The 56,776-nt window shown below is 69.0% G+C and carries 55 protein-coding genes (1 of these 55 cut by a window edge); 21 read left to right on the forward strand and 34 right to left on the reverse strand.

From position 1 onward, the window contains the following. Nucleotides 1-115: 115 nt before the first annotated feature. The 5 genes from LR394_RS37835 to LR394_RS37865 all read right to left on the reverse strand — a co-directional run bounded on the left by LR394_RS37835 (nt 116) and on the right by LR394_RS37865 (nt 5,674). The gene (locus LR394_RS37835; RefSeq protein ID WP_231449528.1) at nt 116-424 is read right to left on the reverse strand and encodes a DUF3039 domain-containing protein; all 309 of its coding nucleotides are present in this window, start codon (nt 422-424) and stop codon (nt 116-118) included. Between the two features lie 21 nt (nt 425-445). After that, nucleotides 446-1,012, reverse strand: a complete 567-nt coding sequence (locus LR394_RS37840) for a YqgE/AlgH family protein (protein WP_231449529.1) — start codon at nt 1,010-1,012, stop codon at nt 446-448. A 137-nt stretch (nt 1,013-1,149) separates the two neighbouring features. Next, nucleotides 1,150-2,544, reverse strand: a complete 1,395-nt coding sequence (locus tag LR394_RS37845; RefSeq protein WP_231449530.1) for an NAD-dependent malic enzyme — start codon at nt 2,542-2,544, stop codon at nt 1,150-1,152. Between the two features lie 64 nt (nt 2,545-2,608). Next, complete coding sequence (locus LR394_RS42485) at nt 2,609-4,399, reverse strand: putative bifunctional diguanylate cyclase/phosphodiesterase (RefSeq protein ID WP_331283135.1); 1,791 nt, start codon at nt 4,397-4,399, stop codon at nt 2,609-2,611. Between the two features lie 264 nt (nt 4,400-4,663). Continuing rightward, complete coding sequence (locus tag LR394_RS37865) at nt 4,664-5,674, reverse strand: LacI family DNA-binding transcriptional regulator (RefSeq protein WP_231449531.1); 1,011 nt, start codon at nt 5,672-5,674, stop codon at nt 4,664-4,666. A gap of 248 nt (nt 5,675-5,922) precedes the next feature. Between LR394_RS37865 and LR394_RS37870 the strand changes: the two genes are divergently transcribed. After that, nucleotides 5,923-6,267: an L-rhamnose mutarotase gene (locus LR394_RS37870; RefSeq protein WP_231449532.1), complete on the forward strand. Its 345-nt coding sequence runs from the start codon at nt 5,923-5,925 to the stop codon at nt 6,265-6,267. A gap of 56 nt (nt 6,268-6,323) precedes the next feature. Here the strand turns inward: LR394_RS37870 and LR394_RS37875 are convergent, their stop codons facing one another. After that, nucleotides 6,324-7,904, reverse strand: coding sequence for an MDR family MFS transporter (locus LR394_RS37875; protein WP_231449533.1), 1,581 nt, complete (start codon nt 7,902-7,904; stop codon nt 6,324-6,326). Next, a complete protein-coding gene (locus LR394_RS37880; RefSeq protein WP_231449534.1) occupies nt 7,901-8,365 on the reverse strand; it encodes a MarR family winged helix-turn-helix transcriptional regulator in 465 nt (154 codons plus the stop codon). Before LR394_RS37880 ends, LR394_RS37875 begins: the two co-directional genes overlap by 4 nt. A 128-nt stretch (nt 8,366-8,493) precedes the next feature. Between LR394_RS37880 and LR394_RS37885 the strand changes: the two genes are divergently transcribed. Both LR394_RS37885 and LR394_RS43465 read left to right on the forward strand, forming a co-directional pair. Next, nucleotides 8,494-8,991 (forward strand): MarR family winged helix-turn-helix transcriptional regulator, encoded by a 498-nt coding sequence (locus tag LR394_RS37885; protein WP_231449535.1) that lies wholly within the window; start codon nt 8,494-8,496, stop codon nt 8,989-8,991. Between the two features lie 95 nt (nt 8,992-9,086). Beyond that, nucleotides 9,087-10,484, forward strand: a complete 1,398-nt coding sequence (locus LR394_RS43465) for a dihydrolipoyl dehydrogenase family protein (protein ID WP_231449536.1) — start codon at nt 9,087-9,089, stop codon at nt 10,482-10,484. Nucleotides 10,485-10,547: 63 nt separating this feature from the next. Here the strand turns inward: LR394_RS43465 and LR394_RS37895 are convergent, their stop codons facing one another. Together LR394_RS37895 and LR394_RS37900 are read right to left on the reverse strand one after the other, a co-directional pair. Beyond that, nucleotides 10,548-12,101 (reverse strand): DEAD/DEAH box helicase, encoded by a 1,554-nt coding sequence (locus LR394_RS37895; protein ID WP_231449537.1) that lies wholly within the window; start codon nt 12,099-12,101, stop codon nt 10,548-10,550. A 319-nt stretch (nt 12,102-12,420) separates the two neighbouring features. Next, nucleotides 12,421-13,746 carry a D-arabinono-1,4-lactone oxidase gene (locus LR394_RS37900; protein ID WP_231449538.1) on the reverse strand — a complete coding sequence of 442 codons (1,326 nt, stop codon included), beginning with the start codon at nt 13,744-13,746 and terminating at the stop codon, nt 12,421-12,423. Between the two features lie 133 nt (nt 13,747-13,879). On the opposite strand from LR394_RS37900, the gene LR394_RS37905 reads away from it, so the two are divergent. After that, nucleotides 13,880-15,094, forward strand: a complete 1,215-nt coding sequence (locus LR394_RS37905) for an amino acid deaminase/aldolase (RefSeq protein WP_231449539.1) — start codon at nt 13,880-13,882, stop codon at nt 15,092-15,094. A gap of 66 nt (nt 15,095-15,160) precedes the next feature. Here LR394_RS37905 and LR394_RS37910 read toward each other — a convergent pair whose 3' ends face one another. The 14 genes from LR394_RS37910 to LR394_RS37975 form a co-directional block, all read right to left on the reverse strand. Next, on the reverse strand, nt 15,161-15,703 hold the full coding sequence (locus tag LR394_RS37910; protein WP_231449540.1) for a hypothetical protein: 543 nt from the start codon (nt 15,701-15,703) through the stop codon (nt 15,161-15,163). A 65-nt stretch (nt 15,704-15,768) separates the two neighbouring features. Further along, nucleotides 15,769-16,425, reverse strand: coding sequence for a TetR/AcrR family transcriptional regulator (locus LR394_RS37915; protein WP_231449541.1), 657 nt, complete (start codon nt 16,423-16,425; stop codon nt 15,769-15,771). Nucleotides 16,426-16,440: 15 nt separating this feature from the next. After that, complete coding sequence (locus tag LR394_RS37920) at nt 16,441-17,169, reverse strand: ABC transporter permease (protein ID WP_231449542.1); 729 nt, start codon at nt 17,167-17,169, stop codon at nt 16,441-16,443. After that, the gene (locus tag LR394_RS37925; protein WP_231449543.1) at nt 17,166-17,891 is read right to left on the reverse strand and encodes an ABC transporter ATP-binding protein; all 726 of its coding nucleotides are present in this window, start codon (nt 17,889-17,891) and stop codon (nt 17,166-17,168) included. Before LR394_RS37925 ends, LR394_RS37920 begins: the two co-directional genes overlap by 4 nt. A gap of 99 nt (nt 17,892-17,990) precedes the next feature. Then, nucleotides 17,991-18,944, reverse strand: a complete 954-nt coding sequence (locus LR394_RS37930) for an acetylxylan esterase (RefSeq protein WP_231449544.1) — start codon at nt 18,942-18,944, stop codon at nt 17,991-17,993. A gap of 18 nt (nt 18,945-18,962) precedes the next feature. Continuing rightward, the gene (locus LR394_RS37935; protein ID WP_231449545.1) at nt 18,963-19,823 is read right to left on the reverse strand and encodes an ROK family protein; all 861 of its coding nucleotides are present in this window, start codon (nt 19,821-19,823) and stop codon (nt 18,963-18,965) included. Next, complete coding sequence (locus LR394_RS37940; protein ID WP_231449546.1) at nt 19,820-20,734, reverse strand: 2-hydroxyacid dehydrogenase; 915 nt, start codon at nt 20,732-20,734, stop codon at nt 19,820-19,822. Before LR394_RS37940 ends, LR394_RS37935 begins: the two co-directional genes overlap by 4 nt. Nucleotides 20,735-20,745: 11 nt before the next feature. Further along, the gene (locus LR394_RS37945) at nt 20,746-21,432 is read right to left on the reverse strand and encodes an acyl-CoA dehydrogenase family protein (protein WP_231449547.1); all 687 of its coding nucleotides are present in this window, start codon (nt 21,430-21,432) and stop codon (nt 20,746-20,748) included. 155 nt (nt 21,433-21,587) lie between these two features. Then, nucleotides 21,588-22,529, reverse strand: coding sequence for a hypothetical protein (locus LR394_RS37950; protein ID WP_231449548.1), 942 nt, complete (start codon nt 22,527-22,529; stop codon nt 21,588-21,590). A gap of 34 nt (nt 22,530-22,563) precedes the next feature. Beyond that, nucleotides 22,564-23,724, reverse strand: a complete 1,161-nt coding sequence (locus tag LR394_RS37955) for a GGDEF domain-containing protein (RefSeq protein WP_231449549.1) — start codon at nt 23,722-23,724, stop codon at nt 22,564-22,566. 83 nt (nt 23,725-23,807) lie between these two features. Continuing rightward, entirely contained in the window at nt 23,808-24,131 is a 324-nt protein-coding gene (locus LR394_RS37960; protein WP_231449550.1) for a hypothetical protein, read from the reverse strand. 118 nt (nt 24,132-24,249) lie between these two features. Continuing rightward, nucleotides 24,250-26,583: a serine/threonine-protein kinase gene (locus LR394_RS37965; protein ID WP_231449551.1), complete on the reverse strand. Its 2,334-nt coding sequence runs from the start codon at nt 26,581-26,583 to the stop codon at nt 24,250-24,252. A gap of 38 nt (nt 26,584-26,621) precedes the next feature. Next, a complete protein-coding gene (locus LR394_RS37970) occupies nt 26,622-27,614 on the reverse strand; it encodes a transporter substrate-binding domain-containing protein (RefSeq protein WP_231449552.1) in 993 nt (330 codons plus the stop codon). After that, the gene (locus LR394_RS37975) at nt 27,611-28,915 is read right to left on the reverse strand and encodes a hypothetical protein (protein WP_231449553.1); all 1,305 of its coding nucleotides are present in this window, start codon (nt 28,913-28,915) and stop codon (nt 27,611-27,613) included. Before LR394_RS37975 ends, LR394_RS37970 begins: the two co-directional genes overlap by 4 nt. Before the next feature lie 347 nt (nt 28,916-29,262). Between LR394_RS37975 and LR394_RS37980 the strand changes: the two genes are divergently transcribed. The 7 genes from LR394_RS37980 to LR394_RS38010 all read left to right on the forward strand — a co-directional run bounded on the left by LR394_RS37980 (nt 29,263) and on the right by LR394_RS38010 (nt 35,182). Further along, nucleotides 29,263-29,775, forward strand: a complete 513-nt coding sequence (locus LR394_RS37980; RefSeq protein ID WP_231449554.1) for a gluconokinase — start codon at nt 29,263-29,265, stop codon at nt 29,773-29,775. 105 nt (nt 29,776-29,880) lie between these two features. Further along, nucleotides 29,881-30,312 (forward strand): diol dehydratase small subunit, encoded by a 432-nt coding sequence (locus LR394_RS37985; protein WP_231449555.1) that lies wholly within the window; start codon nt 29,881-29,883, stop codon nt 30,310-30,312. A 72-nt stretch (nt 30,313-30,384) separates the two neighbouring features. Next, a complete protein-coding gene (locus LR394_RS37990) occupies nt 30,385-32,097 on the forward strand; it encodes a propanediol/glycerol family dehydratase large subunit (RefSeq protein WP_231449556.1) in 1,713 nt (570 codons plus the stop codon). Continuing rightward, a complete protein-coding gene (locus LR394_RS37995) occupies nt 32,094-32,648 on the forward strand; it encodes a propanediol/glycerol family dehydratase medium subunit (RefSeq protein WP_231449557.1) in 555 nt (184 codons plus the stop codon). The genes LR394_RS37990 and LR394_RS37995 overlap by 4 nt, the downstream gene beginning before the upstream one ends. After that, nucleotides 32,645-34,468: a diol dehydratase reactivase subunit alpha gene (locus LR394_RS38000; RefSeq protein WP_231449558.1), complete on the forward strand. Its 1,824-nt coding sequence runs from the start codon at nt 32,645-32,647 to the stop codon at nt 34,466-34,468. Before LR394_RS37995 ends, LR394_RS38000 begins: the two co-directional genes overlap by 4 nt. Beyond that, nucleotides 34,465-34,773 carry a glycerol dehydratase reactivase beta/small subunit family protein gene (locus LR394_RS38005; RefSeq protein ID WP_231449559.1) on the forward strand — a complete coding sequence of 103 codons (309 nt, stop codon included), beginning with the start codon at nt 34,465-34,467 and terminating at the stop codon, nt 34,771-34,773. Before LR394_RS38000 ends, LR394_RS38005 begins: the two co-directional genes overlap by 4 nt. Before the next feature lie 10 nt (nt 34,774-34,783). After that, complete coding sequence (locus LR394_RS38010) at nt 34,784-35,182, forward strand: GlcG/HbpS family heme-binding protein (RefSeq protein ID WP_231449560.1); 399 nt, start codon at nt 34,784-34,786, stop codon at nt 35,180-35,182. Here LR394_RS38010 and LR394_RS38015 read toward each other — a convergent pair. Then, entirely contained in the window at nt 35,179-36,180 is a 1,002-nt protein-coding gene (locus tag LR394_RS38015) for a LacI family DNA-binding transcriptional regulator (RefSeq protein ID WP_231449561.1), read from the reverse strand. The genes LR394_RS38010 and LR394_RS38015 overlap by 4 nt on opposite strands. A 37-nt stretch (nt 36,181-36,217) precedes the next feature. Next, nucleotides 36,218-38,071 (reverse strand): glycoside hydrolase family 2 protein, encoded by a 1,854-nt coding sequence (locus LR394_RS38020; RefSeq protein WP_231449562.1) that lies wholly within the window; start codon nt 38,069-38,071, stop codon nt 36,218-36,220. Between the two features lie 229 nt (nt 38,072-38,300). Here LR394_RS38020 and LR394_RS38025 point away from each other — a divergent pair, with 229 nt between their 5' ends. The 4 genes from LR394_RS38025 (at nt 38,301) to LR394_RS38040 (ending at nt 41,822) form a co-directional block, all read left to right on the forward strand. Next, entirely contained in the window at nt 38,301-39,650 is a 1,350-nt protein-coding gene (locus tag LR394_RS38025) for an extracellular solute-binding protein (protein ID WP_231449563.1), read from the forward strand. Nucleotides 39,651-39,661: 11 nt separating this feature from the next. Beyond that, nucleotides 39,662-40,594: a carbohydrate ABC transporter permease gene (locus LR394_RS38030; protein WP_231449564.1), complete on the forward strand. Its 933-nt coding sequence runs from the start codon at nt 39,662-39,664 to the stop codon at nt 40,592-40,594. A 10-nt stretch (nt 40,595-40,604) separates the two neighbouring features. Then, nucleotides 40,605-41,483 carry a carbohydrate ABC transporter permease gene (locus tag LR394_RS38035; RefSeq protein ID WP_231449565.1) on the forward strand — a complete coding sequence of 293 codons (879 nt, stop codon included), beginning with the start codon at nt 40,605-40,607 and terminating at the stop codon, nt 41,481-41,483. 87 nt (nt 41,484-41,570) lie between these two features. Further along, nucleotides 41,571-41,822 carry a hypothetical protein gene (locus tag LR394_RS38040; RefSeq protein ID WP_231449566.1) on the forward strand — a complete coding sequence of 84 codons (252 nt, stop codon included), beginning with the start codon at nt 41,571-41,573 and terminating at the stop codon, nt 41,820-41,822. 1 nt (nt 41,823) lies between these two features. Here the strand turns inward: LR394_RS38040 and bluB are convergent, their stop codons facing one another. Next, entirely contained in the window at nt 41,824-42,441 is a 618-nt protein-coding gene (gene bluB, locus LR394_RS38045) for a 5,6-dimethylbenzimidazole synthase (RefSeq protein ID WP_231449567.1), read from the reverse strand. 49 nt (nt 42,442-42,490) lie between these two features. Between bluB and LR394_RS38050 the strand changes: the two genes are divergently transcribed. After that, nucleotides 42,491-43,114: a CG0192-related protein gene (locus LR394_RS38050; protein WP_231449568.1), complete on the forward strand. Its 624-nt coding sequence runs from the start codon at nt 42,491-42,493 to the stop codon at nt 43,112-43,114. Here LR394_RS38050 and LR394_RS38055 read toward each other — a convergent pair. After that, on the reverse strand, nt 43,108-43,959 hold the full coding sequence (locus LR394_RS38055; protein WP_231449569.1) for a hypothetical protein: 852 nt from the start codon (nt 43,957-43,959) through the stop codon (nt 43,108-43,110). The two genes, LR394_RS38050 and LR394_RS38055, sit on opposite strands and share 7 nt — an antisense overlap. 123 nt (nt 43,960-44,082) lie before the next feature. On the opposite strand from LR394_RS38055, the gene LR394_RS38060 reads away from it, so the two are divergent. Next, a complete protein-coding gene (locus tag LR394_RS38060; protein WP_231449570.1) occupies nt 44,083-44,562 on the forward strand; it encodes a cupin domain-containing protein in 480 nt (159 codons plus the stop codon). A 74-nt stretch (nt 44,563-44,636) separates the two neighbouring features. On the opposite strand, the gene LR394_RS38065 is transcribed toward LR394_RS38060, so the two are convergent. Beyond that, nucleotides 44,637-46,532, reverse strand: coding sequence for a DUF6345 domain-containing protein (locus tag LR394_RS38065; protein WP_231449571.1), 1,896 nt, complete (start codon nt 46,530-46,532; stop codon nt 44,637-44,639). A 161-nt stretch (nt 46,533-46,693) separates the two neighbouring features. On the opposite strand from LR394_RS38065, the gene LR394_RS38070 reads away from it, so the two are divergent. Beyond that, nucleotides 46,694-47,440, forward strand: a complete 747-nt coding sequence (locus tag LR394_RS38070) for a dienelactone hydrolase family protein (protein ID WP_231449572.1) — start codon at nt 46,694-46,696, stop codon at nt 47,438-47,440. A 56-nt stretch (nt 47,441-47,496) separates the two neighbouring features. On the opposite strand, the gene LR394_RS43865 is transcribed toward LR394_RS38070, so the two are convergent. The 3 genes from LR394_RS43865 to LR394_RS38075 all read right to left on the reverse strand — a co-directional run bounded on the left by LR394_RS43865 (nt 47,497) and on the right by LR394_RS38075 (nt 49,351). After that, the gene (locus LR394_RS43865) at nt 47,497-47,829 is read right to left on the reverse strand and encodes a DUF397 domain-containing protein (protein WP_407937204.1); all 333 of its coding nucleotides are present in this window, start codon (nt 47,827-47,829) and stop codon (nt 47,497-47,499) included. Between the two features lie 133 nt (nt 47,830-47,962). After that, the gene (locus tag LR394_RS43870; protein ID WP_407937205.1) at nt 47,963-48,187 is read right to left on the reverse strand and encodes a DUF397 domain-containing protein; all 225 of its coding nucleotides are present in this window, start codon (nt 48,185-48,187) and stop codon (nt 47,963-47,965) included. A 309-nt stretch (nt 48,188-48,496) separates the two neighbouring features. Then, entirely contained in the window at nt 48,497-49,351 is an 855-nt protein-coding gene (locus tag LR394_RS38075) for a helix-turn-helix domain-containing protein (RefSeq protein WP_231449573.1), read from the reverse strand. A 421-nt stretch (nt 49,352-49,772) separates the two neighbouring features. Between LR394_RS38075 and LR394_RS38080 the strand changes: the two genes are divergently transcribed. From LR394_RS38080 to LR394_RS38090, 3 genes are all read left to right on the forward strand, one after another. After that, nucleotides 49,773-50,648 carry a hypothetical protein gene (locus LR394_RS38080; RefSeq protein WP_231449574.1) on the forward strand — a complete coding sequence of 292 codons (876 nt, stop codon included), beginning with the start codon at nt 49,773-49,775 and terminating at the stop codon, nt 50,646-50,648. Between the two features lie 203 nt (nt 50,649-50,851). Next, on the forward strand, nt 50,852-52,336 hold the full coding sequence (locus tag LR394_RS38085) for a hypothetical protein (RefSeq protein ID WP_231449575.1): 1,485 nt from the start codon (nt 50,852-50,854) through the stop codon (nt 52,334-52,336). Between the two features lie 423 nt (nt 52,337-52,759). Further along, entirely contained in the window at nt 52,760-53,029 is a 270-nt protein-coding gene (locus tag LR394_RS38090) for a hypothetical protein (RefSeq protein ID WP_231449576.1), read from the forward strand. On the opposite strand, the gene LR394_RS38095 is transcribed toward LR394_RS38090, so the two are convergent. The 3 genes from LR394_RS38095 to htpG form a co-directional block, all read right to left on the reverse strand. After that, complete coding sequence (locus tag LR394_RS38095; RefSeq protein WP_331283136.1) at nt 53,026-54,195, reverse strand: D-alanyl-D-alanine carboxypeptidase family protein; 1,170 nt, start codon at nt 54,193-54,195, stop codon at nt 53,026-53,028. The two genes, LR394_RS38090 and LR394_RS38095, sit on opposite strands and share 4 nt — an antisense overlap. Nucleotides 54,196-54,517: 322 nt before the next feature. Continuing rightward, entirely contained in the window at nt 54,518-55,078 is a 561-nt protein-coding gene (locus LR394_RS38100) for a DinB family protein (protein ID WP_231449578.1), read from the reverse strand. Beyond that, nucleotides 55,075-56,776, reverse strand: the 3' portion of a protein-coding gene (htpG, locus tag LR394_RS38105) for a molecular chaperone HtpG (protein WP_231449579.1). 218 nt of this gene lie beyond the right edge of the window; 1,702 of the gene's 1,920 nt are visible here — the last part of the coding sequence; the start codon falls outside the window, past its right edge; it ends in the stop codon at nt 55,075-55,077. The genes LR394_RS38100 and htpG overlap by 4 nt, the downstream gene beginning before the upstream one ends.

A 56,776-nucleotide genomic window follows, 5' to 3' on the forward strand; every position in this document is an offset into this window, starting at 1 on the left:
GTTCCCGCCCGAAACGCCGGGGTGGCGGTGTGGGTGGGGGTGGTGGGGGGGGGGGGGGCCCCCGGGGGGGGGGGCCCCCCGCCTCGCGGCCGTCGTCAGGAAGGCGTTTCAGGGCTTACTTGTCCTTGCCGCCGTCGCCGTCCCCGCCGGACTGCAGGCTCTCGTAGATCTCCTTGCACATCGGGCAGACCGGGAACTTCTTCGGGTCGCGCCCGGGGACCCAGACCTTCCCGCAGAGCGCGACCACCGGGTCGCCGGAGAGGGCTGACTCCAGCACCTTCTCCTTGCGCACGTAGTGCGCGAACCGCTCGTGGTCGCCCGGCTCGACCTCCTGCTCGACGTGCTCACGCTCGAGCAGACCGGTGGTCGAGCCCTCCGGGGAGGACATCGGGTCCAGCTGGGGTTCGGGATACGGCGTGGTCATGGGCGCCGAGTCTACGCCCGATCAGTTCATCGTCGGATCGTCCGGATACGTGGAGACCAGGGCCAGCTCGCCGCGCTGGCGGCGCAGTACCTCGCCCCACAGCCGCTCCGGCCGGTCGGTGAAGGCGTCGCGGGGCTCGGAGTCAACCACGAACCAGGCGCCTTCGGCGATCTCGCCCTCCAGCTGGCCCGCCGCCCATCCGGCGTACCCGGCGAAGATCCGCAGCCCGGCCAGGCCGGGGACGATCACCTCGGGCGGGGCGTCCAGGTCGACCAGGCCGATCGAGCCGATCAGCAGGCGCACCCCGACCGGCTCGGCGCCCTGCCCGGGCATCGCGACCAGGCCCAGGGCCGAGTCCAGCTGGACCGGGCCGCCCTGGAAGAGGCGGCCCGGTGCGGTCGTGTACGGCTGCCAGGCCGGCAGGACGGACGAGACGTCCACCTCCATCGGCCGGTTCACCACCAGCCCGAGAGCGCCGTCGTCACCGTGGTCCAGCATCAGGATCACGGTGCGGCGGAAGTTCTCGTCCTCCAGCGTGGGGCTGGCGACAAGGAGGCTGCCGCTCAGCCGACGCGTCTGGATGGACATACGCACATCATCACGGTCCGGACCCGGTGGATGCAGCCCAAGACGCAGACAGACTCGGCGATGACGGCGGGTAAACCCTGTGACGATCCCCACAACCCGGGCGACAGGCGCGAAATTCGCCCGTCGCCGGACCGGACTCAGACTGCTGCGGCGACCGCTGCGTCGTGCACCGCCTTGGCCACCACGGCGCTCACGTCGGGGTGGAAGACGCTCGGGACGATGTACGCCGCGTTGCGCTCGGAGTCGGTGACCACCCCGGCCAGGGCCTGGGCGGCGGCCAGCAGCATCTTGGTGTCGATGGTCTTGGACTGGGCGTCGAGCAGACCGCGGAAGACGCCCGGGAAGGCCAGCACGTTGTTGATCTGGTTGGCGAAGTCGCTGCGGCCGGTGGCCACCACGGTGGCGTGCTGCGCGGCCTCCACCGGGTCGACCTCGGGCACCGGGTTGGCCATCGCGAAGACCACCGCGTCGGGTGCCATGGTGGCGATGTCGGCACCGTTCAGGATGCCCGGGGCGGAGACCCCGACGAAGACGTCGGCCCCGGCCAGCGCCTCCTTCAGGGTGCCCGTGATGCCGCGCGGGTTGGTGTTCTTGGCGGTCCAGTGCAGGTTCTCCGGCAGACCGGTCCGGGCCGGGTGCACCACCCCGTCGATGTCGCAGACCACCACGTCGTGCGCCCCGGCCGCGAGCATCAGCTTCAGGATCGCCGTACCCGCCGCCCCGGCGCCCGACATCACGATCTTGACCTGCGAGATGTCCTTGCCCACGACCTTCAGCGCATTGGTCAGCGCGGCCAGCGTGACGATCGCGGTGCCGTGCTGGTCGTCGTGGAAGACCGGGATGTCCAGGGCCTCGCGCAGCCGCTCCTCGACCTGGAAACAGCGCGGGGCGCCGATGTCCTCGAGGTTGATCCCGGCGAACACCGGGGCGATCCGGATCACCGTCTCGACGATCTCGTCCACGTCCTGGGTGTCCAGGCAGATCGGGAACGCGTCGATGTCGGCGAAGCGCTTGAACAGCGCGGCCTTGCCCTCCATCACCGGCATCGCGGCCAGCGGGCCGAGGTTGCCCAGGCCGAGCACCGCCGAGCCGTCGGTGACCACGGCCACGGTGTTGCGCTTGATGGTCAGCCGACGCGCGTCCTCCGGGTTCTCAGCGATCGCCTGGCAGACCCGGGCCACGCCGGGGGTGTAGACCAGCGACAGGTCGTCCCGGTTGCGGATCGGCACCTTGGACTCGACCCGCAGTTTGCCGCCCAGGTGCATCAGGAACGTCCGGTCGGAGACCTTGCCGATGCTCACCCCGGACAGCGCGCGCAGCGAGGCGATCACCTCGGGCACGTGGTCGCCGCCGCGGGTGGCGCAGGTGACGTCGACCTGCAGCCGGTCCACCCCGGAGGCGGTCACGTCGAGCGCCGTGACGATCGCACCGGCGTGCTCGATCGCGTGCGTCAGCTCACTGACCGCGGTGGAACGGGCCGGCAGTTCCAGCCGGACCGTGATGGAAGATGAAACACTCGGTGCGCTCGCCATGGGCCCCATTGTGGCCTGTCCGGACACTTCCAGGGACCATCTGCGGGCGTTCTCTGAGCAATGGTCATTGAGTAAGCGGGAACGACGGGGACAGCACCGCATCCAGCCCGGCCGGCTCACCGTCGATGAAGCCCTGGTACTCGTCGCAGCCCATCCCCCGCAGCACCTCCAGGGTCTCGGCGTCCTCCACCCCCTCGGCCACCACCAGCAGGCCCATCCCGTGACCGAGGCCCAGCGCCGAGGCGACCACCGCGCCGCAGGACTGCTCACCGGGCAGATCGGCGACGAACGAGCGGTCCACCTTGAGCACGTCGACCGGGAGCTCACGCACGTACTGCAACGACGACCAGCCGGTGCCGAAGTCGTCCAGCGCGATCACCACGCCCAGCTCCTTCAGCTCCTGGAGCATCTGCCGGGCGCCGGCCGGGTCGTCGGAGAACGCGTGCTCGGAGACCTCCAGCACCAGCCGGTGCGGGGCCACCGCGGTCTCGGCCAGGGCCCGGCCGACCGTGCGCGGCAGCCGGCCGCTGACCAGCTGCCGGGCCGACACGTTCACCGCCAGCACCAGATTCGCGTGCGCGCTGCCGAGCTCGGCCAGATCGGCCAGCGCCTGGCGCAGGACCCAGTCGCCGAGCTCGACGATCCGCCCGGTGCGCTCGGCGATCGGCAGGAACACGTCCGGGCTCAGCACCCCGAGCTCCGGATGCCGCCAGCGCAGCAGCGCCTCGACCCCGGTCACCCGGCGGTCCCCGCAGGTGCGGCGGCTCTGGTAGACCAGCTCCAGCTCGCCGTCCCCGACCGCCCGGCGTAACGCGGTGGCCAGCTCGAGCCGCTCCTCCACGTCGTCGCGCAGGTCTGCGTCGAACAGCTCGTACCGGCCCCGGCCGCGGCCTTTGGCGTGATACATCGCGGTGTCGGCGTCGCGCAGCACGCTGCCCACCGGATCGTCGCCGGCCGGGACGGTGTCGACGACGGTGACCCCCACGCTCACGCCGGGCGCGACCTCGGCGTCGCCGATCACGATCGGGCTGTCGAGCACGTCGATGATCCGCCGGGCCATCGCGATCGCATCGCCCACCGCGTCCACCGCCATCACCACCACGAACTCGTCGCCACCGAACCGGGCGACCACGTCGGCCGCCCGGCAGCGCTTGCGCAGCCGCTGGGCCACCGCCACCAGCACCTGGTCGCCGACCGCGTGGCCGAGGCCGTCGTTGATGTCCTTGAACCCGTCCAGGTCGCAGAACAGCACTGCCAGCCGGGGCTTCTCGCCGTTCGCGGCCGGGCCGGCCAGCCGGGTGATCGACTCGGCCAGGCCCTCCAGCAGCACGGTCCGGTTGGGCAGGCCGGTGAGCGAGTCGTGGGTGGCGCGGTGGGCCAGCCCTTGCGGGTCCGGCCCGTTGCGGCCGTCGAGCAGCCGGTTGACCGCGACCAGGCCCCGGGCCCCGCCGGCCTGGTCGTAGAGCGCGGCCACGGTGGACTCGATCTCGGCCACCTTGCCCGAGCGCCGGTTGATCTGCCGGACGAACCCGTGCCAACGGCCCTGGACGTGCACCTGGCGCCGGGCCAGGGCCTGGTCGCCGTCCGGGAAGACGGTCTCGATCAGCTCGGACAGGGGCCGGCCGAGGGCGTCACCGGCGGCGATGTCGTAGGTGCGCTCGGCCGCCTCGTTCCAGTGGGTGATCTTGTCGAACCGGTCCAGGCCGATCACCGCGTCGGGCAGGATCGGCAGCAACGAGGAGGCCAGGCCCGTTCCCGCCGGTGCCCCCGGGCGCCCGTAGGCCAGGGCAGGCGCGTCGTGGGCCGGGGGCGCCCAGCGCAGCCCTCGGTCCTGATTCAGATCGGATTGCGTCACGATGCTGCACACAGTACCCACCGTGTCGCGTTCGGTAGCGGCGATTGGTCCGGAATCGCCCTTTCCGGCAGCTGGGAACTTGCCCAGAAATCAGAGTTCCAAGGGCCTGTCCTGTGGATCAGGGCCGTAGCGAGGAGGTGCCCGGGGCGCTGGCTGGGCGTGGCCGGTGGGGCCCCTCGCAATGGTTTTGCGTGGGGCCACGCCGGACGCGGTCAGACGGCGTCACGGGTGCCCCGCAGTAGGCAATGATCCGCAGGACAGGCCCTAAGCCGTGATCGTCGACTCGCGTACGATCAGCTCGGGCAGGTACACCACCTGGCGGTGCCGGTGCGCCCGCCCGTCAGCGGCTTCGGTCTCCTCGGTCAGCAGTTCGGCGGCGGTACGGCCGATCTGATGGCGCGGCTGACGGACCGAGGTCAGGGGCACTGCCGCGGCCGCCGCGAACTCGATGTCGTCGTAACCGATGATCGCCAGGTCTTCCGGCACCCGGATCCGCAGCCTGGTCATCTCCTGCAGCAGGCCCAGCGCAAGCAGATCGTTGGCGCAGAAGGCCGCGGTGGGACGACGGGAGGCCGGCATCCCGGCCAGACGCTGCCCGGCGGCCCGGCCCTCGGCCACGGTCAGGGCAGCGGTCGGCAGCACGATCGGCGCTCCGACGCCCTCCACCGCCTCACGAAAGCCCGCAAGCCGGTCCTGCACCTGGCCGACCGACTCCGGCCCGCCGACAAAGGCGATCCGCTCGTGCCCGCTCTCGGCCAGATACTGCCCAGCCAGCCGCCCGCCGTACACGTCGTCGACCGACACCGAGCAGTACTTCTCCCCGCCGGTGCGATCGACCAGCACCACCGGCACACCGACGCCCGGGGGCAACGAAGCCTCTACCCCCGCCGGATCGACCGGGGTAACCAGCACGCCCCGCACTCGCTGCTCGAAAAGCAGTTCCAGGTAATCGCGTTCCCGCTGGCGGCTGTTGTCGCTGTTGCACAGAAACACCGCCAGCCCGGCATCACGCGCCGCCTCTTCCACCCCTTTGGCCACGTCGGTGAAGAACGGGTTGGCCGCGTCCAGCACCAGGTAGCCGATCGTCCGGCTGGCCCCGGCGCGCAGGTGGCGGGCCGACTCGTTGCGCACGAAGCCGAGTTGCTCGATCGCCGCCTCGACCCGCGAGCGCGTGGCGGCGCCCACCCGGTCCGGGCGATTGAGCACGTTGGAGACCGTGCCGACCGAGACTCCGGCCGCCGCGGCCACGTCCTTCACGCTGACCGTCGCAGACACCGCGCACCTCTCCCCAGCCCCAACCGACAAAAGCCCGAACCGACAGACCCGAACCCGCGAACCCGTACCCGGCTCCGGTCGAAAGCGAAATTGAAACGCCTCAGACCGGTTTTGACCAGCACCTCGGCAAACCGCCGACTCTACCCAGGCCGCAGGCGAGGCGAGAAACAGCCCTTGACGACACCCGAAGAGCAGACATACCGTCTGAATCGTTTCACCATCGACGGACACGGAGCTGTGTTTCGCCCATGAACCGGTACTGCTTCCTGCTGCAGGTCCGCCCCGAGCGCCTGGCCGAGTACAAGGAACGTCACGCCCCGGTGTGGCCCGAGATGCTGCGCGCGCTGGCCGATTCCGGCTGGACGAACTACTCGCTCTTCGCCCGCCCCGACGGCCTTCTGGTCGGCTACGTGGAGGCCGAGGACCTGGATGCGGCGCAGGCGGCGATGGCCCGAACCGAGGTGAACGCGCGCTGGCAGGCCGGCATGGCCGAGTTCTTCGTCGGTCTCGACGGGCGCGCCCCGGACGAGGGATTCCTGCTGCTGGAAGAGGTTTTCAACCTCGAGAGCCAACTCGAGGCAACCAGGCGCTGAAAACGTCCGTCGGCCGGTAGCAAGAACCCCACCACCGGCCGACGGACGTTTTTCGCTCAGGCGCGCGAGGGCTCCTGGACCTCCGCCTCGGCGGCCTTCATCGCGACGGTCTTACGCAGCGCCACTTCCTGGATGAACAGCGTGGCGACCAGCCCGACCAGCCCGACGACCGCGGCGACCAGGAAGATCCGCGCAGTGCCGTCGCCGTAGGCGGCCCGCACCACCTCAGCCACCGGAGCCGGCAGGTTCTTCACGTCCAGCGTGCTGCCGCCGGAGGCCGCCGCGGACGGGTCCACCCCGATCCCGGCCAGACCGCTGACGATCAGATTGCCCACGTGGCTGGCCAGAACCGCACCCAGCACCGAGACCCCGACCGCGCCGCCGAGCGAACGGAAGAACGCGATCACCCCGCTGGCCGCACCGATCTCGGTGACGTCCACGGTGTTCTGCACGGCCAGGACCAGGTTCTGCATCGAGGCCCCGACGCCCGCCCCGACCAGGGCCATGTAGAGCCCGATCAGCACCAGCGAGGTGGTGTGGTCGATCGTCGCCAGCAGGCCGAAACCGACCACCAGCAGGGCCACTCCCCCGACGATGTAGCGCTTGTAGTACCCGCTGGCCACGATCAGCCGGCCGACGATCACCGAGGAGACCATCAGCCCGAGCATCAGCGGCATGGTCAGCAGACCGGCCTGGGTGGGCGAGTAGGCCCGGGCGACCTGGAAGTACTGGCCCAGGAAGACCGATCCGCCGAACATCGCGATACCGACCGCCAGCGAGGCGATCACGGCCAGCAGGGTGGTGCGCCGGCTGATGATCGAGGGCGGGACCACCGGCTCCTTGACCCGGCGCTCGACCGTCACGGCGCCGATCAGGGCCACCAGGGAGGCACCGAGGAAGGCGGCGGTCTGCCAGGAGAACCAGGCGAAGTCGTCACCGGCGAAGGAGACCCAGATCAGCAGGGCGCTCACCGAGGCGGCGATCAGGGTGGCGCCGCCCCAGTCGATCGAGGCCTTGCGCGGCCGGTGCTCCAGGTGCAGCGTCTTCTGGATCACGCCCAGGGCGATCACCGCCAGCGGCACGCAGACGAAGAAGCACCAGCGCCAGCCCAGCGCGCTGTCCACGATCACGCCGCCGATCAGCGGGCCGCTGACCGTGGCCAGACCCATCACCGAGCCCAGGTAGCCGTTGTACCGGCCGCGCTGGCGGGGCGGGATCATCGCGCCGATCACGGTCTGGGCCAGCGCGGTGATGCCGCCCATGCCGATGCCCTGGATCACCCGGAAGCCGATCATCTCGCCGACGTTCTGGGCGGCACCGGAGGCCACCGACCCGATCACGAAGATCACGATCGCGAGCTGGAGCAGGAACTTCTTGTTGTACAGGTCGGACAGCTTGCCCCAGATCGGGGTGGTGGCGGTCATCGCCAGCAGGGTGGATGTGACCACCCAGGTGTAGGCCCGCTGCGAGCCGTCCAGGTCGGCGATGATCGTCGGCAGGGCGTTGCTGACGATGGTGGAGCTGACCATGCCGACGAACAGTGCGGCCAGGATGCCGACCAGGGCCTCGACGATCTGACGGTGGGACATCTCGGCGTCGCTGCCGGGTAAGGAAGGCGGGTTGACCGTGGAACTCATGTGTGGACCTTTCCGGTACTGCTTGCGTTGATGGCGTGCTGAAAGGCCTCGTCCAGGCGGACGAGCTGGGCGCACAGCTGCCGCACCTCGGCGTCGCCCCAGTCGTCCAGCGCCTGGGCGACCAGCAGGGCGCGCTCGGAGCGCAGGTCCTGCAGCCGCTGGGCCCCGTCCGGGGTGATGTGGACCAGCCAGGCCCGGCCGTCGTGCGGATCGGGCCGGCGGGCGGTGAGCCCGGCGGCTTCGAGCACCGCCAGCTGGCGGCTGACCACCGAGGTGTCCACCCCCAGCAGCTCGGCCAGGGCCGAGCCACGGACCTCACCCAGGCCCTGCACCTGGGACAGGAGCAGCAGGGTGCTGAGCGAGAGCCGGTCGGACTGGCGGCCGATCATGGTCTTCGTCGACCGGTTGAGGGACTGCAGCTGGAGGAACAGGTCGGAGACCGCCTCCGGGGTGACGGGCATGGCGCCTCTTAGGGAGAAAGGTTGCTTGCCACAGACAACTATATGTCGAACGGTTTCATCGGGCAACTAATTCAGCCGTTCGGGGTACCGCCAGGACCGGCGCGAACTGCGCTTATACAGTTGTCCGCGTGTCTGCAACAGATCCCCTTCCGCCGACCACCCCCGAGCCGGACGGCGCTGATGCGGTAGCCCGTGCGTACGTGACGATCGAGCAGGAACTCACCGTGCTGATCCGGCGTGCCCGGAGCTTCTCGGCCCAGATGTCCCGCGAGTTCCACCCCGACCTGGAGCCCGGCGCCTACGCCATGCTGCTCTGGCTGGATGATGCCGGTTCGGCCCGGATGACCGAGATGGCAGCCTATTTCGGGATCGGCAAGCCGACCGTCTCGCGCCAGCTGCAGCTGATGGAGAAGCTGGACCTGATCACCCGTGAGGTCGACGAGAACGACCGTCGGGCCCAGCGGCTGACCCTCACCGAGAACGGCGCGAACCTGGTGCACCAGGCCCGCCAGGCTCGCCGGGCCAGCTTCAAGGTCCGGATGGCGGACTGGACCCAGGAGGACCTGGACCGCTTCGCCGGGCTGCTCAGCCAGCTCAACGAGGACCTGAGCAGACCGACCAATTAAGCCCACCAATTAAGGACGCCTCGTCCCCGGCTCGGTTCCGGATCAGGCCTTAGGGTCGGTTTCGACGAACTGGGCCGAGGATTTGGGGATGTGCTGTGGCCGGTAACGACGTCTACGACGTCATCGTGATCGGGGCCGGGCCTGCCGGCGAGAACGTGGCGGGCCGGACCGCGGCGGGTGGGCTGAGCACCGCCATCGTCGAGCGGGAACTGGTCGGCGGGGAGTGCTCCTACTGGGGCTGCATCCCCAGCAAGACGCTGATCCGTCCGGGTGACGTGATCGCTGCGGCCAAGCGGGTGCCGGGCGCCGACGCCGCGGTGACCGGCCCGATCGACGTGCAGGCGGCGCTGGCCCGCCGCGACTACATGACCTCCAGCTGGGACGACTCCGGCGCGGTGCCCTGGCTGAACGACAGCGGCATCGCCCTGATCCGCGGTCACGCCCGGCTCACCGGCCCGCGCACCCTCGACGTCACCGATTCCGAGGGAAACGTCCGCAGCCTGAGCGCGACGAAGGCCGTGGTGCTGGCCACCGGCACCAAGGCCGTGGTTCCGCCGATCCCCGGCCTGGCCGAGGCGAATCCCTGGACGAACCGCGGCGTCACCGAGATGAAGGAGATCCCGCAGCGGCTGGTGGTGATCGGCGGCGGTTTCGTCGGCGCCGAGATGGCGCAGGCGGTACGGCGACTCGGCGCCTCCGAGGTGACAGTGCTGGAGGGCGGGCCGCACCTGCTCTCCCGCGAGGAACCGTTCGCCGGCCAGGAGGTCGGCAAGGCCTTTGCCACGGAAGGTATTTCGGTTCGCACCGGGGTCAAGGTCACCGCGGTTGCCCGGGCCGGGGACGGCTCGGTGAAGGTGACGCTGGACGGCGGGGACGAGGTGGTGGCGGACGAGATCCTGGTCGCCACCGGGCGTAGGCCGGCCACCGATGACCTGGGTCTGGACCAGGTGGGACTGACTCCGGGCCAGCCGGTTTCGGTGGACGACCAGCTCGCGGCCACCGAACTGGACGAGAAGTGGCTCTACGCGGTCGGTGACGTGAACGGCCTGGCCCTGCTCACGCACATGGGCAAGTACCAGGCCCGGCTGGTCGGCGACATCCTGCTCGGCAAGGACGCGCGCGACCGTTCCAGCCGGGACGTGGTGCCGCGGGTGACGTTCACCGATCCGCAGGTGTGCGCCGTCGGCCTGACCGAGAAGCAGTCCCGGGAGCGCGGTCTCGACATCCGGGTGGTCAGCACGCCGACCGGTGGTGTGGCCGGGGCGACCACCTCGGGCGACGGGATCGAGGGCACCAGCCAGATCATTGTGGACGTGGCCCGCGAGGTGATCGTGGGGGCGACCTTTACCGGGCCGGGAGTTTCGGAGCTGCTGCACTCGGCCACGATCGCGATCAGCGCCCAGGTTCCGCTGGCCGATCTGTGGCACGCGGTGCCGAGTTTCCCGACGCTGAGCGAGGTCTGGCTGCGGCTGCTGGAGAGTTACGGACTCTGAACCACAAACAGAGGACGCCCGACAGCGCGAGGCTGTCGGGCGTCCTTTTGTTACTGGTTCAGATCAGTTGGCCGGGGCCTGCTGACGCGGAGCCCGGTTCGGACGCCCGCTGCTCGGGCGGCCACGACCGGCACCGTTCCCGCGCGGGGCGCCACCCTCACGGTGACCGCCGCCACCGTTGTAGCCGCCACCTCCGCCGCCGGAACGACGACGCTGACCGCCGCCCCCACCGCCCCGGCGCTCAGCCGAACGCTGCGGGATCGGACGGACCTCGATCGGCTCGCCGGACTCGGCCAGTTCCCGCACCACGGCGTGACCCGGGTGCACCGAGTCGGTGGTGGCGGTGACCGAGGCGTCGCGGTGCAGCCGGTTGATCTCGCGGTTCTGACCCGGCTCGGTGAACGCGACCACGGTGCCGCGGGCGCCGGCCCGGGCGGTGCGGCCGGAGCGGTGCAGGTAGTCCTTGTGGTCGCCGGGCAGGTCGTAGTGCACGACCAGGTCCACGTCGTCCACGTGGATGCCCCGGGCGGCCACGTCGGTGGCGACCAGGACCCGCGGCGAACCGGCAGCGAACGCGTCCAGCGCCCGCTGACGCTGGTTCTGGTTCAGGTTGCCGTGGATCGCGGTGGCCTCGGCCCCGGCCCGGGACAGCTGGCGGGCCAGCCGGTCGGCGCCGTGCTTGGTGCGCACGAAGAAGATGGTGCGCGCCGGGCGGACAGCGATCTCGCTGGCGACCAGCAGCTTCTCGGCCGGGCCGCTCATCGAGAAGACCTTGTGGTCCATCGCGGTGGCGGCGTCGGTGGTCGGCTTCACGGCGTGGAAGGCCGGGTCGGTCAGGTACTCGGTGACCAGCTTGTCCACACCGCCGTCGAGCGTGGCCGACAGCAGCAGACGCTGCGCGTCGGCCGGGGTGGCGTCCAGAATCCGCCGGACGGCGGGCAGGAAGCCCAGGTCGGCCATGTGGTCGGCCTCGTCCAGCACGCTGATCTCGATCTGCGACAGGTCGGCGGCGCGCCGGTCCATCAGGTCGATCAGCCGGCCCGGGGTGGCCACCACGACGTCCACGCCACGACGCAGCGCGTCCATCTGGCGGGAGATCGACAGGCCACCGACGACCGTGGTGACGCGCAGGCCGAGCGGGCGGGCCAGCGGGTTCAGGGCCTCGTTGACCTGGCGGGCCAGCTCCCGGGTGGGCACCAGGATGACGGCGCGGGGGGTGGCCGCGACGCGCTGCTTCGGCTCGGCGGCCAGGCGCGCGAGCACCGGGATGCCGAAGGCCAGGGTCTTGCCGGACCCGGTCTGGGCGCGGCCGAGCACGTCCCGCTTGGCCAGCGCGTCGGGCAGCACCCGGGTCTGGATCGCGAACGGCTTGTCCATGCCCTCGCCGGCCAGTGCGGAGACCAGCTGACGGGGAAGGCCGAGCTCGGCGAACGACTGCTCGGCCGGGGCGGGAGCCTCGGCGGCGGCGATCAGGGCCTGCTCGAGCGGGCTGGGGCCGGCCTGCGGACGGGGACGCCCGGAGGAACGGCGCGGACCACCCGGACGACCACCGGAGCGGCGGGAGTTACCGCCGAAACGCGAAGAGGACGTGCGGGGACGGTCTGAGGTATACGGCATGTAGTGCGACTACTCCATCGGTGTGCATGAGGCCACGCCGTTCGGAGACGTCGGGTCCGCGACGGAACCCGACCTGAGGCTCCGGCGGCCGGCGGGCGGCCTTCGACAGCGCAGGCCGGGGCCGGCGGTGTCTGTGATGGAGCGACTCTTTACGTGCGACCACGCGGGCGGCTCGCCCGCGAGAGCGGCGGTGCAGATCGCATCGCCAGTGGGGTTAGCGTAGCAGTGACTAGATTTCTTCCCGGCGCCGGTGATCTTGCCGGGACGTTACCGGTCCGCGAACCGTGCGTGGAGGAGACCTGACCGGCCGTCGCCGGCTTCACCCGGACGCCGCACCCACCCGTCCCAGCACCCGGTCCAGGTAGCCGTTCGAGAACATCCCCTTGGGGTCCAGCCGGTCCCGCAGCGCGGCGAACTCGTCCAGCAGCGGGTACACCCGGCGCAGGCCGTGCACGTCCAGCCCGTGCAGCTTCCCCCAGTGCGGACGGCCGCCGTAGTCGGCCATGATCCGCTCCACCGCGCCGAAGTAGGCGGCGTGCTCGGCCCGGGCCGGAACGTGCACGGCGATGAACGCGGTCTCCCGGCCCGAGGCCATCGACAGCGGGATGTCGTCCGGGGCCAGCACCCGGATCTCCACCGGGAACGGGATCCGCCAGCCGGCGTTCTCCACCGCGTCGCGCACCCGGCGCATCGCCTCGGGCAGCCGCGCCCGCGGGATGGCGTACTCCATCTCCTTGAACCGGACCCGGCGCGAGGTGATGAAAACCCGCTCGGAGCGGTCGGTGTAGGTGCGCGATCCCCACAGCCGCACGGCCACCCGGTTCAGCGGCACCACCACGGCGGGCACCCGGCGGCCGGTGGCGACCATCATCCGGAACACGTCGTTGGCCACCAGTTCCTCGTCGAACCAGGTGCGCATCCGGCCCAGCGGGGCCAGCCCGTCCTCCAGCGGCAGCCGGGTCTTGTAGCGGGTCTGCACCCGGTCGGTGTGCGGGAACCAGTACAGCTCGAAATGGTCGATGCCCTCGGCCAGTTCGGTGAAGTCGGCGAGCACCTCGGCCAGCGGCAGCGAGACCTCGCGCACCCGCAGCGCGAAGGCCGGGACGGTCTGCAGGGTCACCGTCGAGATCACCCCGAGCGCACCCAGGCTGACCCGGGCGAACTCGAACACGTAAGGGTTCTCGGTGGGCGAGCAGCGCAGCACCTCACCGTCGGCGGTGACCAGCTCCAGCGCCCGCAGCTGGGCGGAGATGGTGCTGAACCGGGTGCCGGTGCCGTGGGTGCCGGTGGCCAGCGCCCCGGCCACGGTCTGCCGGTCGATGTCACCGAGGTTGGGCAGGGCCAGGCCGACCCCGGCCAGGATGTCGTTCAGCCGGTGCAGCGGCATCCCGGCCTCGACCGTGACCAGGCCGGTGGTGGTGTCGATGCTGATCACCCCGGCGTGCCGGTCCAGCCGCAGCTGCAGATCCTCGGGGCGGGCGATGCCCGAGAACGAGTGCGAGGAGCCGATCGGCCGCAGCCGCCGTTCCTGGGCCGCGGCGTCCCGGACCGCCTCGACGATCTCGTCGGTCCCCCGCGGCGTCAGGACCGAGCAGTCCGCCTGCTCGCACCCTGCCCAGTTCGCCCACTTGGCCTCGCTGATCATCGCGCCCCCACGACAAAATAGGACGAGCGTCCAGATCGCCCCAGCGTGACCCTCTCGCCCTCCGGAGTCAACGGTTATCCACCCTGAGTTTCGGACGCTTGACCGATCCGCCCGATACGTCAACGCTTGCGCCATGACTGCGCTGGCCTCGCCCCTGACCACCAAGGCCCGACTGGACACGGCGACGGCTCATCTGGACCCACCGGTGGCCGTGGTCGACCTGCCCGCCTTGGACGCGAATGTCGCAGACCTGGTGCGGCGAGCGGCCGGTAAGCCGATCCGGCTGGCCAGCAAGTCCATCCGCTGCCGGGCGGTGCTGGAGCGGGTGCACGCGCAGCCCGGCTTCGCGGGAGTGCTGGGTTACACGCTGGCCGAGGCGATCTGGCTGGCCACGGATCCCGTCCACCCCTTTGAGGACGTGGTGGTCGGCTATCCGACGGCCGAGCGGGAGGCGTTGCGCCGGCTGGCCGCCGACGACGTGGCCCGGCAGCGGGTCACGCTGATGATCGACTCGGTCGAGCAGCTCGACTTCATCGACGCGGTGGCGCCCGGGCATCCGGACTTCCGGGTCTGCCTGGACATGGACGCCTCTTTGCGGATGGCCGGCGGGCGGGTACACATCGGCACCCGGCGTTCCGGGATCTTCACCGCACAGGACGCCCGCGCCTTGGCCCGGATCATCGGTGCCCGTTCGGGTTTCGTTCTGGACGGGCTGATGGGCTACGAGGGTCAGGTCGCCGGGCTGGGCAACCGACCCCCGGGAAAACCGTTGTACGGCATCGCGGTCACCGCGATGCAGGCGCTGTCGGTACGGGAGCTGGCCACCCGCCGGGCCGAGGTGGTGGCGGCGGTGAACGCCGAGTTCCCGCTGCGGTTCGTGAACGGCGGCGGTACCGGGAGCCTGGAGACGACGGCGGCCGAGGACGCGGTCACCGAGCTCACGGCCGGTTCCGGGCTTTACGGGCCAGGGCTTTTCGACGGCTACCGGCACTTCTCCCCGGCCCCCGCAGCGTTGTTCGGTACCGATGTGGCGCGCCGGCCGGGTTCGGGTTTTGTCACGGTGACCGGTGGCGGCTGGATCGCCTCCGGCCCGTTCGGGGCCGACCGGGTACCGATTCCAACCTATCCCCAGGGGCTTTCGCTGATCGGAACGGAAGGTGCGGGCGAGGTGCAGACGCCGCTGAAGGGTAAGCCGGCCGACGCGCTGAGCATCGGTGACCGGGTCTGGTTCCGGCACGCCAAGGCCGGCGAGCTGGCCGAGCACGTGGCCGCTTTCCAGCTGGTCGCGGCGGACGGCACGGCGACCGAGGTGCCCACCTACCGGGGCGAGGACCAGCACTTCCTGTGAGCGCGGACAGCGGAAGCGGGCCCTACCGCTGCCAGGTAGGACCCGCGACCGTCACTGCACTTGCTGCTACAGCTGGGTATCGATCTCACTCCCTGATTGTGTGAATGTCACCGTCATCTCGGAGACCTGCAGACCGGTTGCGTCCTCGATCTGCTGGAACTCCTCAATCGCCTCCGACACCGAGCTCACCGTGGTGTTCTCGTTCAGAAACGCGTCGACGGCCGTCTGATCGAGTCCCTGCTGCACTGCGGACAGATCATTCTGATCGGCAATCACCTCCTGAGACGCCTCCAGGCCCTGGTCGATCAGGATCTGGTCCTGGAGCTGAGCCTGCTGGATCCCGAAGGTCTCCAGCGAGGCCTGGATGTCGTCGGCCCTTTGCTGAGCCTCCAACTGGGCTTCCAGCTGGATCTGACGTTCGTCCTGCCGGTCCAGGACCGCCTGCTGAGCCGAGTCGGTCCGTTGCGCCTGGTTCGCCAGACGGGCCTGCTGGTCCGTCAGCGCCTGGGCGTTCTGGGTGCGCAACTCGTTCTGCTGGGCGAGGAACTGGGCCTGCTGGCCGATCGCCGTGCTGGTCTCCCCGAGGTCACCGATCGGGCCGATACTCATGTCTGTACCTCGATTCTGGTCGTGGTGACGGACACCCTCAGCATCGGCCCGGACCCCGGAAGTGGTTACCCCTCCGGTCCGCCGATCGGCGGAACCGCATTCGGCATTCCCCCGGGCGGCCCAGCCCCCGGTTGCGGCCCGGCCGGGCCGGTCGTCGAATCCACCACGCCCTGGATGATCGGGGCGATCAGGGTGCTCATCTCGGCTCGGGAGGCGGAGGCCAGCGGCTCCAGACGGATCACGTAGCGGGCCATCATGATGCCGACCATCTGGGCAAAGGCCCGGGCGGCGACCGGGCGGGAAGCACCGAAGGTCTGTTCCAGCCGGGGCATCAGCACCTGCTCCAGGATGCTGCGCAGCATGCCCGCCCCGAGCTCGCCGGTCATCGAGCCGCGCAGCAGGGCCAGCAGCGGCGCCCGGCGCTCCTCGTCGTCCCAGACTTCGATGATCAGGCCGGCCAGGCGCTGCCCGAACTCCTCGCGCGGGCCGGCCGCGAACATCTCCGGCAGCACCTCGAACGGGTTGACCGGGAAGTTCACCGAGGCGATGAACACCTGCTCCTTGGAACCGAAGAAGTGGTGCACGAGCGCGGGATTCACCCCCGCCGCAGCGGCGATCGCCCGGATCGTGGTGCCCTCGTAGCCCCGGTCGGAGAAGAGCTTTGTCGCGGCGGCGAGGATCTCGTCGCGCGTACCGGAGTTACCCGGCCGCCGTCCGGCCACGTTCCCATCACGTCCTTACGCTGTCTTCCGGCGCAGCGTCACCGCCCCCAGTCCGAGGGCCAGCAAAGCTGCTGCGGCAACGATACCCAGGTCCCGGACCAGGTTCTGGTCGGTACCGGCGGCGATCGCGGCCACCGCCTCGACCGCGTACGACAGCGGGAACACATTCGAGACCGCCTCCAGCACCGGGGTCATCGCCTCCCGGGGCACGAACAGCCCGCACAGAAACACCTGCGGCATCACCACCAGCGGCATGAACTGCACGGCCTGGAACTCGCTGCGGGCGAACGCGCTGGTGAAGAGGCCCAGCGCGGTCCCGAGGAGAGCGTCCAGGGCGGCCACCAGGACCAGCAGCCCGACCGACCCGCCCACCTCCAGGCCCAGCCCCGCCACGGTGACCAGGACCACCACCCCGACCTGGAGCAGCGCGGTCAGGCCGAACGCCAGGGCGTAGCCGAGCAGGAAGTCGAGCCGGCCCAGCGGCATGGTCATCAGCCGTTCCAGCGTGCCGTCGCGACGTTCGCGCAAGGTCACCACCGACGTCACCAGGAACATGATGGTGAACGGGAAGATCCCGATCAGGGCCGGGCCGGTCCGGTCGAAACGCTCCGGCTGGTCCAGGACGTAGCGCAGCAACACCATCAGGACCGAGGGGAAGAGCACCAGCAGCGCCACGGTGCGCCGGTCGTGCCCGAGCTGCTGCAGCACCCGGCGGGCGGTGGCCCAGGTGCGCGCCCCGCTCACGCCGCCACCTCCATGTTCCCGACCAGGCTGATGAAACCTCGCTCGGCGTCCGGCTCACCGGTACGTTCCAGCAGCCGGGCGAGGGTGTCGTGGAACAGCAGACGGCCCTCGCGCAGCAGCATCAGCTCGTCGCAACGCTCGGCCTCGTCCATCGCGTGGCTGGACACCAGCAGGCTCACGCCCTGCCCGGCCAAGCGGTGGAACAGCTCCCAGAGTTCGGCCCGCAGCACCGGGTCCAGCCCGACCGTGGGCTCGTCCAGCACGATCAGCCGGCTGCGCCCCAGCAGGGCCACCGCCAGGCTGACCCGCGACAACTGGCCACCGGAAAGCCTTGATGCCAGCTGCTTCTCCCGGCCCCCCAGACCGACCAGGTCGATCACCCGCTGCACCTCGGCCGGGTCGTCGCCGCGCACGGCGGCGAAATAGCGCAGGTTCTCGGCCACGCTCAGGTCCGGATAGACCGCCGCGGTCTGCCCGGCGTAGCCCACCTGAGTCCGCAGCACCGCCGCTCCGGCCGGATGCCCCAGCACGGTCACCGAACCGGCGCTGATCCGCTGCACCCCGACGATCGCCCGGATCAGCGTGCTCTTGCCCGACCCGCTGGGGCCGAGCAGTCCGGTGATCCGCCCGGCCCGGATCTGGGCGTCGATACCGGACAACACCTCGCGCCCGCCGCGGGTCACCCGCAGGCCGCGCACCTCTGTCGCGCTTAAATTATCCATGCGTTTAATTTGCGCCTGAGCCCACGCCCTGTCAACGGAAACCGGTCCGGACATGACGAAGGGCCCGAGGTTCCTCGGACCCTTCGTCGGAGCAGATCTTCAGTTCAGGAAGCCACGCAGCCAGTCGTACTGCTCCCGCTGCTGGTAGCCCTGGCCGCCTTCGTGCTGGTTGTACGGGTACTCCCGGATGCTCTTCTCCCCCGACCAGGCGTTGTAAGCGCCGTACACGGTCGAGGGCGGGCAGGTCGGATCCATCAGGGCGACCGAGAACAGCGCGGGCACGCCGGCCTGCCGGGCGAAGTTGACCGCGTCCACGTAGGCCAGGGTCTGGAACAGCCGGTCGGCCCGTTCCCGGCGGCGCAGCAGGAAATGCACGATCTCGTCGTACGGCGCCCGGGTGCTGATCCACGCCGCCCGCGGGAAGTCGCACAGGAACGGGACGTCGGCCAGCACCGCCTGCGCCCCGCCCAGCACCCCGCCGGAGATCGCCAGCCCGCCACCCTGGCTGATGCCGTGGGTCAGCACCCGCGACGAGTCCACGGCGTCCAGACCTCGGACTGCGTCCACCGCGAGCGCAGCATCGGTGATCAGACGCCGGTAGAAGTGATCCTCGGGCGAGCGCCAGCCCTGGGTGAGATAGCCCGGGACCGAGGGACTTCCGCTGCCCCCGGCGTCATCCGTATCGCCGCCCTGGCCTCGGGTGTCCATCACGAAGTGCGCGTAGCCGGCCAGCGCCCAGCCCAGCCGCTCGTGCGGCAGACCGCGTCCGCCGGTGTAACCGATGTACTCGACGATCCCGGGCAGTGGCGCCTCGCCGCGGTTGGCCGGCAGATGCAGCCAGCCCTTGACCGGCTGGCCGCCGAACCCGCTGAACGTCACGTCCCAGGTGTCCACCGTGGTCAGCCGGTTGTCCACGGGCTCCAGCCGGGTCTCGGCCGCCGCCGCCCGGGACTCCTTGAGGGTGCGCTGCCAGAACTCGTCGAAGTCGTCCGGCCGCGTGACCTCGGACTGGTACCGGCGCAGCTGATCAAGCGGCAGATCGGCGTATCCCATAGCTCTCCCAACTAGGTTTTACGGACGGGACGCGTGGGCTGCGGCGCCGATCAACGGCGCGTTCTCGGGGTCGGCCGCGACGCGGAGCACCACGTCCCGGGCCAGCCCCTTGCGCAGCGGAGCCTCGATCAGGTCGAAGGAGCCGGCGATGGATCCGCCCAGCACCAGCACTTCCGCGCCGAAATCCCGGACGTAGGGCGACATCGCCTCGCCAAGCGCCTGAAACGCGTGCTCCAGAACCGAGGCCGCCACGCCGGGTCCCCGCCGAGCCAGGTCCGCGATCTCGTGCACGTCCAGGTCGGCGCCGGTCCGCTCCAGGTAGGCGCGGCGGATCGCCCGGCGGGACATGGTCTCTTCCAGCTCCGCCCCGCCCCAGACGATGAAGTGCGCCTCGCCGTCCGGCGGAACGCCTGGGCCCGACGACATCGCCACGCCGTCCGCGATGAAGGCCGAGCCAACCCCGGTACCCAGAGTCAGGCAGATCGCCCGCCGGAAACCCTCGGCCGCCCCGGCGGTGAACTCGCCCAGGCCGAAACTGTCTGCATCGTTGAGGAAGACGATTCGCCCGGGAGTATCCGGAAGCCGGGCTGCGAAGGCCGCCCGGATGTCGAAGCCGTTCAGCGCCTCGAACTTGCCTACATTCTCGAAACGCCCGATGCCGGCCGGATAGTCGAACGGCCCGGGCATCGCGATCCCCCACGGTGCCCCGGCCCCGGGCGCCAGCCAGTGCGCCCCCTCCAGCATCACGTCCATGAACGCCTCGGCCGAGATGTCCGGATCCACGTGCCAGCGCCGCGAGCGCAGCACCGCCGGTGGCTCGAGCGTGACCAGTGCGGCCGTCAGGTGCGAGCCGCCGACCTCCACAACTGCGACCGTCACGGCGCGATCACGACATTACGCAGGGGCTTTCCGTCGCGCAGGGCCTCGGCCTGAGCGCGTACCAGGGCCGCCACCCGCGGGGCCATCGCCGTGCTGTTGCCCCCGATGTGCGGGGTGACGATCACGTTCTCCAGGCTCCACAGCGGGTGATCGGCCGGCAGCGGCTCGGGGTCGGTCACGTCCAGCGCTGCGCGGATCCGCCCGGTGGACAGCTCGGCCACCAGGGCCGCGGTGACCACCACCGCCCCACGGGCCACGTTGACCAACAGCGCGTCCGCCTTCATGGCGGCCAGGAAATCAGCGTCCACCAGCCCGGTGGTGGCCGGGTTCAGCGGCACGGCCAGCACCACGATGTCCGCCTCCGGCAACAGAAGCGGCAGCTCGTCGATGCCGTGAACCAGACCACCCGCGTCCGTACGACGCTTTGACGCCACCCGCACCACGGTGACCTCGAAGGGCGCCAGCCGGCTCATGATCGCCTGCCCGACTCCGCCCTGCCCGATCACCAGGACCCGGGAGTCCGCCAGCGCCCGGGTGGTCCCGCCGATCCACTCACCGCGTTCGGAAGCCCGCACGCACTCCGCCAGATTGCGCTGCGCAGCGATGATCAGACCCACCGTGAGCTCCGCCGTGGACGCCTCGTGCACACTCGCGGCGTTGCAGAACGTCATGCCCTCGGGCAGCGCCTCGGCCACCCCGTCGTACCCGATGCTCTGGCTCTGCACCACGCAGCCGCCGAGCGGCTGCAGCGCCTTCAGCTCGGGCGCCTTGGACATGTACGGCGGCACCACCAGATCGAAGTCGGTCCGCGGTGGTGGATCCTGCAGGTCCCACCGCACCGGGGTGATCCCGGGCAGGCCCGCGAGGGCTTCCATCAGCTCGTCACTGGGCAAACTGACCACGATCGTCATGCGGCGAAGCCTTACATCCCGGTACTGGCCTCCGCCAGAGGGGTCCGGTTCTGCTCCGCCACATCCAGGGCCTGTGCCGGACCGAGCAGTTCCTCCAGAGGCCTGCCGTTCAGTGCCTGTGCGGTCACTTTCCGTCTCTCCGGGTACGTGGTGGGGCGGTCGAAGAGAGTGGAGTAGGGCACGATGCAGCCGGGCGCGACCCGCACCCCGTCCAGCCAGAGTGAACCGACGGCCCCGTCATGGGTGACGCCGAGGTCGTCCCGGCGGATCACGGCGAACACCTCGTCGGGTTCGTCGCTCGGCTCGGCCAGCTCGTCGACCAGCACCGCAGGCACCACCAGCCAGTCGTTGCGCAGCACCCCCGGCGCGCAGACGCTCTCACCGTCGAGCCGATAGACCCCGTTGCGCCAGCGAGCCAGCGTGATCTGCGGCCCTGCCCCACGATCCGGCCCGCCGAAGCCCGGCCCGACTCCGGCGAAGCAGGCGCCGGCCAGCGCCTCACCGAAGAAGTAGCTCTGCTGCTCGAGCGTGGCCTGCTCAGCCAGCACCTGGAGGAACAGGTAGTGACCGTGCAGCAGCCGGGCGCGATCCGGCTCGACCTGGGCCACCCGGTGCAGTGCCTCGACCAACGTGGTCACCGAACAGCCCGGGCCGCCGAACGCCTTGGGCACGGTGATCCCGGTCAGGCAGCGATCCATGGCGCCAGCATGCTGGATCGGCGGCGCCCGGGGAACGCCCCCACGCCTACCTCACAGCGAAAAGACCGAGTAGTGCCCCAAATCCACCGGTCCCGTCACCGAATCACCACAAGTGACGCCACGGTGAAACGAAAATCCCTACGCTGGATCATATCTCAGCTTTGCGGAGCCCCAAGCACAGAACGCCCCGAGCTCAGGCCGTCCAGATCGCCGAGCTCCGAGAGCGTGAGCAGATCCTGGATCCGGTGCAGGCCGGGCTCCAGCGTCGGCGCCCGGCGGGTGGCGATCGCGACGATACGAGCGGCGTAACCAGCCTGCCGCTGCCCACCGGCCCAGCTGAGGCTCTGCCCGGCCCGGGCGAAGACCTGCCACCCCGGCTTGCCGGGCAGATGCAGCGCCGAGGGCAGCCCGGCGGCACCGCGCACCCGGGTCAACCGCTGCAGCAAGGCGGTGCTGAACCGGTCACCGGTGGCCAGATACGTCCGCACCGGCCGCCCCAGGCCGGCGGTGAGCATCTGCTGGCCGGGGAAATCGACCCGGAGAAAGCTGCGCCAGCGGCCGTCGGGCAGGGCCAGCTTCTGGGCATCGCTGAAGTTCAGCACCTCTTCGCCGGTGGCCGGATCGGTGAAGTACGTGCCCAGCAACGCATACGTAGAGCCCAGATCGGCCGCGCTCTGCGGATCACCGACCCCGAGCACCACGCCGATCTGGACCGGTTCCATCACGCCGAGCCCAACCGCACCGGCCACCGCGTCACGCGCGAGCACCCCGGCCAGCAACGGAATCAGCCGAGCGCCGGCCAGGACCGGCGTTCGGGGATGCGCCGGCAACACCATGTCGCCGATCTCCACGAAGGCCGCGCTCGCCGCCGCAGCCCGCTCGGCCAGACGCGGATCCGTCACCCCGGAGACGTTCACCACCACGGCCACCTGCCCGGCCGCCCGGTACAGGTCGGCCAGATCGCCACGCAGGTTCACCGCCTGCTCGTACTGGATCGGATCCCGCCCGGCGAGCACCGCCTCGACGCCCATCCCCGCCAGTTCCCTCGCCGTGGCCCGGCCCAGGTCGCCCGGACCGTCGAGGATGAGTGCCCGCACGTTCGTCACTCCTTCTGATCTACAACGGTTTCCACTATGCGCGAGGTTGTCGGGGCTCGCGCGATGAAGCCGTTGCGTCCGATCTGTGCAGGGCATCGGAGTCGGCCCGGGGCTTCGGGATCCCCGCCGAGGTAGCCGCACCCGAGGCCATCACCCGGTTCCGGCCGGCCGCCTTGGCCTCGTACAGCGCCTCATCCGCTCGCTGGGTCACCTGCTGCGGGGTCTCACCCCGGCGCACGCAGGCCACTCCGGCGCTCACCGTCATCACCCCGAACGGCTCGTTGCCCGGGTGCGTCAGCCCGGCCTGTTCCAGCGCCGCGCGGTGTCGCTCGACGATGGTCCGGGCCTGCTCGATGTCCACCGAACGGAGCAACAGCAGCAGTTCCTCACCGCCGTAGCGGTAGATCCGGTCGTTCGATCGGCTGGTCCGGTCCAGCAGCATCGCCACCGACTGCAGGGCCAGATCACCGGCCTGATGCCCGAGCCGGTCGTTGTAGATCTTGAACCGGTCCAGGTCGAACAGCGCCACCGCGTAGCGGTCCCCCGAGGCGGCCTGCTCGTCCGCCTCGCGCAGGTCGTCGGCCAGCTGCAGCCGGTTCGCGATGCCCATCAGCGGGTCGGTGCGCGAGTCGTGCCGCAGTTCGTCATTGCTCCGGCGCAGCACCGAACCCCGGATCGCCAGCAGCACCCCGACCATGCCCACGCCGATGCTCAGCGCCCCCATCCGGGCGTCCTTGCCGGTGGCCACGATCTGGACGACGGACAGCAGCAGGAACGAGACCGTGGGCAGTACCCCGCCGCGGTTGCGTACTCCGGTCAGATCCGCCCGCCCCTCAGCCGGCTTGGCCTTCCAGGCGCCGATCCCGATCAGCACCATGCCGATCGTCCACAGCGGGTCCAGAGCGCTGTCCCCCGCCACGTAGGTCTGGTTCAGCAGCGGCGGTGCCCAGGCCACGAAAGTGCCCGCCTCGACCACCAGGCCGGCCAGGAGCATGCTCAGCCCCCAGTTATGCCGCAGCCTCAGCGATCCGGCCACCACTGCCTGCAGCATCACCATCGCCGTGGAGACGAAGATCAGGGGGTAAGCCAGAATTGTCGCCACTGCAACGGTGCTGAGGGTGGAGCCATGAATGTCCGGCCACAGCAGCACCAGAAGCAGCACGCAGACGGCTGCTCCCAGTGGGGCGAGTTCCATCCACGACAGTTCACGCTCACGGTTGCGGGCCCGGGCAAGTCTGCGAATACCTATGGCGGAAAAGACTCCCGCGCTGAGCCACATCAGATCCGACACCGTCGGGGACGGCGGCCAGGTGTCGCTAATACGTAGAAGTCGTAAATCACCACGGCGACGAACCAGAGCACCTGGCCGCCGACGAGGTACCCCCAGCCCTCGCGATCTGGGGCATTCGCGGCCGACCCGCGGGCCAGAACCGTGCCAAGTACGGCGATGCCACCGGAGATCGCCCAATGGATACAGGTGAGCCATTTGCCGGGGGTAGTGGAAACCATGGGGGCTGCGATCAGGAGCGCTGCGCAGGCCAGGGAACCGAGGATCAGCGTGGCCACTCCGGCCCGGCGCAGCAGCGCAAACCGATCCGTCACGCCGCGCCCCCTCTCCAGCCTCCCCCAGGCCAGTCCCGTGCTGAATCGGCGATCCGGGGTATGGGCTTTAACCAGAGCCTAGGGACGTGGGTGCGCAGCTAACGCTCTCTTGGTGGCCTTACGTCCATGTCCAGGCTCGGACGGCGCGAGCCTGATCCACCAGCCGTACCCGCTCCGCCTTGTCCTCGGTCAGGGGAACCAGCGCTCGATAGGTCTGCTCCAACGCCAGCCGGAGCTCAGCTTCCTGGGCCGGAACCCCGTCCAACGATCCCGAGCTGCTGCCATCGACCAGGTGCAGGGCCCGCTCCAAAGCCTCGGCCCGCAACCGCGCAGCCACCGCAGGCTCCACCGTCGCCGCCCGCAGCCCCGCCAGCGCCGACTCCAGGACCGAAAGATCCTCGCCGTGCCGGATCAAGTACTCCGCCCGATGCCGCCGGGCCAGCACGAAGACCCGGCTCCCCGGCGGCACGAAGTCATACGCCGCAGCAACATCCATAACCCCGCCTGCAGCCAGGGCCGACCGCACCCGCGCCAGGCCGAATGCCGAAGCCGCCACGTAGTTCGCATCAGTCCGCAAACAGGTCAGGTACAGCTGTTCCGCGAATCCAGGATCGCGCTGCTCACAAGCCAGGGCCAGCGCCAGTTTCGGCGCCAGTTCCCCCGGCACCTCCCCGTACACCGCATTGAATGCCTGCTGCGCATCGTCGAACCGGCCCGCCCGCAACGCCGACAGCCCCAGCACCCACACCGCACGCCATTCCCAGCTGTCCACCCCCAGGATCCGCCCGCACAACTCGTCGCACCGCTGCTCCTGCCCGGCCTCCAGCAGAGCCCCGGCCAGGTACAGCCGCAGCTCGGTGGAGGGGTCCGGCACGGCCTCGAGCACCGCGATCCGCACCTCCGACTCGACGTCCGGCGGAACCGCCGCCAGCGCGGCCACGAGCTGCGAATCGTCCTCAACGGCCAGCAGTTCCGGAAGCGAGCGCCAGTCCAGCGTCTCGTCGTGCGCGGCCGGTGGGCGGAACAAGGTCGAAGCGTGCGAATCCTCCGCGGCGTGCTCCCGGTCGGCCGCCACCACCTCGCGCAGCACCCCGAGCAACTGCACCCGCATCTCCTCGCACGAGGCGAACCGGTCGTCCCGGTCGGCCGCGCAGGCCCGGGCCAGCCACTGGTACAGCGAGTCGTGCCGGGCCAGCACCGGATGATCGGCCTGGGCCGGCAGGTCCACGGCGTAGGTGGTGGTGTTGCCGCGGAAGTCGATCAGCAGCGTGAGCAGGGTCCGGCCGATGGTGAAGATGTCGCTGGCCACCGAGGCCCCCAGTTCCGGGATTTCGGGGGCCTGGTAGCCGCGGGTGCCGTAGATCGCCACCTGCTCCTCGTCCAGCCGCAGCACCCCGCCCAGGTCGATCAGCTTCACCGTGTCCTGCACCTGGATCAGGTTGTCCGGCTTGAAGTCGCAGAAGACCAGGCCGTGCTCGTGCAGGTAGGAGAAGGCGGGCAGCACCTCCAGGACGAAGGCCACGGCCTGGTCCGGCGGCAGCGGGTCCACCGCGCCGCCGTTCAGCGCGGCCCGGTCGGTCAGGATCTGCTTCAGCGACTGCCCCGAGACGTGCTCCATCACGATGTAGCCGGCGCCCTCGTGGGTGGCGAAGTTCAGGATCTTGACGATCCGCGCGTGGTCGACCTGGGCCAGGAACCGCTGCTCGGCGATCGCGGCCGCCATCGCGTCCGGATCCTCGGTGTTCAGCAGCCCTTTCAGCACCACCCAGCGGCGCGAGACCTTCAGGTCGCGGGCCAGGTAGATCCAGCCCAGGCCGCCGTGCGCGATCGCCCCGACCACCTCGTACTGCCGGGCCACCAGGTCACCGGCCCGCAGCTTGGGCGTGAAGGAGAACGGTGAGCGGCAGTTCGGGCAGAACCCGTCCGGCCGGCCCGGGCGGCCCTGCCGCGAGCGGCCCACCGGCCTGCCGCACTGCGGGCAGAATCGGCGTTGCTCCGGGACCGAGGGATCGGTGAGAACGGACTCCAGAGGATCGCGCTCGGGCAGGTCCGGCACCGTGGTGATGCCCTGCCCGAGGCCCAGTCCGCGGGTTCGAGTAGGACCAGAGGACGTCCGTGAGCTGGTGGCCACGCCGCTCTCGTGAGCGCGGCGGGAACCGAGGGCGAGCCGCCCGATCCCGGAGGATCCCGAACTTCCGGAAAGCTGTGCGGAGGGAGAACTTCCGCCCGCCGAATCCAGGGCCGTGGCGGCAGAAACCGGCTCGGTGCCGAGGTCGGCGTCCGGATCGGCCGAGGACTGCTCCGGGCTACCACAGACGTTGCAGTACCCGTCCTCGAAAAGACCGTCGCACCCAGGCTCGGTACAGGCGCTACTTCCGTCCGACCCGGAAACCGAAAGCCCCGCAACGCCATCGGCCGCCGACACCGAGAGCCCACCGTCAGACGTACCCACCCCACTTCCAGGGCCGCTGGAGGGGTTACCCGATCCGCTCATCCCTCGCCCCTCCCGTACCCCGGCGTTCCCAGATCCGGCTGAACTCCGGTGTCCCGCATCCGCTGCGTGAAGATCCGCTCCAGCGAGCCGTTCTCCCGCAGGTCGGCCAGCACCCGGTTGGCGTACCGGATGAACTCCACGTCATCCTTACGGAATCCCAGCGCGATAGGTTCGTCGCTGAGCCGCTCTCCGACGATTCGGGCGTAACCGTCCTGCAGCTGATATCCGGCCAGGATCAGCACGTTCGAGGTGATCGCATCCACCTCGTCGCGCTGGAAGTAGGCCAGGCAGTCGGCCGCGTCGGCCACCGCCACCACGTTCTCCACCTGGCGCCGGCGCACCTCCTCGATCGTGGTGGTGCCCTTGGCCACACAGACGCTGCCGCCGGTCTCGGCCAGGTCCTCGATCTCCTGGACGGCCGAGTCCTCGCGCACCAGCAGCCGCTGACCGTCGCGGTAGTACTCGGCCGAGAACCCGACCCGTTGCCAGCGGTCGCAGGTCATCGTCATCGAGTGCGCCACCAGGTCGACATCCCCCTCGATCAGCGCCTTCTCCCGGCCGCCGTAGGGCATGGTGCGGAACTCGACCCGGCCGGCGTCGCCCAGGATCGCCTCGGCCATGGCCTTGGCGAGCTCGATGTCGATGCCTTCGAGCTGACCGGTCCTGGGGTTGCGCACCGAGAGCAAGGGCTTGTCCCCGGCGGTACCGACGATCAGCCGGCCTCGATCCCGGATCTGCGCCAGCGTCGTCCCGTCCGCGAACGTCGCCGGGTCGGGCAGCGACGGCAGCGGTGCGTAGGACTGGTCGGCATCGTCGCACTTCGGTGACGCAGAAGGGGACGCCTGGGCCGGCCCGGACTCGTGGGCCGGCAAGGCCCGCGACAGATCGGCCGGAACGTCGTCCGGATCGGTGGCCCCGGTGGCACCGGCGCATCCGGTGCCCAGGGCCAGCAGCGCAGCCGCCGCAACCGTGACCAGCGATCGTCTCATCGGTACTCCCCCAGCCGCCGGGCACTACCGAAAGCGGCTCCTCCAGCGGCGATCACCCCAGCCAGCACCATGGCCAGCGTGAACTGCCGGAGGCCACCGCGAGCGTCCTGAAGCCCTTCACCGGCCCCGACGGAAACCTGCTGGAGCAACGCGCTCGAGTCCGCGTCGAAGGTGGCGAACGAGGCCGCCAGCCCGTCCGAACCACGATCGGTGGCCAGCCGTACCGCCTGTCTCCAATCACCGTTCACGTCAGCCTCGTGCATCTCGGCGTGCCGGTCCCGGTACTGCCGGAAGCTAGGGAACAACTGCTCCGCCGCGCCGGAACGCACGTCGGCCACAGCCGTCTCCACGCGTTGCACCGCTTCGCCCCACTGAGCCTCGCCCTCGGGTCTGGCTCCCCGCGCCACCAACGTCAGATTCTCGGCCGCCCGGGCCTCGAAAGCGCTGGCCCGGGCTTCGACCAGGTCGGCCACCCGACGCACATCGCCGTCGCGCACACTGGCGGCCTCCCGCGAAGACAGCACCACGGCCACCAGAACCACCAACGTCACCACCGCCAACAGCGCAGAGGTGGCAGCCGCCGGCACCGTGAAGACACTACGGGTGAGCTGGGCCAGCTGAAGTTGGCTCCAGATCAGCAGGGCGCCCCCGGCCAGCACGCAGACCACGAACCCGATCGCCGCCCAGAACGCCAGGGTGAACGCCGCGTCGGCGCGATCGGTGTCTTCGGCCGCCATCGCGCCCAGCGGCGGCAGGACACTGCGGTTGAGCAGGCCAGAACCGATCTGCAGGTAGCTGGCGCCCACCGGCAAGGCCTGCCGATTGCTGCTGCGCGCCGTCTCGAGCAGCCCGGCGTACTCCGTCAGCGCCCGGTTGACCTGCACATAGCGGCCGTCCTGGGGATCGGCGGCCCGGATCACGTCGCCCGAGGCCGAGGACAACGAGGCCAGGAACTGACGACGCTGGTCGGTCGGCTCCAGCCCACCCTTCAGGAACGCTCCGGCGGCGTTGGCATCGGCCCGGAACAGCTCGACCCGGGCGGACTGCAGCAGATCCCGATGCTCCAGCGCAGCATCGGCCCGGGCCAGGGCACTGGTCATCACGGCAATCGCCAGCGCCCCACCGGCCCCGGCCAGCAGCGCCCCGGCCACCCCGGCCGCTCCCAGCTTGCGCAAGCGTCCCGGGCTTCCGGTCAGAAAGGCACGCCGGGCCCGGTTCAGCGCGGCCAGATAGGACCGCACCTCGCCCCCGGCACCCCGGGCCCGGACGGCTCCGGCCCGCGCAACCACCGGCACAACCATGCGACCTCCCCCGACGTCACTGAGGTCGAGTTCTGGAAGTCCATGCCTGATGCAGCGCACCGGCAGCCTCTTGGTTGCGGCAGCGACTTCCCGACACTCCCCTGTCCCGCTGTCCGGACGCATCCGCCCGGCTTCGCGTTGCAAGCACTCTGCTGGATGCGGGCCGGGCTTGTCAGCCCAAGATGCACCCCGGACAAGATCCGGACCGAACCGGACCGGAAACCACTGAGGCCGGGCCGGTGCACGTCGTGTACACACGGCACACGATGTACTCGAAGTACACATCGCCGATGAACCCGGGAGCGAGCGGAGGTGCCCGCACCGCCGAGAGCAGGAATGATCTAGGAATGACCGCCGCACCCCTGATCGTCGTCCTCGGCCCCTCCGGCAACGGCAAGTCCACTCTGGCCACCGCGCTCAGCGGAGTGCTGTGCGTCGACTTCCAGGACGCCGACGACCTGCACCCGCAGGCCAACGTGGCCAAGATGGCGGCCGGGGTGCCGCTGACCGACGAGGACCGGGCCCCCTGGCTGCGGACGGTGCACGAGAAACTCCTCCAGAGCAGCGAAAGCGGCCTGGTGCTGGCCTGTTCCGCGCTGAAGCGGCGCTATCGGGAAACGCTCGGCGAGGGCCTGCCCCAGCTGCGGTTCGTCCTGCCCGACGTGCCGAAGGACGTACTCCTCGAGAGGGTGGCCCGGCGCGCGAACCATTTCATGCCCGCCACCCTGGTCGACTCCCAGCTGGCCGCACTGGAGCCGCTGGGCCCCGACGAGAACGGGATCACGCTGGACGGGGTGCAGCCGGTCGGCGAGCTGACCAGCGACGTCGTGGCCTGGATCAACACCGAGCGCAAAGAGTAGCCTCGCGACTACTTTGCTTCACGCTGCAACGTTTGTGCAACGTTTCGCATGTCACCGTGACCTCGACGCCGCGACGGAGCCGTCCGGCGGATCAGGGAGGTTGCGATGCCCGAGACCGCTTTCGACCCGGCCCAGGACTACCCGGTCAGCGTCAAGCGCCCCGACCTGCTGAAAACCCCTACAGGTAAGCCGATCTCCGACCTCACCATGCAGAACGTGGTCTCTGGCCGGGTGCAGCCGGAAGACCTGCGGATCGCCCCGGACACGCTGCGGATCCAGGCCGAGGTGGCGGACGCCTCGGGCCGGCCGCAGCTGGGCCAGAACTTCCGCCGCGCCGCCGAGTTGATCGCGGTGACCGATGCCCGGGTGCTCGAGATCTACAACGCGCTGCGTCCGCACACCTCCACCAAGGAAGAACTGCTGGCGATCGCGGCCGAGCTGGAGGACAGCTACGGCGGCCGGGACACCGCCGCCCTGGTCCGCGAGGCCGCCGAGGTCTACGAACGGCGAGGCCTGCTCGCGGATACCGAAGCCTGAGCCCAGCGAACTCAGCGTCATCCGCGGCCGGTTCCCCGACGTCCGTAATTCTTCGAAGTCCCAAGGAGTCCGATGTCTTCGTTGCCCAACCCCGAACCCCCAGCTCCCCGGCACTCGCTGCGCACCGAGGTCCTGGAGAACCGCCCGGTCAACCGGGACGGCTTCGTGCAGGAATGGCCCGAGGTCGGCATGGTCGCGATGGAGAGCGACTTCGACCCCCGACCGAGCCTGCGGATCGAGAACGGCCGGATCGTCGAGATGGACGGCCTGGAGCGGGCCGACTTCGACTTCCTGGACCAGTTCATCGCCGACCACGCGATCGACGTCGACGCCGCCGAGCAGGCGATGGCGCTGGGCCCGCAGCAGGTGGCCCGGATGCTGGTCGACCCCAACGTCTCCCGCACCGAAGTCCTGCGCACCGCCCGCGGCCTGACCCCGGCGGCGCTGCTGGAGACGGTGAAGCGGATGAACATCGTCGAGATCATGATGGGCATGCAGAAGATGCGGGCTCGTCGCACTCCGGCGAACCAGGCGCACTGCACCAGCGCCCGCGACAACCCGCTGCAGGTGGCGATGGAGGCGGCCGAAGCGTCCCTACGCGGCTTCTCCGAACTTGAAACAACGCTTGGAGTAGTGCGTTACGCCCCGTTGGTAGCGATCGCCCTTCAGGTCGGCGGTCAGGTCGGGCGTGGCGGCCGACTCACCCAGTGCGCGCTGGAAGAGGCCACCGAGCTGGACCTGGGCATGCGCGGGATCACTGCCTACGCAGAGACGATCTCGGTCTACGGCACGGAATCGGTGTTCGTGGACGGGGACGACACCCCCTGGTCGAAGGCCTTCCTGGCAGCTGCCTACGCCAGTCGCGGGATCAAGATGCGCTTCACCTCCGGCACCGGTTCCGAGGTGCAGATGGGCAACGCCGAAGGCCGCTCGATGCTCTACCTGGAGATCCGCTGCATCCTGGTGACCAAAGGTGCTGGGGTGCAGGGTCTTCAGAACGGATCGATCAGCTGTATCGGGGTGCCGGGGGCGGTGCCGGGCGGGATCCGGGCGGTGGCGGCCGAGAACATGATCGCCAGCATGCTCGACCTGGAGTGCGCCTCCGGCAACGACCAGTCGTTCAGCCATTCCGCGATGCGCCGCACCTCCCGGTTGATGCCGCAGATCATGGCGGGCACCGACTTCGTCTGCTCGGGATACTCCAGCACCCCGAACTACGACAACATGTTCGCCGGCTCGAACGTGGACGCCGAGGACTACGACGACTGGAACGCGATTCAGCGCGACTACCAGATCGACGGCGGGCTGCAGCACGTCAGCGAACCGGAGATCCTGGCCGCCCGTAGCCGCGCCGGGCAGGCTCTGCAGGCGGTGTTCGCGCATCTCGGCCTGCCGGCGATCACCGATCAGGAGATCGAGACCGCGGTCTACGCGCACGGTTCCAACGATCTGCTACCGCGCGACGTCCTCGAGGACCTCAAGGGTGCGGCCGCGGTGATGGAACGCGGGGTGACCGGTCTGGACCTGGTGAAAGCGCTGCACGAGAGCGGCTTCACCGATATCGCCGACAACCTGCTGACGGTGCTGCGCCAACGGGTCTCCGGTGATCTGCTGCAGACCAGCGCGATCCTGGACGCGAATCTGGAGCCACTGTCGGCGGTGAACGACGCGAACGACTACGCCGGCCCGGGTACCGGGTACCGGCCCGGTGGTGAGCGCTGGGAGCAGATGAAAAGGCTGCGCCACGTCACCAGCGCGGAGAATCCCGAACTGGAGGTCCAGTGAACGTCCTTGAGCTACGGGAGATCGGCCGCGCCGAGAAGGGCGCCCGGCCGGACGAGGTGGTCCTCGCCCTCTCCCCCGGATTCGCCACCTTCTTCACCAAAACCATCGTGGACGTCCCCCATTCCGAAGTGGTCCGCCAGATCCTGGCCGGGATCGAGGAACAGGGTGTGCAGGCCCGGGTGATCCAGGTGAAGGCCCGCGCCGACCTGGCCGCCATGGCCCACACCGCCGCCCGGCTGTCCGGTTCCGGCATCGGGATCGGGGTACTGGCCCGGGGCACCAGCATGATCCACCAGAAGGATCTGCCCCGGCTGAGCTCGCTGGAACTGTTCCCGCAGTCGCCGCTGATGACGCCGGAGGTGTTCCGGGCGATCGGCCGCAACGCCGCGCAGTACGCCAAGGGTGAATCACCGCAACCGGTTCCGACGCTGAACGACCAGATGGCCCGGCCGCGCTGGCAGGCCAAGGCCGCACTGCTGCACCTGAAGGAGTGCGAGCTGCTGGTGAAAGGAGCACCGCCGGTCGAGGTCGAACCCGTGCTCACCGCATGAGTCTGGTGGTCGGGGTGGACATCGGCAATTCCACCACGGAGGCGTGCGCCGCGCTGATCACCGCGGAGGGCGTCGAGTTCCTGGGCAGCGGCCTGGTTCCCACCACGGGGATCAAGGGGACGACGGCGAACGTGGACGGGGTGGAGGCGGCGGTCCGAGCTGCATTGCGGACGTCCCGGCTGGCTTTACCGGCGTTGCAGAGAGTTTTCGTCAACGAGGCGACGCCGGTGATCAGTGGCCTGGCGATGGAGACCATCACCGAGACCCTGATCACCGAGTCGACGATGATCGGCCACGACCCGCGGACCCCGGGTGGGGCCGGTCTCGGGGTCGGAGTCACGGTGGCGTTCGGCGAACTGGACGAATGTTCGCCCGGCGAGAAGGTGATCGTGGTGGTTCCGGTCGGCATCGACTTCGCCGTGGTCAGCAAGGCCCTGAACGCGGCGCTGGAACGCGGGGTGGACCTGCGCGGGGCCGTACTCGGCAATGACGACGCGGTGCTGGTGGCCAACCGGATCAGCTGCTCGATCCCGATCGTGGACGAGGTGCGGCTGGTCTCGTCAGTACCACTGGGCATGACTGCGGCGGTGGAAGTGGCCGCGCCCGGCCGCACCATCCGGACGCTGTCCAACGCCTACGGCCTGGCCACGGTGTTCGAGCTGAACGCGGATCAGACCAGAGCGGTCTCGCCGGTGGCCCGAGCTCTCACCGGCATTCGCTCGGCCGTGGTGGTCCGCACACCCTCCGGCGAGGTGAGCGATCGGCACATCCCGGCCGGAACGCTCGAGCTGGGAGGCGAAACCAGCACCGTACGGATCGACGTCGGTGAAGGTGCCGAGGCGATCATGGCGGCGCTGGCCCGGGTCACACCGATGAAGGACGCGTCGGGCGAGGCGGGAACGAACGTCGGCGGGATGCTCGCGTCGGTCAAGGAGAACATGGCCGACGTCTCCGGGGTGGATCTCGCGGAGGTCCGGATCGGTGACCTGCTGGCGGTGGACACATTCGTACCGCAGGAGGTGCGGGGTGGGCTGGCCGGTGAGGTCGCGCTGGAGAACGCGGTGGCGCTGGCGGCCATGGTCCGGACCAGCCACGGCCCGATGCAGCAGGTTGCTCTCGCGATCTCCCAGCGTCTACGGAGGGAAGGTGCGGCTGAGGTAGAGGTGGTGATCGGCGGGGTGGAGGCGGAAATGGCCACGCGGGGCGCCCTGACCACGCCCGGCACCGACCGGCCGTTGGTGGTGCTCGACCTGGGTGGTGGCTCGACCGACGCTGCGCTGGCCGACCGTTCGGGGGCGATCAGCACCGTGCACGTGGCCGGCGCGGGTGATCTGGTCACCCGGCTCATCGCTTCCGAGCTCGGCGTGGAACGCGATGTGGCCGAGGAGATCAAGCAGTCGCCGCTGGCCAAGGCCGAGAGCTTCTTCCACCTCAGGCTGGAGGACGGCACGGTGCAGTTCTTCGAGGAGCCCTTGCCGCCGGAGGTGTTCGCCCGGGTGGTGGTGCTGTCCACCGATGCGCTGGTCCCGATCCCGGTCCGGCACAGCGTCGATCGCATCCGCCAGGTGCGGCGCACGGCCAAGCAGCGGGTGTTCGTGGTCAACGCGTTGCGGGCCCTCAAACAGATCGCGCCCTACCGTGACCTGCGGCAGATCGGCTTCGTCGTCCTGCTGGGCGGTTCCGCCCTGGACTTCGAGATTCCCGAGCTGATCGCCGATGCCCTGGCGCCGTACGGAATCGTCTGCGGCACCGGCAATGTCAGGGGTAGCGAAGGCCCTCGCAACGCGGTCGCCAGCGGTCTGGTGCTGTCCCGGTCATGAAACCGCACATCCTGGTTCTGACCTCAGGCCCGGCCGACCTGCTGCGCGAGATCTGCGCCGGGATGGAAGAGGAGGGCGTGCCGTTCGAGGTCGTACCGCAGGCCGACGGGCAGGCCCTGGATCTGGCCTACCAGGCCGCGCAGCGCTCCCCGCTGGAGGTCGGGATCGGCCTGGACGCAACCGGACTGACAATCGTCCATCATTCAAAACTACCCCGCGAAAAACCCATCACCCGAACGAGAACCGCACGGCAGGCCGGCCAGCAGGCCGCCCGTGTCGTGATCGGCGCCCCACTCACCCCTTGAAGGAGCCAGCATGAGCCGCCTGACCCTGACCGATGCCCAGCGGATGATCGACGCCGGGATCAAGGAGGCCACCCGAATCGGCCAGCCGATGAACATCGCCGTGGTCGACGACGGCGCTCACCTGATCGCGTTCGCCCGGATGGACGGGGCGATCAAGGCCAGCATCGACATCTCCGCCCGGAAGGCCCGCACCTCGATCATGATGAACATGCCCACCGGCGACCTGGCCACGGCCACTCAGCCCGGGGCCGAACTCTGGGGCCTGGAACAGACTTCCGGTGGCCTGGTGACGTTCGGCGGCGGCATCCCGATCATCCGCGACGGCGAAACCATCGGCGCGGTGGGAGTCAGCGCCGGATCGGTGGAACAGGACGTCACCGTGGCCGAGGCCTGCCTGAGCGCCTTCTAGCCGCTGCTTTCCCGGATTATCAGCTCGAAAGGCACCTCATAGTCGTGGGTCTCGCCCTGCGGATCGTCGAGGCGCCGGAGCAGGGCGTCCACCGCTGTCTTGGCGATACCGGCCTTGTCCGGGCGGATCGAGCTGAGCGCGGGCGTGCTGTACCGGGATGCCTCGATGTCGTCGAACCCGACCACCGCGATCTCGTCGGGCACCCGGACGCCCTGCTCGTACAGCTCACGCAGCGCCCCGGCAGCCAGCTCATCGCTGAAACAGAACAGCGCGTCGGGGCGTTCGCCCCACTGCAGAAGCTCTTTCACCGCAGCCGACGCACTGCCCCGGCGATAGTCGGGGGTGCGCAGGTACAGGCCGTCCGGGTCCAGCCCGGCGGCCCGCATGCCCTGCTGAAAGCCCTTCCACCGGTACTTCGAGGTCGCATCCCGGGCGCCGCCACTCCCCCCGAGCGCGGCGATCCGGGTGCGCCCACGCTCGACCAGGTGTGCCACCGCCTGCCGGGACGCCTCCACGTTGTCGATACCCACGTGGTCCAGCGACGTGCGGGCGGTGCGCTCGCCCAGCAGCACCAGGGGCCGGGAGCCGGCCAGACCGGCCAGGTCCACCCCGCGCAGACCCAGCGAGCTGAACAGCACCCCGTCCACCCAGCTGGCCTGGGCGAGCGAGGTGAGCAGTTCCTTCTCCCGCTTGGGATCCCCGCCGGACTCGTCGATCTGCACGGTGATCCCGACCGAGGTGGCGTAGTCGACCACCTCGTGGGCCAGTTCACCGAAGTACGAGACGTTGATCTCGGGCAGCACCAGCATGATGATGCCGGTGCGACCCTGCCGTAGGCTGCGGGCGACCAGGTTGGGCCGGTAGTTCAGCTCTTCCAGGGCGGCCTGGACCCGGGCCCGGGTGGCCGGGGCGATGTGCTGGAAGCCGTTGACCACGTTGGACACCGTACGCACGCTGACGCCCGCCTTCTCGGCCACGTCGCGCAAGGTCACCGCCATCCGGGCACCTTCTCACATCGCCCCGGCCCTCAGGGACTCAGTCCTGCCAGCCGTTGGTCGCCCCGGCCTCCAGCTTGCTGCTGTCCTTGGTGCCGGTGACGATCGCGCGGATCGTCTCGACCGGCAGCTTGGGCGTGCCGTCGGCGTAGAGCAGGCCGTTGGTCTCCTGCCCGGTGTCCATGAACTGGGTGTAGCAGAAGCCGACCACGGTGGGCGCGGCCCGCAGCGCGTCGAACAGCTCGCCGACGATGCTCTCGTACTCCGAGGGCGAGGTGACGCTGGCGTAGCCCCAGTCCTCCGGGTCCGCCGACAGCGAGATGCCGCCGAACTCGGTCATCATCAGCGGGGCCACTCCGGCGTCCCACTTGGCCAGGGCGATCGGATCGACGATCGGCTTGCGGCCCTGGACCCCGAGCTCGGAGCGGATCAGCGCGTCGGCGGCCTCGGCCGTGCCCCAGTTCTTGGTCAGGCCCGGACCGGTGGTGGTGTAGTCGTGCATCCCCAGGATGTCGCTGTCCACGTGCTCCCAGCCGTCGTTGGAGATCACCGGACGGGTCGCGTCGAGCGCGCGGGTCAGCGCGGCGAGCGCCTTGGAGAAGTTCTGCTGGGCCGCGTCGGTGGCGATGTCCTGCACGCCCCAGCTCTCGTTGAACGGCACCCAGACCACCAGGCTGGGGTGGCTGCGGTCGCGCCGCACCAGGTCGGTCCACTCGCGGGTGAGCAGCTCGATGGCGTCGTTGGAGAACGAGTACGCGGCCGCGGTCTCGCCCCAGACCATCAGGCCGAGCTTGTCGGCCCAGAACAGGAACCGCGGGTCCTCGGCCTTCTGGTGGTTGCGGACCGAGTTGAAGCCCATCGCCAGCAGCAGCTCGACCTCGGCCCGCAGCTGCGCGGTACCGGTGCTGGCGTTGTGGGTCTGCGGCCGGTAGCCCTGGTTCAGCACCGAGCGGGTGTAGATCGGCGCGCCGTTGAGCTTGAACGCCCCGCCGCCCACCTTCACGTCGCGCAGGCCGGTGTAGCTGGCCACCTCGTCGAGCACGGTGCCGGAGGAGTCCCGCACCACGACGGTGATGTCGATCAGGTTGGGGTGTTCCGGGCTCCACAGCAGCCGGGCCCGGTCCTGGCCGTTGGTCAGGGCCGGGATCTTCAGGTCCAGCTCGGTCCGCTCGGAGCGGATCGTGGTGCTCTGCTCGGCCAGCACCTCGTCGCCGAAGCTCACCGTGACCGCGACGACCGCGCCCTCGGGAAGCCGGTTCAGCGTGACCTCGCCGTGCACGGCGGTGCGCGCCACGTCCGGGCGCCAGTAGACCTCGGTGACGTGCGTGGCGGGCACCGACTCGGCCCAGACCGTCTGCCAGATGCCGGTGGTGCGCTCGTACCAGATGCCGTGGGTCTTGTCCCGCCAGTCCTGCTTGCCGCGCGGGGCCACCATGCTGAACGGGTCGTCCTCGGCCCGCACCACGATCACGTGCTCGGCCTGGCCGGCGGCGAGCACGTCGGTGACGTCCACGCTGAACGGGGTCTGCCCGCCGACGTGGTGCGCCACGTGCTGCCCGTCCACCCAGACGTCGGCGACGAAGTCCACCGCGCCGAAGTGCAGCAGCGCCCGCCGGCCGTCGGCCCGGGCCAGCACCGGGTCGGCGACCGTCCGGCGATACCAGACCACCGGGTGGAAACCGGTGTCGTGGATCCCCGAGGCGGGCGACTCCGGCGGGTAGGGCACCTCGATCCTCCGGTCGAAGCCGGCCTCGGCGCCGATCTCGTACCAGCGCCCGGCCAGGCCCTGACCTGCGTCGTCGTGGGCAAAGTCCCAGCTGCCGTCGAGGCTGGTCCACTCGCCCCGCTGGAGCAGGGGCCGGGGGTACGAACCGTCCTGTGCTGTCGCCTTCACGTCTGCGTTCCCTCTTTCAAGCGGCGTCATCGGCAGTCCGGTGCCAGCATGAGGCCTGACTTTGCAACGATGCAACCCGCAGGTGGGACGACATGCGTAATCCACTGGTCACAAAAACAGAACCAGCCCGGACAGGCCTTGCATCGATGCAAACGGGTGTGTAAACCTCCACCCACCCGAAGGGCACGTCCCTGAGAGCGCGGGCCGCACAATGAGGAGCGAATGCCGTATGCGTGGTTCGTACACACGCCGAAACTTCCTGGCCATGGGAGGCGGCCTGTCGCTGGCGGGCCTGCTGTCCGCCTGTGGCTCGCCGGTAGCCACCAGCCTGACCGGAGGCCAGCCGGCCACCGCGGATGTCATCTTCTGGCATCTGTTCGGCGGGGGCGACGGCGAGAACCTGGGCACGATGGTCGAGCAGGTCCAGAAGACGACCGGCCACTCGGTCGAATCCACCCTGTTGTCCTGGGGTAACCCCTATTACACGAAGCTCTCGCTGGCCGCCTCCAGCCAGCGGCCGCCGGACGTGGCGGTCACCCACCTGTCCCGGCTGCCGATCCTGGCCCAGGCCGGCCTGCTCACCCCCTACCGGGAGACCGGGCTGGAGCAGCTGGGCGTCACCCAGGACAAGTTCACCCCGGCCGCCTGGGAGAAGGCGACGATCGACGGGGAGACCTGGGCGCTGCCGCTGGACACCCACCCCTTCGTCCTCTACTACAACGAGGCCGCGGCCGAGAAGGCCGGTCTGCTGAACCCCGCGGGCGACAACCTGATCGACATCTCCGGCGCGGACACCTTCGTGGAGGCGCTGACCGAGCTGAAGAAGGCCACCGGCGGCTTCGGCGCGACAATGCCGACGATCACCGACCCGTCCACGGTCTGGCGCTGGTTCTACACCGTCTACAGCGGTCTGGCCGGGCCGATCGTCGAGGACTCCGGCACCCGGGTCAGCGTGGACGACGCGGCGATGGACGAGGCGTTCGCCTTCATCCAGAAGCTCACCACCGAACTGCAGCTGATGCCCGCCAGCGCCACCCCGGCCCTGGCCAACGCGCAGTTCAGCAACGGCGAGGCCGGTTTCCTGTTCGACGGGGTGTGGAACCTGCCGCTGTACGCCGGGCTGAAGCTGCCGGACGGCAGCGAGCTGAAGTACAACATGGTGCCGATCCCGGCCCTGCTCGGCGAGGAGCCGGTGGCCTACGCCGACTCGCACGCGCTGATCATCCCGGCCGCCGGCGGCCGCTCGGCCGAACGCGCGCAGTACGCCGCCCAGTTCGTCCAGGGGCTGCTGGACAACAGCACGATCTGGACCGGCGGCGGTCACGTCCCGGCCTGGCTGCCGGTGCAGGAGAGCGCCGAGTTCCAGGAGCTGAGCCCGCAGAAGAACTACGTGGACGCGGCCTTCAACGCGGTCTACGACCCGAACGGCTGGTACACCGGGGCCGGCTCGGACTTCCAGAACCAGATGGGTGGCGTGGTTTCCACCGTGCTCACCGGGGCCACCAAGCCCGCCGCGGGCACCAGCCAGATCAAGTCGGCGCTGAAGAAGCTGGCCGACACCAACGCGCCGGTCAGCTGAGGAGCAGATAGGTGACAACGACAACGACCGCTCCCGCAGTTGCCCAGGTGCGAACCACCTCGGCCGAGACCACGGGCCGGGACAACAAGGCCGGGTGGCTGTTCTCCACCCCGTTCCTGGTGCTGTACGGCCTCTTCCTGGTCGGCCCGGTGCTGGTCGGCCTGGTGATCAGCTTCTTCAACACCGCCACGGTGAAGAACGAGCTCGGCGCCTTCGTGGCGTTCGAGAACTACACGGCCGTGCTCGGCAACCTCGACTTCTGGAAGTCGATGTGGCACAGCACCCTGTTCACCCTGCTGACCGTGCCCTTCCTGGTCGTCCTGCCGCTGGTCGCGGCGATCCTGGCCAGCCGGATCGTGCGCAACCGCTGGTTCTTCCGGATCGCCTTCTTCGCCCCCTTCGTGGTGCCGTCGGCCTCGGTCGCGCTGATCTTCGCCTTCCTCTACGCCCCCGAGATCGGGCTGTTCGCCAAGGTTCTCGGCGGGATCGGGCTGCCGGTACCGGACTTCCTGGGCAGCACCAACGGCGCCTGGCTGGCGGTCACCATCCTCACCGTGTGGTGGACCTTCGGCTTCAACTTCGTGCTGTACACCGCGGCGCTGCAGGACATTCCGGAGGACACCTACGAGGCCGCGGCGATCGACGGGGCCTCGGCCTGGCAGCAGATGCGCTCGATCACCGTGCCGCTGCTGCGCCCGACCATCGGCCTGGTCCTGATGCTGCAGATCCTGGCCTCGCTGAAGGTCTTCGACCAGATCTTCATCCTGCTGGCGGGCGGGCCGAACCTGACCACCCGGCCGGTGATCCAGTACATCTACGACACCGGTTTCACCACCTACCGCGGCGGTTACGCGGCCGCGGCGACCATGGTCTACTTCCTGATCCTGGTCGCCATCTCCGCCGTCTGGATGATCGCCACCCGCCGTCGCGGCGCGGACGCGTGAGGAGCCCACGATGACTACAGCAACCCTTTCGCGCCCGGCCAAGCGCAAGGAACGCTCGCAGGCCGACAAGCTCGGCTCGAAGACGTTCAACCGGCTGGCCGCCACCTGCCTGACCCTGTGGGCGCTGCTCTGGCTGGTGCCGTTCGCCTTCACGGTGATCACCTCGTTCCGCCCGGCCACCGAGATCACCGCGAACCCGATCAGCATCTGGTCGGACAACTGGACCTTCGAGGCCTACACGGCGGCGTTCCGGCTGAACTCGATCGGCTGGTGGTACCTGAACAGCTTCCTGATCTCGACGCTGTCGGTGATCCTCACCGTGATCGTCTGCTCGCTGATCGGTTTCGGCCTGGCCCACCTGCGCTTCAAGGGCAAGAACGTCCTGGCCGTGGTGATCCTGGCCGGCCTGATGGTGCCGATGGAGGCGCTGGTCCTGCCCCAGTTCATCGAGTTCCGGGCGCTGGGCCTGCTGGGCACCTACTGGGCGCTGATCCTGCCGGCCACCGCCTCGCCGGTCGCGGTGTTCGTGTTCCGCTCGTTCTTCAAGGGCATCCCCGATCAGCTGATCGAGGCGGCCCGGATCGACGGCGCCTCGTGGTGGCGGATCTACTGGCAGGTCTGCCTGCCGCTGACCCGCCCGGCGATCTCCGCGGTCTCGATCTTCACCTTCGTCACCACCTGGAACGCCTTCCTGTGGCCGCTGCTGGTGCTGACCCAGACCAAGTCGCAGACCATCCCGGTGGGTCTGAGCGGTCTGCTCGGCGCCACCGGCGTGAACCAGGCCGAGGTGCTGGCCTCGGCCGTGCTGGGTCTGCTGCCGCTGCTGGCGGTGTTCCTGGTGGCCCAGCGTCAGATCACGCAGGGCATCGCGAGTACCGGCATCAAGTAAGGGCACCGACAACGGACGTCCGCGGCGCCTCTGGGAGGCCCGTGGACGTCCGTTGTTGTTGTGGTTTTGTGTGAGAGCCTCGGCGCCGTGCAGATCGTCGAACTCCTGGTCTCCCCGGTCCACCGCTTCGAGGGCCGGCCGTCGGACGGGCCGGTGCCGGCCGAACCGGGAGAACTGGTCGAGGAGATCACCGTGCGGGAAGGGCTGGGCGTGGTCGGCGACCGCTACTTCGGCAAGGGCAGCATTCGCTGCGTGCCGCTGACCGACGGTGTGCTGCGGTTGGGCCCGGTGCAGGTTTTCACGGCAGACCGGATCGAGCACTGGAAGGGCGGGCCCTGAGTCACCACTTGTCGAAGTGCAGGAAGTCCTCCAGCGGGGCACGCCGGCGCCAGCCGTGCCGTTCCAGGTCCGGCACCTCCTGCAACTTGCTCACCGGGCCCAGGCAGAGCCAGGCCAGCGGCCGCACTCCCTCAGGAATGCCCAGCAGCTCGGAGAGGAACGGCTCGCGGTAGAACGACACCCAGCCCACGCCCAGGCCCTCGGCGGTGGCCGCCAGCCAGAGGTTCTGGATCGCCAGGCAGACCGAGTAAAGGCCGGCGTCGGCGATCGCGTGCCGACCCAGCACGGCCGGTCCACCGCGGGCGGCGTCGTAGGTCACCACCACCGACAGGCTCGACTCCAGCACCCCGTCGATCTTGATCCGGGCGAACCGTTCCGCCTCCTCGCCCTGGAGCGTGGCCGCGAAGACGTCGCGCTCGTGCTGCACGTGGTCGTAGAACGCCTGGCGGGTGGCGAGGTCGCGGATCAGCAGGAAGTCCCAGGGCTGGGACATGCCCACGCTGGGGGCCGAGTGCGCGGCCTCCAGAACCCTGCGCAGCGTCTCGTCGGCCACCGGTTCCCCGGTGAACTCGGCCCGCACATCCCGGCGGCGGAACATCACTTCGTACAACTCAGGCACGCGGCCATTCTCCGGGGTGCCGGACAGCCATCCGCACTAGGGTCGTTGCATGGCTCACATCCACAAGGCCACGCTGACGCCGTCGAAGATCGAGCTGCTCACCCCCTGGCTGCGCTCGCGAGCCTGGGCCGACGGAGTCACCGGGGTGCGCAGCATCGGCGCCTACCGCTTCGACGACCCGGCCGGCCAGGTCGGGATCGAGACGTTCCTGCTCGAGACCCACGACGGCGATGTGCTGCACGTGCCGGCCACCTACCGCGCGGAGCCGCTGCGCGGGGCCGATGAGCATCTGATCGGCACCACCGAGCACTCGGTGCTGGGTACCCGGTGGATTTACGACGGTTGTGGTGACCCGGTGTGGGCGGCGGAGACGACTCGGGTGATCCTGACCGGTGACTCGCAGGCCAAGGAAATGGTGGACGACGGGGCCGGCGGCCTGACCGAGCGCACGCCCACCGCCACCGCGCTGGGCAGCGGCAAGGCCGGTGGTCCGGTGCCGCCGGTGGCCGGAGCCCAGCCGCACGACGAGGCCGGGTACACCGTGGTCCAGACCGGCGGGCCGGTGCTGGTGGTTGCGCGTGTGGTGGGGCGGGAGCTCAGCGGGGTGAGCCAGACCCTGACGGTGCGCTGGGCCGATGCAGAACCCGTGGTGGTAGCCGGGATTCGTCAGTAGGACCGCAGCGGCAGACGGTTCTTCGCGTGTGCGGCGACCACACACCCGAGCCCCAGGTCGTCCAGCAAGGCGCGCACATCGTCCGTCGGTAGTGAACCGTGTCGTTCGAGGGTGAGAGCGGGTCGGCCGAGATGATCGGGTGGGGTTTCGCGGTGAAAGCTGAGGATGGACGTGGACATCGGATCGAACCGCGGGTAGGCGGCGCGGGCAGCTGCTTCGTCCGGATGCTCGAGCAGGGCGAAGCCGGACACCGGGCCGAATTCCGCTTGCAGTCCGGTGGCTTTGTAGTGAGCGGGCGTGTCTTCGGCGCCTTCGGCGTGGTGGGAGCGGTTGGCCGAGGTGATGTACAGCAGATCGGCGCCGGTAGCGTCCAGACAGCGAGCCAGGAAAGCGTTTGAGGGGCAGGCATATCCGGGGGCGATCAGCTGAACCGTGCGCACGCCGGCTTGGGTCACGGTCAGATGGTCGGGGATGTGCGGCGCGGCCGGGCCTCGGAATCCGAAAGGCCCTAAGCCGTAGAAGGTGTCGATCACGGTCAGCAGACGACGGCGGGTCAGACCCGCGGGCAGGGCATTCCAGTCGAACAGTTCGGACACGGCCGACGGGGGCACGGTCACGCTTCCGGGCTGCTCCGGCGGACGCCCTTTCATCAGATTGACCCGGCGGACCGTTTCGACGTCCGGCCGAGAGGTGATCGCGTAGAAGTTGGCGAAGCCGTGGCCCACCACCGTCCCGGCCGCCAGCCAGTCGGCCAGGAGTGCCTGAGCGGCCAGGTCGCCGAGAAGCGGGCGCTGCCGTCCGGATCGTGGGGCTGGAACCGGGTGTCCGGTCTTGATCGTCGTCATCTTCCTGCCTTCGTCTGAACCTCTACAGGAGAGCGCATCGCGCGCAGCACCGATGCCGACCGAACGAGGGACATCGGTGCCGGTTCCGGCGTAGTTTGATCACAACGTGCCGAAGGGGGAAGCGTGTCCTATCCACCGCCCGTGTACCACGGCGAGTACGGCGAGAGAACTGCCTGGCTCAGGCCGGGCGATGCCGAGCCGGAACTGCCGCTGACCAAGACGGTCACCAGCTATCTGGCCACCGGGGCGCAGACCGGGGGCAAGTTCGGGCTGTACCGCTGGGACTTCCTCGGTCCGCTCAGCGGCCCGGATCCGCACTTCCACCGCAGCATCTCGGAGTCGTTCTTCATTCTGTCCGGCACCGTGCGGCTCTTCGACGGCGATCGATGGACGGATGCTCACGCCGGCGATTTCCTGTACGTTCCGGAAGGCGGCATTCACGGATTCCGTAACGAATCCGGCGAACCAGCGTCCATGCTCCTGCTGTTCGCCCCTGGCGCTCCGCGCGAGGGGTACTTCGAAGGGCTGCCCAAGCTCGCCGAACTCACCGATGAGCAGCGGGCCGAGTTCATGATCGAGCACGACACCTACTGGCTCGACTGATTTTTGACGTGAAGCAGCCCACCTCCCGACGGAGAGGTGGGCTGCTTCGATCGCTCAGGTCAGGTCAGGTCGGGTCAGGCCAGACCGCTCACCGACCAGAAGCCCGCCAGCTTGTTGACGGCCGCGTTCGGCCGGATGTCCGGGCCGACCGGGCCCTCGCCCCAGTAGTAGTCACTGAGGTTGGTGACCAGACTCGCGGTGGCCGGGCTGACCGAACGCCAGCGCACCCCGGCCGGTTCCAGGTCGCCGGCCATCGAGGCCCAGGCCTGCTGCACGGTCAGCGGGTCCCGGACCGTCCACCAGAGGAACTTCTCCTCGAAAAGGTAGTTGGCGAAGGTCTTCCCGGTACCGCCGGGGATGCAGTAGGCATTGGTGTCGAAACCGTTCATCAGGTGCAGGCCCTGGAACGCCTTGCTCCAGCGGGCGAAGTAGTCCTTCTTGCCGTTGGTGTCCTTCAGCACCTGGCAGCTCTCCAGCTGCAGCCACTCCAGGTTCACGTCACCCCAGCGGGCGTCGGCCGGGGTGATCCGGTCGTCGTCGTTCTTGCCCTTGAAGGTGAACCCGCCGGACCAGCCGTGCCCGGTGTACCACTGGGCGTCCACCTTGTCCACGTAGCTGTCGTCCCAGCCGCCCTGGGCCTTGTCCTTGAAGTCCTTCTCGAAGGCGCTGGCGCCCCGCCAGTCGAAGGCGATGCTGTGCCCCTGGCTCTTCATCACCGACTTGAACCCGTTGGCGCTGTCCTGGGCGCACTGCCACTCGTCGATCGTCTGCTCGATGCCGTTGCTGGCGAGCGAACCGCCCGCGCCGCCCTGGGCCCCCTCGGCCTTGCCCTCACCCTTGAAATTGGTGAGGCTCACGCTCGCCGTCGAGACCAGGCCGTTCGCGTCCGTCGCGGTGACCGTCACCGTCTCGATCACGTCGCCCTTCTCCGGCCGGCGCACTCCCTTGTACTTGACCTGCGCTCCGGTCTCGCCCTCCAGCGTCGCCGTCGAGGAGGACCAGCGGTACGAGACCGGCGCCGTGCCACCCCGCACGCCCGCAGCAGCGGCGATGACCGACCCGTCGCCCGAGACCTTCAGCGCCACCTTCGGAGTCTGGCCGGGTATCGCGGCGACCAGCTTGCCCTGGGCCTTGTCCGAGGTACCGAGCGGGCTCTGCGGTTGGCAGACGTAATGCGGCAGAACGGAATTGACCGTTCCCTTGCCGCTTGCGCGCTGCGCGGTCAGGGCCGGGGCGTAGTAACCGAGCGTGGGCAGATCCTGCTTCACCGCCTGGCCGTAGAGCTGGACGCACGTCTTGAGCGCATCCTCCGGCGAGATGATCGTGACCTTCTGCGCAGCCTTCACCTTGCGCACGGCCTGGCCGAGCTGGACCACCGAGTCACCGGCGAACGAGACCCGGGCCTTGGCCCCCGGACCGATCACCGGAACCCCGCCCAGCGTCAGCTGATACGAGACCGTCGTGTCCAGGTTGACGCTGCGCTTGACCCTTCCGTTCAGGTCGCTCTCGTCCACCGTGGTGTTGCCGACCACCGGCACCACCCCGTAGCCGTCGGGCACCGGGAGCAGGCCCTTCGCCTTCTGCAGCGCATCTCGCGGCGCCAGCGTCTTGATCTCGGCCAGCGCTGCGGTGTCCACCGCCTCGGACACCACCTCCCGGCCGGACTCGTCCTTTCCCTTCACCGGATTGCCGGCAGTGTCGGTGACCGTGCGAGTTGGTACTCGGGCGAACCTCTTCGAGTCGACGTAGGCGAAGGAACCGTCCGAGCGCAAGGCGTTCCCCACCCCTGCGCTGCGGGCCAGCACCGCTGCCTCCTTCTCGGTAAGACCTTCTTGGACGACGTCGTAAATCACTGCCGTGTATTCCTTCTCGGGCGCCGCCTGCGCGGCCCCCGGGATGAGCACGGCACCAGTCGTGGCCGCGGCCATCGAGACAACGAGGGCAGCACGGCCCCGGGTAGTTCTGGGCATTGGAAACTCCTGATCGGAAAGGCCGGACGGGCAGGCCCGGCACCCGGAAAGGAGTGGATCAAGAGCCCGCCAGATACACGCTGCGCAACCAGGATTTAACTTTGCGCTACCCTTGAGTAGTCCGGAGCGGGCCGCTGACCTGCGGAGTAAGGTCCGGTGCCGTGAAGCTTCGTGAAGAACGCGTGTCCTTGCCCTCGACCGCCCCCGGCACCGGCCACGAGATCCAGGCGGTGATCATCGCCCCGGCCGACGACCTCCCCCGCCCCGGCGTCCTGCTCTACACCGACATCTTCCAGCTGACCGAGTCGACCCTGCGCACCGCCCGCCGCCTGGCCGCCTCCGGCTACCTGGTCTGCGTCCCCGAGATCTACCCGCGCGGCGACCTGGCGGGCGTGGCCCTGGAATTCGACGACCCGGGCAAGGCCCGAGGCATGGCCGGCGCCGCCTCCATGCCCACCGCCGAGTTCGACGAAGACCGGATCAGCGCCCTCGACTACCTGGCCACCCGCCCCGACGTCACCGACCTCCTGGTCACAGGCTTCTGCATCGGCGGCCACCTCGCCTTCCGCGCCGCCTTCGACCCCCGCGTCGCCGCCACCGTCTGCTTCTACCCCACCGGCCTGCAGGACGGGAAACTTGGCGCTGACATTGCGGATTCGCTGTCCCGCGCCGCCGACATCAACGGCCGCCTGCTCGTCGTTTTCGGCTCCAAGGACCCCCACGTCCCCGCCGACGCCCGCCTCCAGGTGATCTCAGCCCTCTACTCCGCCGGGCTGGAAGACGTGGAACTGCACGTCTACGCCGGGGGCGAGCACGCTTTCATGCGCGACATCGGTGCGCGGCACGATCCTGAACTCACGGATCTGGCACTGCGCGAGGCGGTTTCGTTCTTCCAGGGACGTTCGTAGTTGCAAACGTAGAGCAGTGGGGGCAGCCAGCCTTCGGCTGCCCCCACTTCGTCCACCTAGAGGCCGAACTCGCCTATCTGAACTCCTTCGAGAAACACGTCCCAGTCTCCGCGAGCGAAGACCAGAGAACCGTCACCAGTGCGGCTACCGACGTGCACCTTTCCAGCCGAGTCGGCGATTCTCATCGAGTCCACCGCCTGGGACAGGTGCACAGCAGACACAAATTGCGCCCAGTCAGATCTGGTGACACTGAGGACATCATGCTGCCGCTGACTGTCCCGCAGATGCACTGCCTGAGACGTGATGAGCACCTCGACGCAAGTGGAGCTGTTACATCTGCTGGATCGTTTCCAGCGTGTCCCAGCAGGTGACATCGGTTCATGACGCATGGCCTGACCCTCCGAATCCCCGTTTTGCCTCCCCGCGTGGCTCCGCCGGGGCGGCGGCCGGCGAGTCCCACGGTAAGGACCAAAACTTCTGGGTACAAGAGCGGGTACGGCCCGTCGTCTCACGGAAATTTCCTCAGACGTCGAACTCCGAGTTGCGCACGCCAGCTACGAAGGCTCGCCACTCGGCAAGATCAAACTTTAAAACCGAACCATCTTTATGTTTAGAGTCACGAACTTTAACAGTATCCCATTCGGTCGATACTAATACCTCGATACAGGTGCTGGCAGAACAAAAACTAGACCTCTGCCAATCTTCCTCGCCCCCGCCAGTCGGGACAGCACTTGCCGAATGATTCATTTCAGATCCCCATAGGTATCGCCGCCACAGTAGATGAGCAACCACCCAGGAAACGAACCCATCGACCCAGGAAACTGGACGAAGGCATTTTCCGCGACTTTCGCCGGGCGGCGATGGCAAATTGTACCGGCAAAAACCAGCGCCAGGCGCATCCCCCGAGCCCCATGGAAAAACCCAACCTCAGTCGCCCCAAGTTGCACAGTAGCAAAATGAATCTATCCTCACCAAAACCATAGCCCCCGGGGAGTCGCCTCCCCTGTAAATGGGACCCTTTTCGTACCCGAAGCGGCGACGACGGGACACCACCGTTTAGAGGAAGCCGCGAAGCCAGTCCAAACTTTCGCCTGGAGGAAGTGCGTACTCCGAAGCGATGCCGCTGAATACCTTCCGATACTTGTCCACTACCGAGGGACGTTCCATCAGCAACATCCCGTGCAGCCCCTCACTAAAAGCAATATCTTCCAGACCCGATTCTTTCGGGTACTGAAGAATAAGGAACGAACCGTCAAGACCCGGATATGAACCGCGTCGCAAAGCGACAATCTGAAGCGTCACATTCGGTAGGTCATTTGCTATGTCCAAGACGTGCCGCGCCTGGGCGTCAACGACGTCAACACCTAGGGGACGATGAAACACGCCTTCGTCCAAAATGAAATGCGCACTGAGTTCGCCGCTAAGCATGCGTTCTTGTCGCTTTCTGCGGAGCACCACCTGGTCATCAATAAAACCTAGGGGAAGAGCCCCAGGAAGCCTGATGTCTTTCAGCAACGCGCGAGTCACTGCCTCGGTTTGGAGCAGGCCCGGCCATCTCAAGTTCTCGAAGACATCCATGGAAGACGCTGCAGACTCAAGCCCTAGGTAGTTTTCACCCTGTTCTTCTTCCGTACTGTAATCCGCCCACCAGCCCTTGCGCCGAGCCTCGGACACCAATAGTTGCATATGCTCGATGTCGTCGTCGGTGGCTCCGTAGAACCGAGCCAGGTCGCGGACGTCGCGAGCTTGCGGAGTCCGCTCCCCACTCTCCAGCCGACTTATTTTGGAGGAACTGGCCATGAGTTCGCGAGCAGCGTCTTCCGTGCTCTTGCCTGCGGCTAGGCGTAGACGCCGGAGCTGAGCCGCAAGCACGCGGCGGCTGGCGGTGGGGTTGGGGCGTGTACCGGGCATGGCACCCCGCTTGTCCAAGTGCTTGTCAATTGCCAGATGCGGGTTGCATCCTGGCAGGGCACAAATGGTACGCAGCCAACGTAACACTGCCAGAGGGCATTTGCCGAGGTTTGTCAGCAGCCTCGACGGCGTACCGCAGCGCACCGCTCAGGCCTTGTGCCGATCCTCGTTCGACCAGGTCATCGCAGCTTTCGGCGGAAGCTCAGGTGGTTGGGCCGCAGCCACTCTCTCAGTCGGAGGGCATGGTCATGTCACATCGCACGGCAGTGTCTAAGGCCGTTGGGGCGCGGGGCGACCCGGCGGAAGTGCAGCGGTGGCCGTTGGGCGCTCGGGCGTCCGGGCTATCCGAAAAGCGTCTCAGTACGGCGCATCCCGGCGGCGACTCGGGGTGTGACACCGATGGACAAGGGGGTGGCCTGCGATGATCCCGCCGGTTCCACCACGACCACGCGAGGAGGTTCCCTCGCCCTACGGTCCGGACGGCCCGTTCCGGAATCTGCATCGTTGCGCCCAGCGGTTGGAGACCGGCGACTGGCGGGAGGTGCTGGCTCTGCTCGGAGGGGACGGGACCAGCACCCACAAGCTGGCCGCGGTGACCCGGTTGCTGGCGCTGAGCATGTTCCAGCAGACGGTCGGGGACGTGGAGCAGGCGTGGTCGGTGCTGCACGATGCGGCGCGGGGGCTGCCGCCGGGCTTCACCAAGGTCGATCCGGACACCGGGCACGTGGCGGCGGTGTTGCAGGGGGCCGCGCTGATGCTGGCGCACGAGCAGGCTGAACCGGGCGGGGCGCAGGGGCCGGAGCGACGGCTGACCTTGGCCCTGGCCGGGATCACCTGGCGTGAGCAGACCGAGCTGGAGCAGTTGCGCAACCGGCCGTATCTCTACGCCGGGGCTCGGGATGCTCTGGTGCGAGCCTGCCAGGAGTTCCTGGCCTGGGTGGAGTTCGCGCCGGAGACCTGGCGCCGGCAGATCCCGCCCGGGCAGTTGCAGAGTTTCGGGATCGTCCTGCCCAGGACCCTGCACCAGCCCACCCGCAAGAACCTGTGCGAGCGGGCGAGCCGGCTGCGCAAGTTCGCCGACCCGGCCCAGGGCGACGTGAGCGACTCGGTGTGGGCCGACATCGGGGGTTATCCGGGGCTGAAGGCGCTGGCCCTGGAGAGTCTGAGCACGCAGCACCTCACCGCCTGGCGGCTCGGGCCCAGATCTCCCGTGCCCAAGCATCTTCCGGTCCGCACCGGTTGCAGGGCGGCCTGGCAGTTCGCGCAGGACTGCTGCCCGCAACCGTCCTTGAACTGAATCAGAACTGACCGCCTGGTGTCCTGGCACTGCCCGGCTGACGAGATTTTCGCCGATCACCTCTGGCTACTGACGCTGACTGGTGAGACGATCGAATCTGTCCAACGCCACTGAAGTTCAGTCGCGGTCAGCGAATCCGCCCACAGCGCGCTGAAGAATCACTTTCTGACAAGCTTTCCGTGCTCTGAAGGTGAGGCTGGGAGATGATGGTGTCCGTGACGCTGTCCCCCAGAGATCGTCACGATGTCGAGCCCGAGGTGATGTTCTCGGCCGGACTCCAGACCCCGGCGAGCGAGTTGCGGCACGAGACGCTGCTCGCAGCCGGGGTCCGGGTCAGCGTCGACCTCACCACCCCGCACCGATGGCGATCGATCACCGTGGCCTCCTGGAACTGCGCGTCGCAGAGCCTGATCCGGGCCCTGGCCGGTGATCCGGCGGTGGCTGAGATCAACGCCCAATGGCAGCCGGGCGGCCCGGTGGCCGAGATGTCGCGGTTGGAGGCCGACCTTTCCGGGGCCGCTCCGTGGCTGCGGGTGGCCCTCGCCGATGCCCTGGACCGCTGGCTGCATCTGCCGCTGGACCAGTCGCTGGTGGATGCCGAGCGAGGGGTGGCAAGGACTTTCGCTGCGCTGAGCATGCCCGAAGGCAACGTTCGCACCGAGATGCTGCGGCAGGCCTTGCTGCTCACCCGACGCTCGGCCCGGGGCCTGCACGGTTTTCTGGCCCGGATCGGACTGCACCCGCAGCCGTTGCCGCTGGAGCTGGCCGACGGGATCGACCGGCTGGTGGCCGGGTACCAGGCTCTGCTCGATCAGCTGAAGGGCGATGACGAGTCGCTTCGCGCAGTGGTCGAGATGTGGCGGGACATGGGCCGGACGTTCCGCACCCCGGTCCTGCGCACTCATCGGCAGCCGGCTGGGGCGAGAGCAGACCCAGCCGGTGAGGAGCCGGCAGCGGGCCTCATCGATCCCCGGCAGGTCCCTGCCCGCACCCTGGGTATGCATCCCGACCCGGATCGTCCCGAAATCACGGTCAGGCCGGCCGTTCCGGGCCGGATGCACAATGTCCGCACGGTAGTGGTGGACGTTCCTCTGTTCGGCAGCCCGGTCACCGATCACGGCCCGGGCGGGCGCATCCTGGCCCGGCTGATCGATCGGGAAACCGGCCGGGCGCGCGGCGAAACCCTGCTCACCCTGCACCGGGCCAGTGTGGACGGCCGGCGTCGGACCTCGCTGCGGGGAGTGCTGCGGGTACCGCCGGACCAGGAGGCCCTCGATCTGGAAACCGTGCGGGTGAACGTGTTCGACGCCCTGATCGAGCACCAGCCCGCCGTTTCGGACCAAGACCCGGCCCTGCACAACGTCCGCCGGGCCATCCTGGCGTTGCGGGAGTGGCGTCAGCTGGTGGCCGAGGCCCGGCTGCGCCCAGCCCTGGTCCGGCCCACGCTGCGGGTGCGCGAGATCGGCCGATTGCTGCTGCCGGCCAACGAGGTCTACGCCACCGCGGCCACCGGGCTGAGCCGGGGCCGGTACGAGCAGCTACTGGATCTGAGCGAGGACGAGCTGCTTGATCTGCTGCAGGATCCGGAGCTGGCGGCCCGGCAGACCCCGACCATCGGCAACGTGCTGTCCACCCCCTGCGGGTCGAACGATCTGCTGGTGGCCGAGCTGGCTGCGGCCTACCTCTGAGGGGCCTCGCTACGGCACCCGATGGAACCGCTGCGGTTCCATCGGGTAGCACCCCGCGACCTTTGAATGACAAGCCGTCCAGGGCACTTTCAGTATTGATCGCAGAAGCCGCGGCGCATCCCCCGTTTGCGCCGGGCTCACGATCAAGGAGCCCTACGAATGCCCACCCAGCCCAGCGTGCTCGACCGAGCCACGGCCGCGCCCGCACCCACTTCGAGGGTCCGGAAGCGCCGGCCGATCAGCAGCCCCGTCATCGAGCAACCCGATGTAGAACCGACATTCCACCCCCACCCAGCATTCCGGACGCAACTGCCTCGCGACGTCCGTAGGCTGTTGATCTTCTTGGTACCCCTGAACGCCGGGGCCGCCGCCGTCTCACTTGCCGTGGTGTGCGGCCGCCTGTCGTGCGAGAACCTGCTCTGCATGGCCACCGTCATGGGCCGCAACCACACCTTGGTGGCAGTGCTGAGCCTGCTCTACCTGATCGGTTTCACCCTGCTGGTCAGCACCGGCCGTGGCCTGAACATGGTCAGCGCCAGGCAGTTCACCCTGGCCCTGGGCCTCCTGGTGATCGGCCCGCTGGCAACCGCCGGCGTCCTGGTGACTGGCCTGGGCCTGCTGTGCGTGGCCGCTGCCCTATTCGTCCCTCTCCTGGCCGCCGCGAGCTACCGCCCGACGACACCCAACCGCTAGGAAAGCTGCTCCAGCGCAACCCCGATCGACTCAGCGCCGGTCTTCACGGTGATCTCGCTCGGGGTTTCGCCGGGGACCAGATCGATCGGCAGACCGAACTGATACTTCAGACCCGACCAGCCGGTCACCGCGACGGTCTCAGCCACCCCGTACTCCGACACCGTTCCATCTTGATCCGTGACCGAGAGGAGAGGAGTGCCGCGCTTCACCAAAGTCACCCGCCGCAGGGCCTTTCGCGAGGAAACAACCATCTTCTCGCTGGCTTTCAGCGCATTCGTCAGAATCAGCGGACCGGGCGCGCCGAGCATCACCCCGTAAATGGTGTGCGTCTCGCCGCGCACCTCGTCCTCGGCGGCCCAGAGCAGACAGCCCCCGGCGGCCTTCGTGGATCCGGTCTTGATCCCGATCACCCCATTGCGCCCGAGCAGTCGGTTGGTGGTGTTCAACGTGTTCATCGGGATCTTGGCGCTGGGCATGGCCACGATCTCGGCGAAAGTCGGATCCTTCATCGCCGCCACCGCCAGGTCGAGCAGATCGATGGCGCTGCTGCGGGAGTACCTGCTCAATCCCGAGGTGTCGGCGAAAGAGGTCGAGGTGAGGCCCAGTTCGGCCGCTTTGGAATTCATCCGTTCGACGAACCGCTGCGGCGAACCGGCACTCCAGCGTCCGAGAATATCGGCCATGTTGTTGCCCGAGCGGATCAGCACCGCTTCCAGGGCCTCGCGCTGGGTGATCTTCAGGCCGGCCTTGACCTTGACCAGCGATTCCCCTCCGGCCTTGCGGCGGGGGTAGGACGCGGCCTCGGCCTTGGTCACGGTGATGATCGGGCCTTCCTCACCGGCTTCGAGCGGATGGTCGCTCAGAATGGTGTACGCCGTCATCACTTTCGTTACGCTGGCAATGGGTACGGACTTAACGCCGCTGTCCTTGTTGCCCATCGTGCCTACCCCAGGCACGGCGATACGCGCGCGGCCTTTGGTCGGCCAGTCCACCTTGGGCGCTCCCCCGGACACCGCGTTCCGGAGGGGCACCAACCAACGGACGCTGTCGGCCGTTTGGTTGGGGACGTCGGCTCGCGCCGGGGTAGCGGGTGAGCTCAGAGCAAGAACAACCCCCAAGCAGAGGACGCTCACCGCGGGTTTTCGGGCAAAAGGCAGCACCGGCATGAGTTGGCTCCCGAGGAGGTAGGTCGCACGGGAGCCGCATCTACTGGAGCATCCCTTTACCGTGAGTGGATGCTAGCGACACGTTGAGCAATCAAAGGGGAACTTGAGCCTGGTGATACCGGCGCGTCGAGCGCTCAGGCGCCCACAACGTCCCTAGGGCCCGTCCTGTGGATCATGGCCGTAGCGAGGAGGTGCCCGGGGCGCTGGCTGGGCGTGGCCGGTGGGGCCCCTCGCAATGGTTTTGCGTGGGGCCACGCCGGACGCGGTCAGACGGCGTTCCGGGCGCCCCGCAGTAGGCAAAGATCCACAGGCCAGGCCCTAGTTACTCCCCGACCGACCCGTCGATCGACTCGCGGATCAGATCGGCGTGCCCGTTGTGCCGCGCGTACTCCTCCAGCAGGTGCGTGAGAATCCAGCGCAGGTTGGGGGTGTTGCCGTCCGCGAAACTGAACTTGGCCAGAGCACCCAGCCCGGCCTCGGCCATCACCGTGGCGGTGGCCGCCCGCGAGCGCTCGAGCGACGCGTGCCAGAGGGCGAGCAGTTCCTCCGGTGTGTCCTGGGCCGCCGAATGCCACTCCCAGTCGGGATCGGCGCCCCAGTCCACCGTGTCCCAGGGCGCCGGGCGGTCGGCCCCGAGCTGACGGATGTGCAGCCAGATGTCTTCCACGTAGGCGAGGTGCTTGATCATGCCGCCCAGGGTCATCGCCGAAGGCGGCAGGACCGTTGCCAGTCCTGCCGCGTCCAGCCCTTCGACCTTCCAGGCGAAGGTGGCGCGTTGGTACTCCAGGAATCCCAGCAGAGTCTCCGCCTCGCTGCCGGCGAACGGCGGCTCCGGACGACCCTGCTCGTCGATCATCGGCTCTTCCAACGCGCCTTCGCTCATTTACCCAGCGTCTCCCCGAGCTGAGCGGCCATCAGCTGCACGAACCGCGCGGTGTCGTCCGGCTGCGTCCCCTCGGCGAGCAGCGCCATCCCGTGCACCAGTTCGGCCGTCTCGGCCAGCCGCGGGTCCTCCGGACGGCTCTGGTGCGCCGCCCGCAGACCGGAGACCAGGGCGTGCCCGGGATTGAGCTCGAGGATCCGGCGTTCCTGCGGAATCGGCTGGCCCATCGCCTTGTACAGGTTGACCAGGGTGGGCGTGGCGTCGTTCTGGTCGCTCACCACGCAGGCCGGCGAGGTGGTCAGCCGGTTGGACAGCCGGACCTCCTTGACCTCCTTGGTCAGCACCTCGCCCATCCAGGTCAGCAGGCCGGCGAACTCCTCCTTCTGCTTCGCCTTGTCCTCGTCCGCCTCGTCCGAGGTCAGGTCGATGTCGCCCTTGGCGATCGACTGGAACTGCTTGCCCTCGAACTCGGGCATGCCGTCCACCCAGACCTCGTCGATCGGGTCGGTGAGCAGCAGCACCTCCAGCTCCTTGGCCCGGAACGCCTCCATGTAGGGCGAGCTCTCCAGGGCGGGGCGGGAGTCACCGGTGAGGTAGTAGATCTTGTCCTGGCCCTCGGGCATCCGCTCGACGTAGTCGCGCAGGCTGGTGCGCTGCTCGGCGTCGTGGGTGGACTCGAACGAGCAGATCGCCAGGATCGCGTCGCGGTTGGCGAAGTCCTGCAGCAGGCCCTCCTTCACCACCCGGCCGAACTCGCCCCAGAACTTGGTGTACTTCTCCGGCTCGTTCGCGGCCAGACCCTTGATCGCCTGCAGCACCCGCTTGGTCAGGCGCTTGCGCATCGACTCGATCTGGCGGTCCTGCTGCAGGATCTCGCGGGAGACGTTGAGTGCCAGGTCCTGGGAGTCGACCACGCCCTTGACGAAGCGCAGGTACGACGGGATCAGCTCTTCCGCGTCGTCCATCACGAAGACCCGGTTCACGTACAGCTGCACGCCGTGCTTGGCGTCCGGGCTGAACAGGTTGGCGCCGGCCCGCTCGGGCAGGAACAGCAGGGCCTGGTACTGCAGGGTGCCCTCGATGTTCAGCCGGATCGTCTCCAGCGGGTCGTTCCAGTCCCGGCTGATCCGCTTGTAGAGCTCGGCGTACTCCTCGTCGGTCACCTCGCCGGCCGGGCGGGTCCACAGGGCCTTGCGGGAGTTGACGGTCTCGTCGGCCGGTTCTTCGGCCTCCTCGCCCTCCCCGGCCACCTGGAGCGAGGCCATCCGGATCGGCCAGGTGATGAAGTCCGAGTAACGGGTGACGATCTCGCGCACCTTGCGCGGGTCGGTGTAGTCGAACAGCCGGTCTTCCGGGTCGGCGGGCTTGAGGTGCAGGGTGATCGAGGTGCCCTGCGGGGCGTCCTCGACCGGCTGCAGCGTGTAGGTGCCCTCGCCCGCGGACTCCCAGCGAGTGGCCTCGGCCTGACCGGCCCGGCGGGTGACGAGCACCACCCGCTCGGCGACCATGAAGCTGGAGTAGAAGCCGACGCCGAATCGGCCGATCAGCTCCTCGGTCTTGGCCTCCTCCTCCTGCTGGGCCTCCTTCATCTGCCGCATGAACTCGGCGGTGCCGGAGTTGGCGATCTTGCCGATCAGGTCCACGACCTCGTCCCGGGTCATCCCGATGCCGTTGTCGCTGATCGTCAGGGTGCGGGCG

This window comes from Kineosporia babensis, assembly GCF_021129305.1.
In the GTDB taxonomy this organism is placed as follows: domain Bacteria; phylum Actinomycetota; class Actinomycetes; order Actinomycetales; family Kineosporiaceae; genus Kineosporia; species Kineosporia babensis.

Bases quoted from the DNA above. Each gene is read 5' to 3' on its own strand.
- LR394_RS37990 (WP_231449556.1), top strand. From the start codon at position 30,385: ATGTCTTCGTTGCCCAACCCCGAACCCCCAGCTCCCCGGCACTCGCTG.
- LR394_RS37975 (WP_231449553.1), bottom strand. From the start codon at position 28,915: ATGGTTGTGCCGGTGGTTGCGCGGGCCGGAGCCGTCCGGGCCCGGGGT.
- LR394_RS37870 (WP_231449532.1), top strand. From the start codon at position 5,923: ATGAACCGGTACTGCTTCCTGCTGCAGGTCCGCCCCGAGCGCCTGGCC.
- LR394_RS37900 (WP_231449538.1), bottom strand. From the start codon at position 13,746: ATGATCAGCGAGGCCAAGTGGGCGAACTGGGCAGGGTGCGAGCAGGCG.
- LR394_RS38100 (WP_231449578.1), bottom strand. From the start codon at position 55,078: ATGAGCGAAGGCGCGTTGGAAGAGCCGATGATCGACGAGCAGGGTCGT.
- LR394_RS38055 (WP_231449569.1), bottom strand. From the start codon at position 43,959: ATGACGACGATCAAGACCGGACACCCGGTTCCAGCCCCACGATCCGGA.
- LR394_RS37945 (WP_231449547.1), bottom strand. From the start codon at position 21,432: ATGGATCGCTGCCTGACCGGGATCACCGTGCCCAAGGCGTTCGGCGGC.
- LR394_RS37905 (WP_231449539.1), top strand. From the start codon at position 13,880: ATGACTGCGCTGGCCTCGCCCCTGACCACCAAGGCCCGACTGGACACG.
- LR394_RS38025 (WP_231449563.1), top strand. From the start codon at position 38,301: ATGCGTGGTTCGTACACACGCCGAAACTTCCTGGCCATGGGAGGCGGC.
- LR394_RS37985 (WP_231449555.1), top strand. From the start codon at position 29,881: ATGCCCGAGACCGCTTTCGACCCGGCCCAGGACTACCCGGTCAGCGTC.
- LR394_RS37835 (WP_231449528.1), bottom strand. From the start codon at position 424: ATGACCACGCCGTATCCCGAACCCCAGCTGGACCCGATGTCCTCCCCG.
- LR394_RS37930 (WP_231449544.1), bottom strand. From the start codon at position 18,944: ATGGGATACGCCGATCTGCCGCTTGATCAGCTGCGCCGGTACCAGTCC.
- LR394_RS37925 (WP_231449543.1), bottom strand. From the start codon at position 17,891: ATGGATAATTTAAGCGCGACAGAGGTGCGCGGCCTGCGGGTGACCCGC.
- LR394_RS38005 (WP_231449559.1), top strand. From the start codon at position 34,465: ATGAAACCGCACATCCTGGTTCTGACCTCAGGCCCGGCCGACCTGCTG.
- LR394_RS43870 (WP_407937205.1), bottom strand. From the start codon at position 48,187: ATGAATCATTCGGCAAGTGCTGTCCCGACTGGCGGGGGCGAGGAAGAT.
- LR394_RS37955 (WP_231449549.1), bottom strand. From the start codon at position 23,724: ATGGAACTCGCCCCACTGGGAGCAGCCGTCTGCGTGCTGCTTCTGGTG.
- LR394_RS37880 (WP_231449534.1), bottom strand. From the start codon at position 8,365: ATGCCCGTCACCCCGGAGGCGGTCTCCGACCTGTTCCTCCAGCTGCAG.
- LR394_RS38075 (WP_231449573.1), bottom strand. From the start codon at position 49,351: ATGCCCGGTACACGCCCCAACCCCACCGCCAGCCGCCGCGTGCTTGCG.
- LR394_RS38065 (WP_231449571.1), bottom strand. From the start codon at position 46,532: ATGCCCAGAACTACCCGGGGCCGTGCTGCCCTCGTTGTCTCGATGGCC.
- LR394_RS38010 (WP_231449560.1), top strand. From the start codon at position 34,784: ATGAGCCGCCTGACCCTGACCGATGCCCAGCGGATGATCGACGCCGGG.
- LR394_RS38090 (WP_231449576.1), top strand. From the start codon at position 52,760: ATGGCCACCGTCATGGGCCGCAACCACACCTTGGTGGCAGTGCTGAGC.
- LR394_RS38095 (WP_331283136.1), bottom strand. From the start codon at position 54,195: ATGCCGGTGCTGCCTTTTGCCCGAAAACCCGCGGTGAGCGTCCTCTGC.
- LR394_RS37895 (WP_231449537.1), bottom strand. From the start codon at position 12,101: ATGCCGTATACCTCAGACCGTCCCCGCACGTCCTCTTCGCGTTTCGGC.
- LR394_RS38050 (WP_231449568.1), top strand. From the start codon at position 42,491: ATGGCTCACATCCACAAGGCCACGCTGACGCCGTCGAAGATCGAGCTG.
- LR394_RS37970 (WP_231449552.1), bottom strand. From the start codon at position 27,614: ATGAGACGATCGCTGGTCACGGTTGCGGCGGCTGCGCTGCTGGCCCTG.
- LR394_RS37875 (WP_231449533.1), bottom strand. From the start codon at position 7,904: ATGAGTTCCACGGTCAACCCGCCTTCCTTACCCGGCAGCGACGCCGAG.
- LR394_RS37840 (WP_231449529.1), bottom strand. From the start codon at position 1,012: ATGTCCATCCAGACGCGTCGGCTGAGCGGCAGCCTCCTTGTCGCCAGC.
- LR394_RS37910 (WP_231449540.1), bottom strand. From the start codon at position 15,703: ATGAGTATCGGCCCGATCGGTGACCTCGGGGAGACCAGCACGGCGATC.
- LR394_RS38035 (WP_231449565.1), top strand. From the start codon at position 40,605: ATGACTACAGCAACCCTTTCGCGCCCGGCCAAGCGCAAGGAACGCTCG.
- LR394_RS38085 (WP_231449575.1), top strand. From the start codon at position 50,852: ATGATGGTGTCCGTGACGCTGTCCCCCAGAGATCGTCACGATGTCGAG.
- LR394_RS43865 (WP_407937204.1), bottom strand. From the start codon at position 47,829: ATGCGTCATGAACCGATGTCACCTGCTGGGACACGCTGGAAACGATCC.
- LR394_RS37980 (WP_231449554.1), top strand. From the start codon at position 29,263: ATGACCGCCGCACCCCTGATCGTCGTCCTCGGCCCCTCCGGCAACGGC.
- LR394_RS38000 (WP_231449558.1), top strand. From the start codon at position 32,645: ATGAGTCTGGTGGTCGGGGTGGACATCGGCAATTCCACCACGGAGGCG.
- LR394_RS37845 (WP_231449530.1), bottom strand. From the start codon at position 2,544: ATGGCGAGCGCACCGAGTGTTTCATCTTCCATCACGGTCCGGCTGGAA.
- LR394_RS38015 (WP_231449561.1), bottom strand. From the start codon at position 36,180: ATGGCGGTGACCTTGCGCGACGTGGCCGAGAAGGCGGGCGTCAGCGTG.
- LR394_RS37940 (WP_231449546.1), bottom strand. From the start codon at position 20,734: ATGACGATCGTGGTCAGTTTGCCCAGTGACGAGCTGATGGAAGCCCTC.
- LR394_RS38080 (WP_231449574.1), top strand. From the start codon at position 49,773: ATGATCCCGCCGGTTCCACCACGACCACGCGAGGAGGTTCCCTCGCCC.